This is a genomic window from bacterium, assembly GCA_035307765.1.
Classification (GTDB): Bacteria; Sysuimicrobiota; Sysuimicrobiia; order Sysuimicrobiales; family Segetimicrobiaceae; genus Segetimicrobium.
In genome coordinates this window covers 1-57,671 of sequence record DATGHU010000041.1, presented here as the reverse complement: position 1 = coordinate 57,671, position 57,671 = coordinate 1, and the positions used below count along the sequence as shown (strand labels likewise).

57 protein-coding genes and 1 pseudogene (1 of these 58 running past the window's edge) are annotated in these 57,671 nt (G+C 64.1%); 25 read left to right on the top strand and 33 right to left on the bottom strand.

Translation table 11 applies throughout. The annotated features are described in order from the left end of the window. From VKV57_14005 to VKV57_13980, 6 genes are all read left to right on the top strand, one after another. Nucleotides 1-645 carry the 3' portion of an amidohydrolase family protein gene (locus VKV57_14005; protein ID HLW61016.1) on the top strand. 375 nt of this gene lie to the left of the window's left edge, so the window shows 645 of its 1,020 coding nt (coding positions 376-1,020); the start codon falls outside the window, past its left edge; the stop codon is at nt 643-645. 93 nt (nt 646-738) lie between these two features. Next, the gene (locus VKV57_14000; protein ID HLW61015.1) at nt 739-1,755 is read left to right on the top strand and encodes an amidohydrolase family protein; all 1,017 of its coding nucleotides are present in this window, start codon (nt 739-741) and stop codon (nt 1,753-1,755) included. A gap of 180 nt (nt 1,756-1,935) precedes the next feature. Further along, on the top strand, nt 1,936-2,925 hold the full coding sequence (locus VKV57_13995) for a hypothetical protein (protein HLW61014.1): 990 nt from the start codon (nt 1,936-1,938) through the stop codon (nt 2,923-2,925). Nucleotides 2,926-3,000: 75 nt separating this feature from the next. Further along, the gene (locus VKV57_13990; protein ID HLW61013.1) at nt 3,001-4,530 is read left to right on the top strand and encodes a carboxypeptidase M32; all 1,530 of its coding nucleotides are present in this window, start codon (nt 3,001-3,003) and stop codon (nt 4,528-4,530) included. 104 nt (nt 4,531-4,634) lie between these two features. Further along, a complete protein-coding gene (locus tag VKV57_13985) occupies nt 4,635-4,805 on the top strand; it encodes a hypothetical protein (protein HLW61012.1) in 171 nt (56 codons plus the stop codon). Nucleotides 4,806-4,883: 78 nt separating this feature from the next. Further along, nucleotides 4,884-5,486: a hypothetical protein gene (locus VKV57_13980; GenBank protein ID HLW61011.1), complete on the top strand. Its 603-nt coding sequence runs from the start codon at nt 4,884-4,886 to the stop codon at nt 5,484-5,486. Here VKV57_13980 and VKV57_13975 read toward each other — a convergent pair. Further along, a complete protein-coding gene (locus tag VKV57_13975) occupies nt 5,473-6,990 on the bottom strand; it encodes a M81 family metallopeptidase (protein ID HLW61010.1) in 1,518 nt (505 codons plus the stop codon). The two genes, VKV57_13980 and VKV57_13975, sit on opposite strands and share 14 nt — an antisense overlap. Before the next feature lie 316 nt (nt 6,991-7,306). Here VKV57_13975 and VKV57_13970 point away from each other — a divergent pair, with 316 nt between their 5' ends. Continuing rightward, complete coding sequence (locus VKV57_13970) at nt 7,307-8,878, top strand: long-chain-fatty-acid--CoA ligase (protein HLW61009.1); 1,572 nt, start codon at nt 7,307-7,309, stop codon at nt 8,876-8,878. 63 nt (nt 8,879-8,941) lie between these two features. Here VKV57_13970 and VKV57_13965 read toward each other — a convergent pair whose 3' ends face one another. Continuing rightward, nucleotides 8,942-9,982, bottom strand: coding sequence for a prenyltransferase (locus VKV57_13965; GenBank protein ID HLW61008.1), 1,041 nt, complete (start codon nt 9,980-9,982; stop codon nt 8,942-8,944). A 274-nt stretch (nt 9,983-10,256) separates the two neighbouring features. On the opposite strand from VKV57_13965, the gene VKV57_13960 reads away from it, so the two are divergent. Continuing rightward, nucleotides 10,257-11,252, top strand: coding sequence for a galactose oxidase (locus tag VKV57_13960; protein ID HLW61007.1), 996 nt, complete (start codon nt 10,257-10,259; stop codon nt 11,250-11,252). Between the two features lie 94 nt (nt 11,253-11,346). Here the strand turns inward: VKV57_13960 and VKV57_13955 are convergent, their stop codons facing one another. Both VKV57_13955 and VKV57_13950 read right to left on the bottom strand, forming a co-directional pair. Then, a complete protein-coding gene (locus VKV57_13955; GenBank protein HLW61006.1) occupies nt 11,347-12,345 on the bottom strand; it encodes a sensor domain-containing diguanylate cyclase in 999 nt (332 codons plus the stop codon). 411 nt (nt 12,346-12,756) lie between these two features. Beyond that, complete coding sequence (locus VKV57_13950) at nt 12,757-13,263, bottom strand: nitroreductase family protein (GenBank protein ID HLW61005.1); 507 nt, start codon at nt 13,261-13,263, stop codon at nt 12,757-12,759. 280 nt (nt 13,264-13,543) lie between these two features. On the opposite strand from VKV57_13950, the gene VKV57_13945 reads away from it, so the two are divergent. The 3 genes from VKV57_13945 to VKV57_13935 all read left to right on the top strand — a co-directional run bounded on the left by VKV57_13945 (nt 13,544) and on the right by VKV57_13935 (nt 16,561). Next, complete coding sequence (locus VKV57_13945; GenBank protein ID HLW61004.1) at nt 13,544-14,482, top strand: dihydrodipicolinate synthase family protein; 939 nt, start codon at nt 13,544-13,546, stop codon at nt 14,480-14,482. A 165-nt stretch (nt 14,483-14,647) separates the two neighbouring features. Beyond that, nucleotides 14,648-15,484, top strand: a complete 837-nt coding sequence (locus VKV57_13940) for an SDR family oxidoreductase (GenBank protein HLW61003.1) — start codon at nt 14,648-14,650, stop codon at nt 15,482-15,484. 141 nt (nt 15,485-15,625) lie between these two features. Then, entirely contained in the window at nt 15,626-16,561 is a 936-nt protein-coding gene (locus VKV57_13935) for a M14 family metallopeptidase (GenBank protein HLW61002.1), read from the top strand. Between the two features lie 75 nt (nt 16,562-16,636). Here the strand turns inward: VKV57_13935 and VKV57_13930 are convergent, their stop codons facing one another. Further along, on the bottom strand, nt 16,637-17,893 hold the full coding sequence (locus tag VKV57_13930; GenBank protein ID HLW61001.1) for an MFS transporter: 1,257 nt from the start codon (nt 17,891-17,893) through the stop codon (nt 16,637-16,639). Between the two features lie 581 nt (nt 17,894-18,474). On the opposite strand from VKV57_13930, the gene VKV57_13925 reads away from it, so the two are divergent. Continuing rightward, complete coding sequence (locus tag VKV57_13925) at nt 18,475-18,855, top strand: hypothetical protein (GenBank protein HLW61000.1); 381 nt, start codon at nt 18,475-18,477, stop codon at nt 18,853-18,855. A 205-nt stretch (nt 18,856-19,060) separates the two neighbouring features. Here VKV57_13925 and VKV57_13920 read toward each other — a convergent pair whose 3' ends face one another. Genes VKV57_13920 through VKV57_13910 form a run of 3 tightly spaced genes read right to left on the bottom strand, consistent with a single transcriptional unit; the run spans nt 19,061 to nt 21,593 of the window. Then, complete coding sequence (locus VKV57_13920) at nt 19,061-19,918, bottom strand: metal ABC transporter permease (protein HLW60999.1); 858 nt, start codon at nt 19,916-19,918, stop codon at nt 19,061-19,063. Continuing rightward, nucleotides 19,918-20,727: an ATP-binding cassette domain-containing protein gene (locus VKV57_13915; GenBank protein HLW60998.1), complete on the bottom strand. Its 810-nt coding sequence runs from the start codon at nt 20,725-20,727 to the stop codon at nt 19,918-19,920. Before VKV57_13915 ends, VKV57_13920 begins: the two co-directional genes overlap by 1 nt. Then, on the bottom strand, nt 20,727-21,593 hold the full coding sequence (locus VKV57_13910; protein ID HLW60997.1) for a zinc ABC transporter substrate-binding protein: 867 nt from the start codon (nt 21,591-21,593) through the stop codon (nt 20,727-20,729). The genes VKV57_13915 and VKV57_13910 overlap by 1 nt, the downstream gene beginning before the upstream one ends. 1,005 nt (nt 21,594-22,598) lie before the next feature. On the opposite strand from VKV57_13910, the gene VKV57_13905 reads away from it, so the two are divergent. Next, nucleotides 22,599-23,441, top strand: coding sequence for an ABC transporter substrate-binding protein (locus VKV57_13905; protein HLW60996.1), 843 nt, complete (start codon nt 22,599-22,601; stop codon nt 23,439-23,441). Continuing rightward, entirely contained in the window at nt 23,438-24,139 is a 702-nt protein-coding gene (locus VKV57_13900; protein HLW60995.1) for an ABC transporter substrate-binding protein, read from the top strand. Before VKV57_13905 ends, VKV57_13900 begins: the two co-directional genes overlap by 4 nt. A gap of 326 nt (nt 24,140-24,465) precedes the next feature. Here the strand turns inward: VKV57_13900 and VKV57_13895 are convergent, their stop codons facing one another. Further along, nucleotides 24,466-24,876, bottom strand: a complete 411-nt coding sequence (locus tag VKV57_13895; protein ID HLW60994.1) for a cupin domain-containing protein — start codon at nt 24,874-24,876, stop codon at nt 24,466-24,468. On the opposite strand from VKV57_13895, the gene VKV57_13890 reads away from it, so the two are divergent. Continuing rightward, nucleotides 24,841-25,185, top strand: coding sequence for an amidohydrolase family protein (locus tag VKV57_13890; GenBank protein HLW60993.1), 345 nt, complete (start codon nt 24,841-24,843; stop codon nt 25,183-25,185). The genes VKV57_13895 and VKV57_13890 overlap by 36 nt on opposite strands. Before the next feature lie 18 nt (nt 25,186-25,203). On the opposite strand, the gene VKV57_13885 is transcribed toward VKV57_13890, so the two are convergent. The 15 genes from VKV57_13885 to VKV57_13815 form a co-directional block, all read right to left on the bottom strand. Continuing rightward, entirely contained in the window at nt 25,204-26,040 is an 837-nt protein-coding gene (locus VKV57_13885; protein ID HLW60992.1) for an ATP-binding cassette domain-containing protein, read from the bottom strand. Nucleotides 26,041-26,113: 73 nt separating this feature from the next. Next, complete coding sequence (locus VKV57_13880) at nt 26,114-27,082, bottom strand: sugar-binding protein (GenBank protein ID HLW60991.1); 969 nt, start codon at nt 27,080-27,082, stop codon at nt 26,114-26,116. Nucleotides 27,083-27,179: 97 nt separating this feature from the next. After that, nucleotides 27,180-28,199: an ABC transporter permease gene (locus tag VKV57_13875; protein ID HLW60990.1), complete on the bottom strand. Its 1,020-nt coding sequence runs from the start codon at nt 28,197-28,199 to the stop codon at nt 27,180-27,182. Between the two features lie 97 nt (nt 28,200-28,296). Continuing rightward, nucleotides 28,297-29,151, bottom strand: a complete 855-nt coding sequence (locus VKV57_13870) for an amidohydrolase family protein (GenBank protein HLW60989.1) — start codon at nt 29,149-29,151, stop codon at nt 28,297-28,299. Then, nucleotides 29,144-30,163: an aldo/keto reductase gene (locus VKV57_13865; protein ID HLW60988.1), complete on the bottom strand. Its 1,020-nt coding sequence runs from the start codon at nt 30,161-30,163 to the stop codon at nt 29,144-29,146. Before VKV57_13865 ends, VKV57_13870 begins: the two co-directional genes overlap by 8 nt. Nucleotides 30,164-31,475: 1,312 nt before the next feature. Continuing rightward, nucleotides 31,476-32,660, bottom strand: a complete 1,185-nt coding sequence (locus VKV57_13860; GenBank protein ID HLW60987.1) for an iron-containing alcohol dehydrogenase — start codon at nt 32,658-32,660, stop codon at nt 31,476-31,478. A gap of 360 nt (nt 32,661-33,020) precedes the next feature. Then, on the bottom strand, nt 33,021-34,181 hold the full coding sequence (locus tag VKV57_13855) for a M20 family metallopeptidase (protein HLW60986.1): 1,161 nt from the start codon (nt 34,179-34,181) through the stop codon (nt 33,021-33,023). Between the two features lie 28 nt (nt 34,182-34,209). Then, a complete protein-coding gene (locus VKV57_13850) occupies nt 34,210-35,418 on the bottom strand; it encodes an acyl-CoA dehydrogenase family protein (GenBank protein HLW60985.1) in 1,209 nt (402 codons plus the stop codon). Beyond that, nucleotides 35,403-36,518, bottom strand: a complete 1,116-nt coding sequence (locus tag VKV57_13845) for an amidohydrolase family protein (protein ID HLW60984.1) — start codon at nt 36,516-36,518, stop codon at nt 35,403-35,405. The genes VKV57_13850 and VKV57_13845 overlap by 16 nt, the downstream gene beginning before the upstream one ends. A gap of 83 nt (nt 36,519-36,601) precedes the next feature. Next, nucleotides 36,602-37,306 (bottom strand): GntR family transcriptional regulator, encoded by a 705-nt coding sequence (locus tag VKV57_13840; GenBank protein ID HLW60983.1) that lies wholly within the window; start codon nt 37,304-37,306, stop codon nt 36,602-36,604. A 582-nt stretch (nt 37,307-37,888) separates the two neighbouring features. Further along, entirely contained in the window at nt 37,889-38,338 is a 450-nt protein-coding gene (locus VKV57_13835; protein HLW60982.1) for a MarR family winged helix-turn-helix transcriptional regulator, read from the bottom strand. A 79-nt stretch (nt 38,339-38,417) separates the two neighbouring features. Next, a complete protein-coding gene (locus VKV57_13830) occupies nt 38,418-38,930 on the bottom strand; it encodes a cupin domain-containing protein (protein HLW60981.1) in 513 nt (170 codons plus the stop codon). 117 nt (nt 38,931-39,047) lie between these two features. After that, nucleotides 39,048-39,515, bottom strand: a complete 468-nt coding sequence (locus VKV57_13825; GenBank protein HLW60980.1) for a cupin domain-containing protein — start codon at nt 39,513-39,515, stop codon at nt 39,048-39,050. Nucleotides 39,516-39,607: 92 nt separating this feature from the next. Next, nucleotides 39,608-39,814, bottom strand: coding sequence for a transposase (locus VKV57_13820; GenBank protein ID HLW60979.1), 207 nt, complete (start codon nt 39,812-39,814; stop codon nt 39,608-39,610). 35 nt (nt 39,815-39,849) lie between these two features. Next, the gene (locus VKV57_13815) at nt 39,850-40,071 is read right to left on the bottom strand and encodes a hypothetical protein (GenBank protein ID HLW60978.1); all 222 of its coding nucleotides are present in this window, start codon (nt 40,069-40,071) and stop codon (nt 39,850-39,852) included. A 277-nt stretch (nt 40,072-40,348) separates the two neighbouring features. On the opposite strand from VKV57_13815, the gene VKV57_13810 reads away from it, so the two are divergent. Next, the gene (locus VKV57_13810) at nt 40,349-40,672 is read left to right on the top strand and encodes a hypothetical protein (GenBank protein ID HLW60977.1); all 324 of its coding nucleotides are present in this window, start codon (nt 40,349-40,351) and stop codon (nt 40,670-40,672) included. Nucleotides 40,673-41,587: 915 nt separating this feature from the next. After that, nucleotides 41,588-42,592, top strand: coding sequence for an ABC transporter substrate-binding protein (locus VKV57_13805; protein HLW60976.1), 1,005 nt, complete (start codon nt 41,588-41,590; stop codon nt 42,590-42,592). Nucleotides 42,593-42,725: 133 nt separating this feature from the next. Here VKV57_13805 and VKV57_13800 read toward each other — a convergent pair whose 3' ends face one another. From VKV57_13800 to VKV57_13790, 3 genes are all read right to left on the bottom strand, one after another. Further along, a complete protein-coding gene (locus VKV57_13800) occupies nt 42,726-42,995 on the bottom strand; it encodes a GlsB/YeaQ/YmgE family stress response membrane protein (GenBank protein ID HLW60975.1) in 270 nt (89 codons plus the stop codon). A 46-nt stretch (nt 42,996-43,041) separates the two neighbouring features. Then, nucleotides 43,042-43,335, bottom strand: a complete 294-nt coding sequence (locus VKV57_13795; protein ID HLW60974.1) for a hypothetical protein — start codon at nt 43,333-43,335, stop codon at nt 43,042-43,044. Nucleotides 43,336-43,773: 438 nt separating this feature from the next. Beyond that, nucleotides 43,774-44,640 carry an SPFH domain-containing protein gene (locus VKV57_13790; GenBank protein HLW60973.1) on the bottom strand — a complete coding sequence of 289 codons (867 nt, stop codon included), beginning with the start codon at nt 44,638-44,640 and terminating at the stop codon, nt 43,774-43,776. Nucleotides 44,641-45,394: 754 nt separating this feature from the next. Here VKV57_13790 and VKV57_13785 point away from each other — a divergent pair. After that, on the top strand, nt 45,395-45,844 hold the full coding sequence (locus VKV57_13785) for an Hsp20/alpha crystallin family protein (GenBank protein HLW60972.1): 450 nt from the start codon (nt 45,395-45,397) through the stop codon (nt 45,842-45,844). Between the two features lie 593 nt (nt 45,845-46,437). Here VKV57_13785 and VKV57_13780 read toward each other — a convergent pair. Genes VKV57_13780 through VKV57_13765 form a run of 4 tightly spaced genes read right to left on the bottom strand, consistent with a single transcriptional unit; the run spans nt 46,438 to nt 50,912 of the window. Further along, on the bottom strand, nt 46,438-47,436 hold the full coding sequence (locus VKV57_13780; protein HLW60971.1) for a hypothetical protein: 999 nt from the start codon (nt 47,434-47,436) through the stop codon (nt 46,438-46,440). Between the two features lie 7 nt (nt 47,437-47,443). Then, nucleotides 47,444-48,760, bottom strand: coding sequence for a M20/M25/M40 family metallo-hydrolase (locus VKV57_13775; GenBank protein HLW60970.1), 1,317 nt, complete (start codon nt 48,758-48,760; stop codon nt 47,444-47,446). Next, entirely contained in the window at nt 48,757-50,133 is a 1,377-nt protein-coding gene (locus tag VKV57_13770) for a dihydroorotase family protein (protein ID HLW60969.1), read from the bottom strand. The genes VKV57_13775 and VKV57_13770 overlap by 4 nt, the downstream gene beginning before the upstream one ends. 38 nt (nt 50,134-50,171) lie before the next feature. After that, a complete protein-coding gene (locus VKV57_13765; protein ID HLW60968.1) occupies nt 50,172-50,912 on the bottom strand; it encodes a hypothetical protein in 741 nt (246 codons plus the stop codon). Nucleotides 50,913-51,876: 964 nt separating this feature from the next. On the opposite strand from VKV57_13765, the gene VKV57_13760 reads away from it, so the two are divergent. Both VKV57_13760 and VKV57_13755 read left to right on the top strand, forming a co-directional pair. Continuing rightward, complete coding sequence (locus VKV57_13760; GenBank protein ID HLW60967.1) at nt 51,877-52,137, top strand: hypothetical protein; 261 nt, start codon at nt 51,877-51,879, stop codon at nt 52,135-52,137. Beyond that, entirely contained in the window at nt 52,134-52,901 is a 768-nt protein-coding gene (locus tag VKV57_13755; protein HLW60966.1) for a hypothetical protein, read from the top strand. Before VKV57_13760 ends, VKV57_13755 begins: the two co-directional genes overlap by 4 nt. 387 nt (nt 52,902-53,288) lie before the next feature. Here VKV57_13755 and VKV57_13750 read toward each other — a convergent pair whose 3' ends face one another. Next, entirely contained in the window at nt 53,289-54,146 is an 858-nt protein-coding gene (locus VKV57_13750; GenBank protein ID HLW60965.1) for an HXXEE domain-containing protein, read from the bottom strand. Between the two features lie 565 nt (nt 54,147-54,711). Between VKV57_13750 and VKV57_13745 the strand changes: the two genes are divergently transcribed. Continuing rightward, on the top strand, nt 54,712-55,164 hold the full coding sequence (locus VKV57_13745) for a hypothetical protein (GenBank protein ID HLW60964.1): 453 nt from the start codon (nt 54,712-54,714) through the stop codon (nt 55,162-55,164). A gap of 2 nt (nt 55,165-55,166) precedes the next feature. Beyond that, complete coding sequence (locus VKV57_13740; GenBank protein ID HLW60963.1) at nt 55,167-55,358, top strand: hypothetical protein; 192 nt, start codon at nt 55,167-55,169, stop codon at nt 55,356-55,358. A gap of 2 nt (nt 55,359-55,360) precedes the next feature. Here VKV57_13740 and VKV57_13735 read toward each other — a convergent pair whose 3' ends face one another. After that, nucleotides 55,361-55,552, bottom strand: a complete 192-nt coding sequence (locus tag VKV57_13735; protein HLW60962.1) for a hypothetical protein — start codon at nt 55,550-55,552, stop codon at nt 55,361-55,363. A 418-nt stretch (nt 55,553-55,970) separates the two neighbouring features. Here VKV57_13735 and VKV57_13730 point away from each other — a divergent pair, with 418 nt between their 5' ends. The 3 genes and pseudogenes from VKV57_13730 to VKV57_13720 all read left to right on the top strand — a co-directional run bounded on the left by VKV57_13730 (nt 55,971) and on the right by VKV57_13720 (nt 57,555). Continuing rightward, complete coding sequence (locus VKV57_13730) at nt 55,971-56,405, top strand: hypothetical protein (protein HLW60961.1); 435 nt, start codon at nt 55,971-55,973, stop codon at nt 56,403-56,405. Nucleotides 56,406-56,730: 325 nt separating this feature from the next. Continuing rightward, nucleotides 56,731-57,061: pseudogene (locus VKV57_13725) on the top strand (paraslipin). A 170-nt stretch (nt 57,062-57,231) separates the two neighbouring features. After that, nucleotides 57,232-57,555 (top strand): ferritin, encoded by a 324-nt coding sequence (locus tag VKV57_13720; GenBank protein HLW60960.1) that lies wholly within the window; start codon nt 57,232-57,234, stop codon nt 57,553-57,555. Nucleotides 57,556-57,671 lie beyond the last annotated feature (116 nt).

Sequence of the window (57,671 nt, the reverse complement as noted above, 5' to 3'; positions counted from 1 at the left end):
CAGATTTACTCCAACGCGGCCACCCGCCCGCTAGACGAACCCGGCACCCTCGCCGTCATCGAAGAAGCGCTGCGCAGGCGCCTCCCGATCTTTCTTCACCCGGCGCGCGCAGCGGACCATCCGGACTACGCAGAGGAGAAGACCTCCCGTTACGACGTCTGGCAGATCTTTGGGTGGCCGTACGAGACGACGGTTGCGATGACCCGCCTGATCTTCACGGGGCTGTTCGACCGCCATCCCGATGCCGTGATCATCACGCATCACATGGGGGCGATGGCGCCCTTTTGTTCGGGTCGGATCAGCGGCGGCTACGACCAGTTCGGCTCCCGGAGCCCGGAAGATCGTGTGGAACAGTTGCCGGTCAGGCTCGCGCATCCCCCGCAGTGGTACTTTCCACGGTTCTACGCGGACACGGCGCTGTTCGGTGCCCCGCACGGGGTCCGCTGCGGCCTGGACTATTTCCCACCCGACCGGGTCCTGTTCGGCACGGACACCCCGTTCGACGTTGAAGGGGGGAGCCGGTACATTCGGGAGACGATCGCCGCGCTTGACGCGTGCGCGATTCCCCCCGACCAGCGCCGGATGATCGACGAAGGAAACCTTCGCCGCGTCCTCGCCCGGCGCGCGGAGCCCAGTCCGGCGTGACCGTCCGCGCGCTTGCCGTTGGCACGCCCAGCGGCCCTGTCGGGGCGATCGACGAGCTGAAGTCGGTGGAAACCGCACCACCAGGGGGAACGGATGATCATCGACGTGCACACGCACTTTTTCCCGCCCGGGTATCTCGAGCGTCTCCAGCGGGGACCGGACCCGTACGCGATCGGACGCGACGCCGACGGGCGCACGATCCTCACGCTGCACGGTGCCCGCATCGTGACAATGACCCAGGAGATGACCAGTCCCGAAGACCGCCTTCGCGACATGGCGCGGCTCGGGATCGATTTCCAGATCATCTCGGTCACGATCCCGAACGTGTACTTCGGCCCTCCCGAGCACCGGCGGGACCTGGCACGCATGGCCAACGACGGGCTGACCGATCTCACCCGACGCTATCCTGCCAAGTTTGCCGCCCTGGCGAGCGTCCCGCTCTCGGATCCCGACGCAGCGGTTCAAGAACTTGACCGAGCGGTCCTCGAGTTGGGGATGGTCGGGGCGGTCGTCGGCAGTAACGTCGGGGGCCGCTACCTCGACGATCCGGCGTTCCTCCCATTCTTCGAGCGGGCGCAATCTCTCGAGGTTCCGATCCTCGTCCACCCCATGCCGCCGGCGGATGCGGATGCCACCTTCGGCCGCGGGCTCGTCCCGCTGCTGGGCTTCGTCTTCAACACCTCGGCCAGCGTCGCGCGAATGGCGCTGGCGGGGGTCTTCGAGCGACTGCCCAAGCTCACGATGATCCTCGGGCACCTCGGCGGGACCCTCCCGTACCTCATGCAGCGACTCGACAACGGCTACCGGGCCTACCCGGAGGCGCGCGAGGCGATTCCGCACCCGCCCAGCCATTATCTCACGCGCCTCTTCTACGACACTGTCTCCTTTTCCGTCCCCTCGCTGCAGTGCGCCCTGGGGGCGGTCGGGCCGGATCACGTCGTGATGGGGACGGACTATCCCCACGTGATCGGTGATATTGCCGCCGCCCTGCGCACCGTGCACGCCCTCGACCTTCCCGAGGCTGCGGTCGCCGGCATCCTCGGCCGAACGGCCGAACGACTGTTCCCGCGGCTCGCCCGTGCCCCAAATAAACCCATCGGCGGGTGCTAGGACTCTCGCCACGATCTCACGAATCAGTCCAACATCCAGCTCAAAAAAGTGGCCTCCACGGCAGACGGCGTATGGTGCTGCTGATTGCACGGCAATCAGCGGGTACCAAAGGCGGCCGCTGTGGACCATTTTCACACACGAGGGCTCGGTCGTCACAGATCGATCGGAGAGACAACGGGCGTGGGAACCGAGCGGACACCTGGGGAGGCCGAACTGCTCTTGGTCGAACGGCCGCCGACCGACCGTCATCCGGTGGAGGTCTACCTGACCGATCGGACACCGCGCGCACGCGCCGCGGCGCGCGACTCCTTCGACAAGATCGCCTCCTTCCTTACCCTGGGACAGGGCACCGCGGACACCCTGGCCTGGCACCTCCTCAGGGAGACCCACATCGCCCAGATTCGCGGCGCGTTGATGACGCGCTACAGCGCGGCGGAGGCAAACCGCATGCTCGGCGCATTACGCGGCGTGCTCCGGGAATGCTGGCGGCTCGGCCTCATCGCGGCCGAGGATTACCGGCGCCTCCGCGAGGCGACCGCCGTCCGTGTCGGCGCCGGACCCTCGGGTCGCGCGCTGTCGCGGGGCGAACTTCGTTCGGTCTTCGAGTCCGTCGAGGACGAACCGCCGGCGCCGGAGCGAGGCAGCGCCGTCCGGACCCTCCTCTACGGCAACGGTAAGGTCCTCCCCCCCCAACCGACCCCCGCGGCGGCCGTGAGGTGGAATGCAATGACGATGGGGCAGTGGGACCTCCGGAGAGTCACTGCGAGGGAGGCGATCGTACACGCGCTCTGGGAAGCCGATGCGTGCCTCCGGCAGTGGGCGTTCTGCGCGTGTCTGGCGATGCTGCGTCGGGCGCTCGATCTGTGGACCGTCGGCTACCGCGACAAGTACGGCCTCACCTTCGAGTGGAGCGGCGGCGAGCGGGACGATCTCGCCGGACGCCTGCAGAAGATCGCCGAGGAGAACAAGCTATATCGGGAGACGATTCAGACGATCATGGAGGGCCTCCGCCAGGAGGCCGACGACCCGCACGGGGCCGTGATCTGCCGAGGGGGGTACGGGGCCAGCCGCGACGGCCTGGCGGCGATGCGCACCAAAGAGGCGTACCGCCGCCTCCACGAGATGGTGGTCAGCCTCATCGCGACGACCACCCCGGACCTCGCCATCTAGGGCGCGTTCGAGCCCAGCAAGTGGTCCTTTCGACCGGCCCCGCCCCAGCAAACCCACCGGACGGAACCCCTTCGCATGGTTGATCCCGCCGCGGCGCAAGCCCTCGAGGCTCTGAAAGAGCACCTCGCGGTCATCGTCGACATCCGATCGTCGATGGCCCTCCTGAGCTGGGATCAGGAGACCCAGATGCCGCCGGGTGGAGGGCCGACCCGAGCCCGGCAGCTGTCCACGTTGTCACGCATCGCCCACGAGCGGTTCGTGGCGGCAAAGACCCAGGAGCTCCTGGACGCTGCCGAACCACTTCTCGAGACACTCGATCCAGGATCGGACGAAGCGACGCTGCTGAGGATAGCTCGCCGGGACCTCGACCGCGCCCGAAAGCTCCCCGCCGAGTTTGTCGCGGACCGAGCGCGCGCGGCATCGGAGAGCACCGAGATCTGGCGGAAGGCCAGACCCGCGAACGACTTCCGCCTGTTCCGCCCTCACCTGGAGCGCATGGTGGAGTTCGCCCGGCGCACGGCGGAGTACCTGGGCTACGCCGCGCACCCCTACGACGCCCTGCTGGACACGTATGAACCGGAGACTACTACGCGCGACGTCGCCACCCTCTTCAACCGCCTGCGGGAAGTCACGGTTCCGCTCGTCGAGGCGATCGCCGACCGGGGGGATACGGTCAACCCTGGCATCCTCGATCAGGAGTACCCGCAGGCAGAACAGCGGAAGTTCGCCCTCTCCATCATCACCGCCTTCGGCTACGACACCGATCGCGGACGACTGGACACCTCCCCCCACCCCTTCTCGACCGGGATCAGCCGAGACGACGTCCGCATCACCACCCGCTATCCGCCCCGCTTGCTGGGCGCGATCTTCGGCATCTTCCACGAGTCGGGGCACGCGATGTACTCTCAGGGGACCGCGCCGGCGCTCGACCGCACGCTCCTCGCCGACGGCGCGAGCAACGGCATCCACGAATCCCAATCGCGCCTCTGGGAAAATCTCATCGGTCGGAGCCGAACGTTCTGGGAATACGCGTTTCCCAAAATGCAGGAGCTGTTTTCGAACCAACTGGCCGGGGTGGATGCGAACACCTTTTATCGCGCCGTGAATCGGGTGCGGCGGAGCCTAATCCGGGTCGAGGCGGACGAGGTCACCTACAACCTGCACATCATGGTCCGATTTGAACTCGAGCAGGCGCTCGTAGCGGGCGAGCTCAACGTCCAGGATCTCCCCGACGCCTGGGAAGCCAAGATGCAGGCGTATCTCGGCATCACCCCTCCCACCGACGCGGACGGCGTCATGCAGGATATCCACTGGTCGGGCATGGGGTTTGGCTACTTCCCCTCGTATACGATCGGCAATGTCGTGTCCGTGCAGCTGTTCGACGCCGCCCTGAGGGTGCACCCGGACCTGCCGGACCAGATCCGACGGGGCGAGTTCCGCCCGCTCCTGGCCTGGCTTCGGGACCACGTGCACGCGCACGGCCGAAAGTTCTTCCCGAAAGACCTTCTCCGCCGAGCCACGGGCAGCACCATGACTCCTGAGCCGTACATCCGGTACCTGCAGGAGAAGTTCGGGGAGATCTACGGGCTCAAGCCGCGACCCTGACGCTCCCCGTCAGGCCTGCGGGGAGCGCGCGTGGCGCATTGACTGCGGGGTCCCTGGAAGGGTATGGTTAACGCGATCGACCGGCATCTGAGGGAGGGAAACCGATGAGCGAGAAGATGAAGTCCTGCTTCACGCCTCACGTGCAGATGCACAGCTTGTTCGGCTTGGGCCTGGGCACGTTGCTGGCAACCGTGATCCCCGGCCTCCGGCTCACCTGGTTGGGGATCGCGATCATGGCCGTGGCCGTCGTGCTCGACGCCACCCGCAAGGCCTAGCCGCGGATCGTTGATCTGGAGACGTTGTCGTAGACCGTCGCCGGGCGACGGCCTCCGGACGTTGCTTTCGGGGGTGTCATGAACAGCCTCGGGCAGGCCAGCGCGATCCTTCCCCCGCGCGCGGCCGATGAGCTTCCCCGCATCTCCCTGCGGGCCAACTGGTGGATCGTCATCCCCGTCGCCGCGCTGGTGGCGGCCATCCAGAGCCGCACCCTCTGGTTTCTCAACTACGTGCACGTCTTCGCCGCGATCCTCTGGACCGGGACGGACATCTTCATGGGGTTCATCCTCGGGCCGATTCTCAGACGCGTGGACTTCCCGACACGCCGGGCCATCATCACCCGCCTGATGCCCCGGATGCTCTTCTACATGCCCACGGTCTCTACCGTCACCACGACCGCCGGGTGGTACATGGCCTCGTGGCTGGGTCTCTTCCACCTCCCCTATCCGCAGATGATGTGGCTGTGGGTCGCGCTGGCCATCGTCGCCGTGATGACGGTCCAGGGGCTGGGGTTCCTCCTGCCCATCAACCTCCAGGTATACTTCGAAATGTGCAATGATCGGCCGGACGGTGAGCGGATCAAGCGCCTGATGGGGTGGTACATCAAGATCGTGGCAAGCCAGGCGGTCCTCCAGTTTGTGATCATCTTCATCATGGCGCGGTTCGCTACGGGGGGGTGACCGCTCCCCCCTCCCGCCGGCCCCGCGCGAAGACCTGCGGGCGGGGCGTGAAGGGCACGTCGGCGTCCAGAGGGAAGATCGGCCGCCGGCAGATCCGATGCCCCAGCGATTGCAGGTTGGCGCTGGTTGCACCGGGGGCATCGATGTTGAAATCCACCTCCGCCCACTGATCGTACATGTGGTATTCGCAGTGAGGTGATTTCACGACGATCAAGTCGTAGGCCTTGGGATCGCGGCCATGGGCCAGGAACATCGCGCGATCGAAGAGGCTGACGGACCGGGTCATCGCCACGATGGTGAAGTTGTCGCCCACGAGCACGGCGGTGGGGCCGGCCTCAAGCGCACTGCCGCTGGTTTCGAGCGTGGCGTGACCATCGGAGAGCATCTCCACGGTCACCGTAAGCTCGACGGGCGTGAAGCGCCTGTCCAAAGCGCCTCCGAGCGCGACGCGTAGGGTGGCCCCCACCCCGACCCGGAACGCGGCGGCGACCGCCGGGGGATCGACGATCGGCAAGAGCACCCGCCCCCCATACTTCGCCGCCAGCAACCCGGCAAGGATCGCGTTGCTGTCGCCGGTTGCCCCTGACGAGGTCGCGTCGGCGGCATCGGTGAAGATCACCGGCCCGCGGATGTGGCGGGCTTGGGCGATCGCCCGGTCGAGCGCGATGAGTTTCGCCTGCATCCGGAAGCGCTGCGCCCAGAACCCCTCGGCCAGTCGGGCCGCCTCGGCACTCGCCAGGTCGGCATGGCGTTCGACGACCACCACCGCTTGGCTGCAGAGCTCAGGCACGTCGGTGAAGGGATTGCCGATCATGACCCCCGCCGCGAGCGCCCGGCGCTCGCGCTCGAGACGCTGGGCCTCCCGGATGACCTCCCCATAGCATCCCGACTTGGTGATGAGCTCGTCGCCGCGCACCAGAGCGGGAATCACCACCCGCGTGATCAGGGGGGTGAGCCTTCGGTCGATGATCTCCATCAACAGGCGAGCCGCACGGGCGCCGGTATCGGCGAAATCGACATGTGGGTAGGTGTGGTAGACGGCCAGGCCGTCGATGTGACGGAGCATCCGCTCGGTGAGGATGCCGTGCAGGTCGAGTGAGATGACCACAGGGATCTTGTCCCCGACGAGGCGCCGCATCCCCGCCAGCAGGTAGCCCTCGGGATCGAGCTCCCCATCGGCACCCATGGCGCCGTGCATCGAAAAGTACACACCGTCGATCGCGGAGGCATGCTCGCCGATCGCGGTGAGGATCTCGTCCGACAGCCGCGCCCACCCCGTCCGCGAGAGGAGACCCGCGCTTCCGGCGCGCGCGCTGTAGGCCGGCACCACCTGCACGTCGGCGCGCTCGCCGAACTCACCGACCGCACCGCCCATCGCCGTGTTCCGCCCCCGCTGCGCGAGCAGGGCGCTGCCGCGGCGGACGGCAAAGTTTTCATATTCGCTGGGGACGGGGTTGAACGATGAGATTTCCTGCATGCATTCGACCAGGAGAATCCTCGGCACGGGCGCACCTCTTCTCGGTTCTCCTCATCCGTATTCTGGGCCAACCGGCGGAGGTCCGCTGCCGTCGGACCGCGCGAGATCCCGCGCGGGATCGGCTGCGGGCTGGGGAAGCCTGCGCCGACCGGGGCCGTGCGGTCATGGCCTTCCCTGCAGATACCCGTCATACGCCCGGCCCGTCGACCGACAGGGGCCTCCTGCCCTCCGCTGGGGGATCGGGTGCCGTGCACGGGACGCGGAGGGATCGAGGAATCGGGGGCGACACCACCGAACGTCGCCCTCAGCCTGAACGAACGCGAGGCAGGGGGAGGTACCGAGCATGGAGATACCTCTGACTCCGCTGGAGTTCGCGCGCCGCGCGCGCCGCCTGTACCCCCAGCGTGAGGCGGTGATCGACGGCGACGTGCGCCTCACCTACGAGCAGTTCTTTCGGCGCTGCGATTGCTGGTCGGCGGAGCTGCAACGGATGGGAGTGCGGCAGGGGGACCGGGTCGCGTACATCGCACCCAACACCCACGCGCAGCTGGAATCCTTCTACGCGGTGCCGCAGATCGGAGCGGTCCTCGTTCCGATCAACTACCGGCTGAGCACCGACGACTTCGCGTACATCCTCAACCACAGCGGCGCGCGGGTCGTCTGCGCCCACGTCGATCACCTGGACACGGTGGACCGCATCCGATCCTCACTCCCGACGGTCGACCATTTCGTGGCGTTGGAGGGCAGACGCGAGCACTGGCTGGACTACGAGGACCTCCTCCAGCAGTCCCGCGCAGATTTCGTCCGCCCGCCGATCGCGGAAACCGACCTGCTCACGATCAACTATACGAGCGGCACGACCGCACGCCCGAAAGGCGTGATGATCACCCACCGCAACGCCTACCTGAACGTCGTCGGCACCCTCGTGCACATTCACATGTCCCCGGCCGATCGCTATCTCTGGACGCTGCCGATGTTTCACGCCAATGGATGGACATTCGTCTGGATCGTCACGGCGGTTGGGGGCACCCATATCTGCCTCCGCCGGGTCGAGCCTGACCAAGTGTACCGGCGCTGTGCCGACGACGGGGTCACCATGCTGTGCGCGGCCCCAACGGTCCTGATCCGACTCGCGAATGCGCCGGAGGAGCTGCGGCGGACCGCCCCGTCCGGCGTCCGGGTGGTCACGGCCGGGGCACCGCCAGCCGCCGCCACGATCGCCCGCATCGAAGGCGAGCTGGGATGGAATATCACCCACGTCTACGGCTTGACGGAAACGTCCCCGTTCATCACCGTCTCTGAACCCAGGCCGGAGCACGCCCGGCTCTCCCCCGATGAGCGTGCGGCGATCAAGGCTCGGCAGGGGGTGGAGCTCGTCACCTCGGGGGAGCTGTGTGTCGTCGACAGCGAGGGCCAGGAAGTCGCGCCCGATGGGCAGACGATGGGGGAGATCCGGGTTCGGGGCAATGTGGTGATGCAGGGATACTTCAACGATCCCGCGGCCACGAGCGCCGTGATGCGAGATGGTTGGTTCCGCACCGGGGACGCCGCCGTGGTCCACCCGGACGGATACGTCGAGATCCGCGACCGCATCAAGGACGTCATCATCAGCGGTGGAGAGAACATCTCCTCGGTCGAGGTCGAGGGAACGCTGCTTCGACATCCGGCGGTGCAGGAAGTCGCGGTCGTCGGGCTTCCCGATGAGGAATGGGGAGAGGCGCCGCACGCCTTCGTGGTCCTCAGGGCGGGCGCAGAGTCCACGGAGGGGGAACTGCGGCAGTTTGCCCGCGACCGCTTGGCCCACTTCAAGGTTCCGAAGACGTTCCGGTTCGTCGACGACTTGCCCCGAACGGCCACCGGCAAGATCCAGAAGTACGTCCTGCGGGGCCAACGGGCGGCGATCGCCCGCCAGTAGGGTGCGGGCTGCGGGACCCTGCGGAAGCTGCGGGTGGCCGCCGCGACGTCCGCCGAGCGCTGCCTAGCCCGGGCGAAATCCGGTCGGGATTGCTCCGATCGCCAGCCCGGCGATGTACAGCCATCCAAACAGACGGTTGTGGACCAGCGCGACGCGGTGGTACCAAAGGGGCCAGCCGACGTACCCCGAAGGCGGCGTCAGGGGTTTGGGTCGTCCGATCACCGCAAGGGCGCGGCCGGCCCGGGGCAGCGCGAGGGCGACGAGCGCAACGAACGGCGTGAGGTGTTCCGCCGCGATGAGGGCGACCACGGCGACGTACATCGCCGCGATGACCGCCCGGGTGAGCGCGCGTGCCCGGCGCTCGCCGAGGATCACGGGTAGTGTGCGCTGCCCGTGGGTCCGGTCGAACTCCGCCTGGTCGATATGTTTGCCGATGAGAATGGACATCACCCCGAGCCCATACGGCACCGCGGCGAGGAACGCCGTCAGCGACGACCGCCCCGTGATCGCGTAGTATCCGCCTCCCACCATCAAGGGACCCCAGACCACGAACGCGGCCACCTCGCCCAGGCCGAGGCTCTTCAGCGGTCGCGGGGCGGCATCGTAGAGATAGAGTAAAGCCAACCCGGCCAGGGAGTACCCCACCGCCGGGAGGCCGCGCACGATCCAGAAGTATGCGGCGATCGCTGTCCCAATCGCGGCGAGGATCGCCAAACCCACCAGCAGGCTCTGTGCGTCGAGCACCCCGCTGGCGATGGGGTGGATCGTGTATCGGATCCTGGGCGAGTCGGGTGTGTCATGGCCCCGTCGGTGGCCGAAATAGTCATTGCTCAAATTGCTGATGGCGTGCGCGGTGACGAATCCAACGAGCACGAGGACAAAGGACACCGCGTTGAACCGACCATCGGCCGCAGCCAGCAGTCCGGCGATCACCGCAGCTTGGACGGAAATGACAAGAATAACGCTGCGGGCAGAGAACAAAAACTTTGAGACCGGGTCGAGTTGCGCAGCCGTGCGCTCCCGAGGCGGATAGAAACCCACGAATGCGCGCAGCCACACCCGCGGCCCGCGGAGCACCGCTCCCTCCGACGCCGGTCCCGTCATACCTCCGCCTCCCGTCACCCCAACTGGAGTTCTGCCCTCTGCTCCGCACCGCCCATTCCGCATTGACGTCCGGTCGCGTAAGGCCGGCAGCGCCAACGACCCCGGGCCGGCCGCGGACGAGGGATGGTGCACCGCCGGCGAACCCTCGAGGGAGCATTCGCTAGAATCATAAACCGGGCGATGCAAGAGACGCAAGCCGTGCACGTCGCCCCGAGGAGGCTCCATGGAAGTCCACCAGCGGGGTGGGAGTGAACCCAGGGGGGAGTGCCCATCGTTGCCGTCACTGCGGCTGACCCGGAGAAGCGCCCTCGCCGGGCTGGCCGTGGAGGGGATTGCGGCATCCGCACCGGTCAGCCTGTGGAACAAACGAACCGTGACACGGGTGGTGGCTCAGGCAGCCCGTGGCCGATGGGTCACCAAGGCCCCGCTCCCCGTCGCCCGGAGCGAGGTAGGAGTGGCCATATGCAATGGACGGATCTACGTGCTCGGCGGCTACGCCAACGGCCGCGTCGATCAACCATTTAACCGTGAGTACGACCCGCGTGTCGATACCTGGCGAGCGCGTTCTCCCATACCGCGGGGGCTCAACCACGTCGCTGCCGTCGGGGTCGGTGGGAAAGTGTACGCGTTTGGTGGGTTCACCGCCCAGAATCAGAACGCCGTCCCGGACGCCAACGTCTATGACCCGCTCACCGACCAATGGCGCGCCGTGGCGCCCCTTCGCGCCAAGCGGGGCGCCGCCGCGGCCGTCGAGCTGAATGGCAAGCTCCACCTCATCGGGGGACGGGATGAGGTGAGCGTGGCCGACCACGACGTGTATGATCCGACCGCGAATCGGTGGACCGCCCTGGCCCCGTTGCCCAAGGGGCGAGATCACTTGGGCGTCGCCGTTTTGGGAGGCAAGATCTTTGCGGTCGGCGGCCGCTTCAACACTTTTTCCTACAACACCAATCTCCGCGACGTTTACGACCCCGCCTCGGGCAGTTGGCGCCCTCGCGCGCCGTTGCCCGCTCCCCGCAGCGGCATGGCCGTCGGAGTGCTGGCTGGACGCATGTTCGTGTTTGGGGGAGAGCGGGCGGGTGGGGTTTTCGCCGAAAATGAGGCGCACGATCCGACGACCGACACGTGGACGACGATGGCCCCAATGCCCACACCCCGCCACGGCACCGGGGCGGGCGTGGTCGCCGAGGCGATTTACATCCCCGCCGGTGCACCGGTGAATGGCGGAAGTCAGCAGTCGGGGGTCAACGAAGCCTTCGTCCTATCGTAGGCGGAGCGGCCGACCTCGGTGGACGACGTGCTGCTCGCGGGGAGTGTGGATCCGCCTCCCACGGGAATGGGGGTCTCCCGAGGATCAGGAAAGGCTACGCGCCCACTTGTTTCATGGCAAACATCCGATCATCCGCCACCTTCAGCAACTCTTCCGGGTTGCCGCCATCTTGGGGAAACGAAGCGGTCCCCCAACTGAAGGTGATGTTGTGGCGGCGGCCGTCACCCAGCACCCCGATCGCGACCGGCTGGAGGCGGTCCAGGATCTCACGAGCGTCGACGTCGTTCGTTTCGGGGAGCATCAGCACGAATTCGTCCCCACCAAATCGAGCCAAGAGATCAGACGCCCGTATCTTCCTGGCCAATGTGCTCGCAACGTCGACGAGAACCGCATCACCGATCACGTGACCGTAGGCGTCGTTGACGACCTTGAAGTTATTGAGATCCAACAACACCAGAGTCATTGGGCGGTCCATGCGGCGGCTTCTGGCAATCTCCGCATCCAAGGTATCAAGGCAGTGCCGACGATTGGCCAATCCTGTCAGGGCATCGGTGGCCGCGAGCTCCTTGAGGCGCTCATGGAGAAGGGCCACGTCTACCGCGCCCGCCAGGTACCGCGCGACGACGGTGAGCAGATCAAGATCCGCCTGTAAGAACGCCCCGATTTTATCGCGATAGGCGCTCAATACCCCAATCACTCGACCGCCCGTGACCAAGGGAGCGTAGATGCCCGACCGGATATGCTCTTCCCGTACCGACAAGCGGCTCTCCCGGTGCATGTCGTTGACGAGCAACGGCGCCCCTGTCTTGACGATTTCCCAGAGCAGACCCTTGCCCCGAGGCAGAGTCACCCCGAGGAGCCCTGCCCTCAGTCCCGATGCCCCCCGGACACACAGCGCGTCGCTGGGAGATGATCCTTCGATTAGGGAGACGATGCACGAGTCGAATTCGACCTCTTCCTGGAGAATGCGCATCGTATTTTGTAGTAGATCGGAGAGGTTGAGTACCGTCGTAAACTCGGACGCCAGCCGAGCTAAGAACGCGAGGGATTTATCAGGACCCTGTACAATCCCGCCACCAGACCGCTTTCGCACCTTTGACGTTATTGTCGAACCTCCGACTGGGTAGGGTACGAACGCAAGAAATACGAAGCAAGGCAAAGAAACCCGCCCTCACCGAAGAGGTGCCCAGAACGGCCTGGCTTCAGACGTTAGGGCACAATCGGCGCGTCCGCGAGACCGCCAACGGGCGAGACCCGGGGCGGCTCGCAGCCGGACGACCGCAGTCGCACCGGGGCATGTTTCGGCGGCCAGCGCGCAGACCAGAGGCGTAGCGCACGATCCGGGCGGTCGGGCCGCGGCCTCCAATCGCCCGGGTGAGTTGGTCAAGGGAAGAACGATATGTACGGCCCCCGCCATCTTCACCGCAAGCGTCGGATAGATCTAGCAGTCCCGGGCTCGGCATAATGAGCGATGCCATCATAGGGCTTGCGCGGAACACCGGCGTCATGGCAAGGGCTGGCCGAATCGCTCGCGGTGGGCTACCGTAGAAAGCGACTTGCGCTGCTTCTTCCCCCCGCTGCGGGCCCGCGCCGGATAGCCAAACGGCAGAATAGCCAGTACGTCCAAGTCCTCCGGGATGCCCAGGAGTGCCTTCACCTCGCTCATCCCGAGGAAACCCACCCAGTTCGAGCCGACTCCGCTCGCCCACGCTGTCAAGATCATCGATTGGATCGCCCGGCTCGCATCGGATATGGCGAATCGCGTCTTCTCAATCGCCACAACAACTGCCAGGGGTGCTTGCGCCACGTACGATCCCGTTCGTGCCAGCGCACCCAGCTGCCGTAGCGTCTCGCGGTTCTCAACGACAATAAACTGCCAGGGCTGGCCGTTCATGCTGCTCCCCGTCAACCGGCCGGCCTCCACGATCCGCCGCGTAACGTCCCGCGGCACAGGTCCCTCTTGGTAACCGCGCACAGCCAGTACGGTCCGTACGGCCTCGAAGACCTCCATCGCCTGCCTCCTTTCCAACGAACGCTCGGTTCGAGGCGGGGCAGCCCATTGATCCTAACCGCCTCGAGCGCGGCGCCCGCCGTGAGCCGACCGTGACCGTTTCGACGGAGATTCACGACTTCTCTTCCATCAAAAGAAACCCGTGGCAGGCGGCCGGGGTGCCCCCACGAGTGGGGGCCGGACATCGAGGTGAAGGGGCCCCGAGCTCGAACCTTGAAGATGGTCGAATAATGGGTGGGAGGATCACCGAGACGGGTAGCGCACAAGGGGGAATCAATGGATGAAACGCCGGCTTGAGCCAATCTCTGGCGTGATCGCGCCGATCCTCACACCGTTTCACGATGATCTGACCATCGCGCAGAGCCTGTTCGCCGGTCATTCGCGGCACCTCCTCGAAACCGGCTGTGCGGGGCTCGCTCCTTTCGGCACAACGGGCGAGGCGCTATCGCTCGGGATTGAGGAACGGATGGCAGCGCTGGAGGGCTTGATCGAGTCCGGCATTGATCCCAAGAAACTGATTCCCGGTACAGGCCTGACGAACTTGCCCGATACGACCAAGCTGACTCGGCACGCCCTGGATCGCGGCTGCGCCGGCGTGATGGTGCTGCCGCCCTTCTACTTCAAGAATGTCCACGACGAAGGCCTGTTCGCGTATTTTAGCCGTCTCATCGAAAGCGTCGCTTCAAACGATCTCCGGATCTATCTGTATCATATTCCACCGGTTTCGCAGGTAGGCTTGTCCATCGAACTCATCCAGCGCCTCCGGTCGAGATTCCCGGCCCAGATCGTGGGGATCAAAGACAGTTCAGGTGACTGGGAGAATACGCGAAGACTGTTAACCGAGGTGCCGGGGCTGATCGTGTATCCGGGCTCGGAGCTGCCGCTGCTGGAGGCACTCGCGCTCGGTGCTCCAGGCTGCATCACCGCCACCGCCAATATCAATGCGGCGCAGATTGCCAAGATCGTCTCGTTGCACCAACGGGGCCAACAGGCCGAGGCGAAGCACCAGCACGAAGCCGTGAAGAAGGTCAGGCTAAAAATTCAAGAATACGGGCCGATCCCGGCCCAGAAATACCTCCTCTCCGCGTGGTCGGGAGACGGCAGATGGCGGAACGTGCGGCCGCCGTTCCTGCGCCTGGCGGACACCGTGGGTCGCGAGCTGCGCGACACACTTGAACGGGAATTCGGGTTCGCCCCCTCACCGCGCACCCTCGCTTGAAGTACCGGTCGGTCCCGCCCCATCGACGCCCCGCGTCGGTGGCGCGAGTCTGTCGCCTCCTGGGCAAGAAGTTGATGGCACCCGGAACAACAACCGGATGAAGGGCGCAGCATCGTCCACCCAATGGACGACGAGCGAAAACGCGAAACACGAAGGGATCGGACGATGACGCTTCTCAAGAACGGAGTCGCCCTCATCACCGGTGCGGCGCGCGGGTTGGGGTGGGGTATCGCCCGAGCGTTCGGCATTGCGGGCGCGAGGGTCGGGGTGACAGACATCAGTGACGATGACCTGGCGCGCTGCGCCCAAACCCTTGCCGCCGACGGCACGGACTTTCAAACTTTCCGCTCCGACGTTGCCGACCTCGCCGAGTGCCAAAGCGTCGTGAAAAAGATCCTCGACCACTGGGGGCGCCTCGATGTGGTGGTGCATAACGCGATTTACATGCCGCTGATCACCTTTGACGCGACCACGCCGGGAGAATGGACGCGCCAGATCAATGTCGGCATGGGCGGACTATTCAATTGTACGTACGCGGTTTGGAATCAGATGAAAGCGCAAGGCGGAGGTCACATCATGGGCATCGCCAGCGGCTCCAGCATACGCGGCTACGAAGAGGAGATCGCCTACTGCACGATCAAACACGGCGCCGAAGGATTCGTCAAGGCACTCTCGCTCGAAGCTCGATCCCACAACATCGCACTCAATACGATCGGCCCGGGCGCCCGCATCAAACCGACCCGCATGACCTGGGCAGAGTACGATCAAACCCCGGCGGAACTCAGAGCGAAATGGGCGGATCCGGTCGAACTCGGCAAGGCATGGGTGTGGCTCGCCGCGCAGCCGCCCAGCCGGTTCAGCGGCTACCGCTTCGACGCCGCGAAGCTCGTCCAGACCATCGCCCGAGAAGGTGACGAGTTTGAGTTCGCGGTCGAAAAGGTCACACTCTATCCGGACGATTTTCGCGCACGCCAAGAATGGTACAGGAATCGTGTGGAATAGCACAGCCCGACGTTCCGGCGCCCAGGCTTCTCGCGCATGTCAATCCGCCTTGCCGAGCGGCAACTCACCTGACGGGCTTGCACGCCGTGTGCGCTTCCATCAAGACGAACATAGTTCACTCACCTTCGGGGGGGTTCTCACTTGAGGACGATTTATGAATCTTTGGAATGGCACGAAGTTCGAATCACTGCCCACGCCGCCGCTCAGTACATCCCGCTGAAATATGGCGAAACCGGGACAACGGGCACTCGCGTGACCCTCATCGCTGGGACGCATGGCGACGAAGGACCCTGGTCTGCCCTGGCAATCAAAATGTTCTGCCTGCGCTCCATAGCGACCCTCACCGGTCGCCTGCGTGTGATTTTCACGGCCAATGCGCTCGCGGCCGAGGTCGAGCGTCGCAACTCCTGGATCGACTCCCCCAATCCTATCGACCTGGACAGCGTGTTCCCGGGCAACGCGGGCGGCTCACACACTGACCGCCTTGCGGCGTCCATTGCCCCGTTGATCGCTGACAGCGATGTGGTCATCGACCTTCATGGCGGCGGTACCTGGTGCGTCAACGCTTTCGTCAAACGCTTCGAAGGATCCGAGCAGTTGGCGACTGATCTAGGAGCGCCTTTCATCAGCAATGCCCCCAACAAGCGCGGCGGCCTCACCACCTACGCCCGCTCGCTGGGCATGAAAGTCGCGAATGTTGAAGTGGGCGGGCGTTCGAGCAGGGAAATGTATTGGGCCGAACGCAATGCCAAAGGCCTCGAGCGTGCCCTCTTTAATCTCGGCGTCATCACCCTTGGCGCTCCCCCCGCGCCGGCCGATAAAGCCATCGATGTGAGCGCAACGGAAGCCATGCGCGCCAAAGTGGGCGGGATTTTCGTGCCCACGCTCAGGGAAGGTGCTGTGGGCACTATCATCCCAGCGGGAACTGAGCTGGGCAAGATCCTCGACCTGCACACCCTGGCCGAATTACAGGTCTTCACCGCTCCCCATGAACAAACCGCGATGATGCTCATGCGTCCCCAAATCTGCACCATAGAGGGCTCAGCCCTTGTGTATATCGTGGCCAAACCCGCCTAAGCTTCAACCTCACCCCCAGAGGCTGAGGGTCTGCAGGGCGGCACGCGCCCCCGATCGCTCATCCGTGTGTTGCAATCAGGGCGAGCGCGGTGCGCGGCGGAGATGCCGGGTGATGCTTGACATAATAGGCACAGCGCCCAGAAGCGTGGCACCGCCGAGGAAGAACGCCGACTCGACCCCCGAGGCCGCGGTCACCAGCCCGAAGACGATCGGGCTCATGATCGCCCCGATGCGCTGCACCCCCTGACGCATCCCAAAGGCCACCCCCCAGGACTCCGCGCCGACCGATTCTACCATCAAGCTCATGGTGAGTGGCTGGGTGAAGCCGAGACTCGCTCCCATCAGCCCCGACACCAAGATCAGCGGCCAGAATTGTCGCACCAGTGGTGTGATGCCCAGCGTGACGGCCAACAGCGCAGTCGCGCCAAGGAGCAGCCATGCGTAGCCAAACCACTCCACGCCCCGCGTCAGGGACGAGCGAACAACCATCGAGCCCAGGCTGATCGCGGCGATGATGACCCCGATCAGGGTTGGGGATAGACCCGCCTTGTGCAGGTAGAGTGGATAGAACGACTGCTGCAGCGTCTGCCCGCACACCACCATGAACGAGATGAAGAGAACGGCGCGCACTTCCCGTTCGCGGAGGATCGGGCCGGCAAGCGTGTGGGCCGTCGCGAACGAGACAGGGCGCCGAAGGGGAGCCGGCACACCCCGGAGCGTCCCGGCGATCGCAAATGAGGGGATCATCAGGAGCCACACCGTCGCGAACGCCGTCTGGTACCCGAACTGCCCCGTGACGAAACCCCCGATGACCGGGCCGACGACCGCTCCGGCCGAGTTCCAAAGGGAATAGTACCCATAGTTCCGGACTCGCGTGGCCGGGGTGCTCGCCGCGGCAACCACGGCTTGCGAGGCCACCGCAAACCCGATGTTAGCGATCCCCATGAGCGCGTATGCGACGGCCACCGGCCAGACAGCATGCAGGGCGGTCAGGGTCACCCCGGCAACCGCGTACAGAAGCACCGCGCCTTTGGTGACCAGGGCGGGACCGCGTTCATCCACCAACGCGCCGGCGTGGAGGGAAATCAGCAGCGGCACGACACCGGAAAGCCCGATGATCCCTCCGATGACCCCGACCGATGTCCCCTGGGAGGCAAGGTAGAGGGGGATGAACGGCGCGGCAACATACCACGCCGCGGTCGAGACAACCTGCAGCACGTTGTTCAGCCAGAGGCGTGATTCCAGGTCCGTCCCGCCGGGCGCGGCCCCGCCCGGGACGAGGGGGTCGAGAGTGCCGGACGTGCGCTCGTTACGGGACTCCGAATTAACCATCAATCACCCAACGGCAACAGTTCTCCCACGCTTCGCGGTTCTGCGGGATCGTGGGGGGCACCTTCGCCGGGTATAATGCTTCCGCAGCCCTCCGCTCGATATCATCGATGAGTCCGCGCGCGTCACTTCGCGGTTCATCGACCAACGCCCCCCCGTTCGGTGCGGCACACAATACGCGGCAAGCCTGAATCTCGAAGACATCTTCATCTTTCCACCGCACGTGAATGGACGAATAGCCGAGGATCGCTCCGCAAACGAAAGCCTAGGGCCCGAGCGGACGTAGGAACCGAGGTCGCCGGAGCGCATGTAGCTACTGGCCTCTGGAAATGGGCATCCAGGAAGGGGGGCGGCCTCGACTGGAAGGTGGTCGGAGACCGGAAACGGAACCCCAGGTGGATTCTCCGAATACTCGTAGGCAACCGGGGATGGCGTCTTCGGCGGCACATAATGCGTCCCCTCGCGAGTGCCCAAAGGGGGACAACCCATTCGTGGACATCGCGGCCTCCGTTCGGCAAGGAGATCCTATCTGTTTCGGCTCCGCGTGACCGGTGCACTGTGACCTTGAGTGGGAGGTGAGAACGATGCGACGTGTAGTGATGCTTATCGGCATGATTGTCCTCGGAGCAAGCGCGGCGGCGTCCGCCCAGGTAGTTACCAGGGACCAGTTGCGACAGTACTTCCTCGGCGGGAACGCCTACAATCAAGGCTTTCAAGCTGGCTACGCCGCCGGGGTTGCGGACGCCGCTAGGGCAGCATATGGAAACCCGAGCATGATCACCCAAGGGGTCACGCTGTGCACCCAGAACCAGACGTTCCCGACACTCGTGCAAATGGCGAGTGCGGCCGTCCAGCAGTGGCTGGCGAGAGGCAACCCCAACGTGATCGCCGCGGCACAAATCCTTGGCGCGTACAACACCTGCTCGACCGGACAGGTGCGGGATCAGGGCGATAAAGGGAAATAATCTGGGGGCTGTGTTTTGTGATTCAGCCAGTGGGACTTTGCCGTTCGAACCGCGCCTGCGCCGCGAGAACCCATCACCCTCGGAGGAATGCCGACAATTGGCCCCCCCTGCCCTCGAACCTGTCTCCTCTCCCTGCGTGGCCCGACTCTGGAGATCCATGAAATTCAAGGCGATGCGCAATGCACGCGAATCGCCCACCCACGACTTACTTGCCAGGTATCGGCGCGACCGGATGCTCGGCGTGCGCCGCCGTCCTTGTGCCGCCCATCAGGCGCGGACCGATCACGCGCGCGAGCAGGTATGCGGCGAAGCTAAAAGCTGAGACAAAAAAACCAACCGGCAGTGATGTGTAGATCGCTCCGGCGAGGCCGCCGACCGTGGAAACGAGCGCGACACCCACGCTGTAGACGACCACCAAACGGGGTTGAGGGGTTAGCCGCTGCGCAGCCGCAGAGGGGACGACCAGCAGGGTGAGGATCAGGAGGACCCCGACCACCTGGACAGCCTCAGAGACCGCCAGCGCCAAAAGCAGCAAGAATACCGAGGAAAGCAGGCGGACGGGAACGCCGCGAGCCTCTGCCACCTCTGGATCGACGCTGGCGAACCGCAGGGGCCGGTAGATCACCGCCAAAGCGGCCAACGCGATCGTTCCAACGAAAGCAACCCGCAACAAATCTTCTTGACTGACGGCCAGGATCGATCCAAAGAGGATACTGAATGCTTCTGCTGCGTAGCGCTTGGTGAGACTCAAGAACAGGACGCCCAGACCGATGCCGAAGGCCAGGACGCTCCCGATGGCGACATCGCGTTCGCGCAGGCGCACTCCCAGGATGCCGATGGCTGCCGCGGCAGCAAAGGTGGCCGTCAGCACGCCGATCATGGGCGATGCTCCAAGCATCACGGCTCCCGCCGCCCCAGTAAAGCCCACTTCGGCTAAGCCGTGCACGGCAAATGCCATGTTGCGGATCGTGACGATTGGCCCCACACATCCCGCGAGGATGGCGGCCATCACCCCAGCGGCAAGCGCGTGCTGCACAAACGCGTAATGCCAAAGCGAGGTCATCAAACGGTTCCCCCGTGCATGTGCAGCGGCTCGTGCCCGCCAAGTTCAGCACCGAGCACCACGACCCGCCCTTTGATACGCTCGACCTCCACCGGCCGCCGGTAGAGGTGGGTGAGTGTCTCGGACGTCAACACATCGTCGACACCACCGACCGCCCAGGGGCCGCCGGCGAGTAACAACACCCGATCGATCGCGGTTAACAGGGGGTTGACATCGTGTGTGACAAAAATGACGGTAACGCCCCTCCGGCGATTCCACTCAGAAAATAATTGCACGATGGTTTGTTGATAATTCAGATCCAGGCTGAGGAGTGGCTCGTCGCAGAGCAGGAGCTGCGGTCTACCGATCAGGGCCTGGGCAACTCGAAGGCGCTGCTGCTCGCCACCGGACAGGCGTCCAACCGGAGAGTCGGCGAACGCCCGCGCGTCGAGGAGTGCCAGCATCTCCTCGACGTCGCGCTCCGCCCCTCGTGCGTTTCGCATGAACCCCCACCGGTTCCCGTCTAGGCCAAACCGCACCAGATCGCGACCACGAAGCGGGAGGTCGGGATCGAAGGCCCGCTGCTGCGGCACGTACCCGATCGCTTGATTCCCCCGGTGGGGAAGATGTCCAAGGACCCGCGCCCGGCCGGCGTTGAGCCTCTGCAGTCCCAGCAGCACGCGGAGGAGCGAAGTCTTCCCCGAGCCATTCGGCCCCAGCACCGCGAGAAACTCGCCCTGCGGCACAGCCAGCGACAATCCGTCCCACAACGGTCCATGGTCGAACCGCAGGGATGCCTGATCAAGCGTGATCGCCGGAGTGTCGGACACTACTTGCCCCGGCCGAGTGCCGCTCGCACCGCGCCCAACTGCGAGAGCATCCACTGCTGGTATGACTCCCTCGGCGGCTCGGTCTCTGAGATGCCCACGATTGGGACACCGACGCGTCTCGCCAGCTCTTGCACCCTGTTGGTGATGGGGGAGACCGTTTGAGTGTTGTACAGGAGGACTTTGACCTGGTGTTTCTTCAGCTGATCCTCCATCTGCGCCATCGCTGCGGCGGGGGGGTCTTCCCCTTCCTCCACCGCCTTCTGAAACACGAGCGGGGTGACCACACGCAGGCCGAGGGCAGCTGCCATGTAACCGAAGACAGGCTCGGTGGACGCGACCAAGGTGCCGTTGTACGCTATCTTGATGCTCGCGATGGCCTGGTTCAACGGCCGCAAGGATGCCCGGAAGGTTCGATACCGGTTGCGATAAGACGCCGCCGAGCCTGGGTCGAGCTGCACAAATGTATCGAGAATGGCTTGAGCGACCTTGGGGATCGTCGGGGGGTCGTACCACAGGTGCGGGTTCTCGCCCGTCTTGCGCCCAGCCAGATTCGCAACGACAATCACCTTACGCCGCAGATCCGGCGACGCAGCCTCCAGGCGATTCATGAATTCGTCATAGCCCATCCCATTTTGGATGATCACGCGCGCGTTGGCAACGGCGACGCCGGTCCGAGCGTTGGCCGCATATTCATGCGGGTCCACGTTCGGATCACTGATGATATTGGTCACAGACACGCGATCCCCGCCAAGCTGACCGGCAATATCCCCATAGAAGTTCTCCGCCGCAACGATGATGATCCGTGCAGCCGCAGGCGCCGCCGGAGCCGGACGCGTCACTCCCAGGGCCCCCAATCCGATCATCATCCCGCTCACGGCGGCCGCCCGCGCCGACCTTGACAGCTTCATCGCGTCCCTTCATAATTTTATTGTTGAGACTTGGTATCGATACTGAATCTCTTAAACTATAGAGCGAGATGGAAACCGGTGTCAAGAGCCGACAACAAGGATAGATCGTCTCATCGGTCGAACCCCGTGGGCAATTTCGTGGTCACATCCTCGATGCTCCCGGACTCGGTTTGGACCCGGCTCCGCCAAGTGGGACTCCGCGTAACCCCACTCCGGCGTCGACTCGTCAGAATCTTCGCCTCTTCGCGACGCTGGTACACGCCTCAGGAGCTACGTATCGCGGCCGAACAATCGGGGCTGCATCCAGGCCGAGCCACGGTCTACCGCCTCATCGCGGCTCTGGCCGAAGCGGGACTCTGTCGGTCTTTCCCGCAGGCGAATCGAACGATACGATATGTCTTCTGCGCTCCCGGGCATCATCATCACATGATCTGCCTCGACTGCGGCACGGTGATTAGTCTGACTGATTGCCGCGTTAGGGTCCCGGACAAGAAATTCGCCGTGCTTGACCATGTCGTGGACTTTTTTGGCCGATGTGCCAGGTGCCAAAAGAAGGTCTCCACATGATCCGACCTCCATCGTTCGGCGGGCTGAGTGCGTGAAACGGGCGCGCCATCGAGGAAGTTGACCCCGCACGCCGCCCGCCAGACCTCCGCGCGGCCAGCTCCTTTCCACCAGTCTGCCCCACCGATCCCCTCCCATCCGCAATATCAAACCATAACTAAGGGATGAATCACGCATCGAGGAACTAAGATATGTCCGGTGCTGGTGATCGACGCTTCCCAAGGGGGTAGCCTGTGAACCGCTGCGCCGTCGCAAGGGTGGCGGAACGGTCCGAGGGCTCAGTACATATTTGGGAGCCTCAGCTGACAGTGGCCTAAGGCTCATCATCTCTACGCAGCGACATCGGCAAGGGAAGCGACAGCCGGGCTCGAGTCGGGGGACAAAAGAGGAGGTCGGGTGGTGCAAAAACCAATCATGCTGGGGTTTGCCGCCATCGCGGTAGCGGGACTCATGGCGACGGCATCCGCGCAAGGTCAGAAGGCCGGTGGGCTGTTAAAGGCAGCGCTCGACCTTGATCCTCCCACTATGGACCCGCACCTCTCGGGCTCGGCGGTGGACCGTCAGGTGTTTCAGAACCTCTACGACAAGTTGGTGGATATCGACGAGAATTTGGCCATCGTGCCGATGCTGGCGGCGTCATGGACGATTAGCCCAGATGGGAAAACCGTGACGTTCAAACTCCGTCAGGGGGTAAAGTTCCATGACGGGATTCCATTCAACGCGGAGGCGGTGAAGGCCAACTTCGATAGAATGCGGGATCCAAAGTTCCCCTCCGCACGACGGAGTGAGATCGCACCGGTGGCAAATGTCGTCCCGGTCGACGCCGCGACCGTCCAGATCACACTGGAGCGGCCCTACAGCCCGCTGCTCTATGTCCTCACGGATCGGGCCGGGATGATGCTCTCTCCGACCGCCACGCAAAAGGACGGCCTGAACTTTACGCTGCACCCGGTAGGGACCGGCCCTTTCGTGTTCGCGGAGAAGATCCCCCAGGATCACATCACGCTTCGCCGCAACCCAGACTACTGGGAGAAAGGGCTCCCGCAGCTCGACGGGATCGTCTACCGGATGATCACCGACGACAACGCCCGCATCGCGAATCTTAAATCTGGGGACGTGGACATCGTCGGCACCGTTTCCCCCTCCCTCAGGTCAAGGAACTGGCCGCAGACGCCGCTCGGCCCGGGGCTGGTTTCCGCCTGCTGCAGCACGGTGCCATCGCCTGGACCGCCATCGCGTTGAACGTCACCAAACCGCCCTTTGACAACAAGCTGCTCCGTCAGGCTTTCGCCGCCACGGTGGATCGTGATGCGATCGCCAATGTCGTGCTTCAGGGCGCCGCGTACCCGGCGTATTTCTTCTTCCCGAACGGGACGCCGGCGTACGATGCGGCCTGGAAGCTGCCCCCACGGACCGTCGCGCTGGCTAAAGAGAAACTTCAGGCCGGGGGACATCCCGAGGGATTCACCTTCACGTTCCTTACCCAGCCGGGACAACAACGCCTAGCGGTCGCACAAGCGATCCAAGCAATGGCCGCGGACGCGGGGATCCAGATGAAGATCCAGATCGTTGATCAGGGCACGATTATCGATGCGATCAGCCACTTGAAGGAGGAAGCGGCGCTCATCGAGTGGAGCGGCCGTCCCGATCCCGACTTCGATATCTACCCGTTTACAACCCAGTCTGGCATCGGGTCCTTCAACTACACGGGGTACAACAACCAACGCGTCCAAACACTCCTCGACGCCGCACGGTACCTAGGGGCCATGAGTCAGCGGCGCCGGGCGTACGGTGAGGTGACAAAGCTGCTCGTCGATGACGTGCCCTACGTGTGGCTGTACTTCCCTAAAGAATACAAGCTCATTTCCACCCGCGTGCACGGGTTTGTGCAGGTTCCCGACGGCATGATGCGCTTCCGAGGGGTCACCCTCTCACCGTGACAGAGTGGGCCGGAGGAGGCAAAGACGGTATCGGGGCTGGGAAGCGGTGCCGATGTTCCTTTGGCGACCAGCAAGACAAAGCAGATGGGATACTCGGAGAGCCGAACATCTAACTGAGAATCTCCCCGAAATGGCCGCGGGATCCAAAAAGGCGCTCTAGGACTCATCCCAGCCGGCCCGTTGGGGAAAAGCGGACGCAATGCGTGGAGTCTAAGCTCTACACACTCCCCTCTCTCTGGCGCCGCGTCGTTCTATACCCAGTCGGGTCAGGGGCCGAGTGGCACCCGTAAAGCCTCACCTCACGTCGCACCCTCCAGGGAGTCTCCCTATGCACCTGAGCCGCGGGCTCCCTCCGCGTATGTATCCCAGTCTCGCAACGGAACCGACCAGTCCGTCGGGCCCACGGGCCGTGTGGAAATGTGGCACATCGCGGAGGTCGGCGTCGCCCCGTGCCAGTGCCACTGGCCCGCAGGGATGACCACGATGTCCCCCGGCCTGATGAGCCGCCGCTCCTGTTCCGTCGCAACGATCCCTTCGCCCTCCACGATATGGAGGGCCTGGTAGGTTTTGTGAACATGCGGCCGGGTCCGCGCCCCCGGCGCGAAGAATACCGCGACCATATCGATGCCCCTAGCGTCCTTCGTTGCGTGCAGATCTTGGAAGCGTGCGGTACCGCTGAAGTTCTCGGGGCTCCCCGGCGGATGCGCCCGCGCCGCTTGCACTCTGACGATGTGCATTTCGACCTCCCGCACTCTGCCATCTACTGCATCTGGCGCGTTTGCGCACTCAAGAGTTCCCTACGTCGGCTCCACCATCGTCGCGGCGAAGCGCGCGTCGAACCTCTATCTGATGGCGACCGCGGTCATGGAGCCGTTTACATTCGGGACACCGTGCGTGAGATCGGAGCCCATCAAATTCTATTCGAATCGAACGGACCCGCCGTGCTCCCGTCCACGCAGATTCTGGCGATCAAGCAGGCGGAGCTGCGGCCTGCGGAGGAACGCCAGGTGCTGGGGGAGAACGCCGCGCGATTGCTGCGCCTGTAACGTGCTCGAGGCGGGGCGTCAAAGTTGCGATTCACCGCTGCGGCCTGACCCGGTCGCTCCTCCCGGAAGGGCCGGGTCGGGGGGGAGCCCTGACCCCACGGCCATAGGGCCGGCTCCGCTCGTCCGCCCTCCGGTCACGATAAGCTCCAGGATCTCGTCCTCGGTGACCTCCCCAACAAGGCGGGTCGCGACGTGCCGTCCTTGCTTCAGCACGGTGACGCGGTCTCCAATCGCGAACACTTCCTGAAGCCTGTGGCTGATGAGAATCACGCCGACCCCGTGGTGCTTCAGGTCCGCGACGAGACGGAGCACCTCCTGCGTCGCACCAGGCGACAAGTTTGCGGTGGGCTCGTCGAGGATAAGCACCGCTGGGTCGACCGATAGCGCCCGCGCGATCGCGACGCTCTGCCGGCGCCCGCCTGAGAGGTGCCGGACCTGGACCGCCACGGACGGCGCATCGATGCGGAGACGCCGCAGCATCGCCTCCGCCGCCCGCTGCATGGCCCGGCGGTCCACAAACACGTGCGCTCGCTTCGGCCAGCGACCAAGGAAGATGTTCTGCGCGATATCGAGGTTGTTGCAGAGGGCGAAGTCCTGGTACACCATCTCGATGCCGCGCCGGCGCGCGTCGGCGGGAGTGGTGAACCGAACCGCGGCCCCGCGGAATACAATTCGTCCGGCCTCGGGTTGCACCGCGCCGGATAGAATCTTCATGAGGGTGGATTTTCCGGCGGAGTTGTCGCCGACGAGGCCGTGAACTTCCCCGGGCGCCAATGTGAAATCCACTCCCCGGAGCGCGTGAACCGCGCCGAAGTGCTTCTCGATACCCTGCATCTCGACGAGGGGCGGACTCATCCTGTGGCGTCCTCCCGTGGGCCGGGGGCGGCGCACCCCGCCACCCCAGCCCTGCGTTCCGACCGACCGAAGGTTACTTCAAGAAGCTGTCGACGTTTGCTTTCGTCACGACATCGAGGCCCGTGTGGGACGGGTCCGCGGGTTTGGTCTTTTTGGTCACGTACGCGTAGAGCGCATCGATGCTGTCAACGCCCATCTGATACGGCCGCTGGCCGACTAAGGCGCTCACGTACCCAGCCTTGAGGATCTCGAGTTCGGCCCGGAGGGTATCAAACGACACCACCGCAAACTTGCCGGCTTTCATTGCGGCGGCCTTGGGCTTCAGCGCCTGCTTGTACGCCTCCGGCGCGAACAGCGGCCACCCGCCCACGGCGACAACCCCGCTGAGATCGGGATGCGCGGCGAGGGCCTGTTCGATGAGCTGGACGGCCCGGTTGACATCGTCGTTGCACGGGAACGGCGAGCCGGATACCTCGGTGAACTTGTCCGCCACCCCCGCTTGTTTCAGGCCGTCATGGACCCCTTTGATCCGCTCGTTGAGGTTTTCGGCCCCCAGCCCGCCCGTGATGATCGCGTACTTGCCGCCGCTTGGCAACGCCATGGCAAACTGCTTGCCGAGGGCGACGCCGCCGGCGTAGTTGTCGGTCCCGATGAACGCGAGCCGGCCCGAGCCCGACGCCGCATCGGAATCGAACGTGACGACCGCGATACCCGCGGCGATTGCCTGCTTGATCACCGGCACGGCGGCCTTGCCGTCGACAGGCGCAACCGCCATCCCATCAACGTGACGCTGGATCAACCCTTCCAGCACTTGGATCTGCGGCTGGATCTCCGTCACGGTCGGCCCCGTAAAATCACACGTTACCCCCAGCTTCTTCGCTTCGGCCTCACACCCGCGCCGCACGTCGTTGTAGAACGGGTTGTTGATCGCCTTGGGCACGATCGCGAAGATCAGCGCTTTAGCCCCGTGCGCGGACGGAGCTCCCGGTGGGATGACCACGAGCCCCGCCGCTAGGACCAATACCGAAATGGTACGCCACACGCGCATCACCATACCTCACCCCCTTTGTCGGTTCCTTCCGGGCTGCGCCCGCGATTCGCACCGCGGCGCCGGCGCCCCCGGCCGAAGGGCCGCCTGGTCAGTCGCGGGCGAAGCGCAGCCGCACGCGGTCCAGCAACACCGCCACGATGATCGTGCTGCCGATCACCACCTCCTGCCAAAAGGCGGGGACGCCCATCAGAACCATCGCGTTTAGGAGCACGCCGATGAGGGCGGCGCCCGCGAACAGGCCGAGGACGGAGCCCTGGCCGCCCAGCAGACTAATGCCGCCGATCACCGCCGCCGCGATGACGTTGAGTTCCTCGCCCTGCCCGGTGGTCGCGTCGCCGACGGAGAGCCGCGCCGCGAGCAGGATACCGGTCAGAGCGGCCAGCGAGCCACTGGTCATGTAGGCGACGAGGCGGACGCGCTCCACGTTGATTCCGCTCAAACGGCTGGCCTCGTCGTTGCCGCCGGCCGCATATACATTGTAACCAAACGGGGTGTGGGTCAGAACGATCCACCCGACGAACACCACCAGAATCATGAAGACGACCGGGTAGGGCACCGGGCCGAGATACCCGGCGCCCAGGCCGACAAACGTCGCGCCGTCTCGACCGAGCGCCGAAAGGGGATATCCCTGGGTGATGACGAGCGAGAGGCCGTGGGCAATCGACAGCATGCCGAGCGTGGGAATGAGCGGGGTCATTCGCGCCCTCGTCACCAGCAGGCCGTTCGCGGTACCGCAGGCCCACCCGGCACCGACCCCGATGGCGACCGCGGGGAGGAGCCCTGCGCCGAGGCCGAGGAGTTTGGTGGCGACCACGCCGCCGAGGCCCATCAGAGATCCCACGGAAAGGTCGATGCCGCCACCGCCCGCCAGAATGACGATCGCTTCGCCCACGCCGACCGCGGCGATGAACGAGAAGTTGCGCGCCACCTCAAACAGGTTATCGGACGAGAGGAACCGGGGCGCGATAAGGGAAACGGCGACGATCACGAGCGCCAAGGCGGCGTAGATCGCGACCTCGTAGGATCCCAGCATCCGGGCACCCCACCCACGCCCGGACGGAGCGAGGATCGGGCCCACGGCCGCGGGATGCGTGTCACCGACCGTCATGCCCGGATCCGCCATTTTGGAATCAGCCGTATCACCGCCGCCCTCGGTTTCCCTTCCCCGTGCTTTCGGTAGCACGGCGCCGGAGTCCTCGAACCACTCAACAACGCAGCCGGTAGAACTCCATCGCGTTCCGGCCGAAGATCTTACTACGCGCCTTCGCAGAGAGATCCGCTAGCGTTGCGGCAGCGGTATCGAGCACCTGGCCATACGACCCGGCCACCAGACAGACCGGCCAGTCGGAGCCGAACATCAACCGGTCTTCTCCGAACCAGCCCACCACCCGGCGCACGTAGGGTATCAAATCGTCCGGTCGCCACGCGTGCCAGTCGGCCTCGGTGATCATCCCGGAGAGCTTGCAGGAGACGTTCCGCAGATCGCTGAACGGCGCCATCGCCTCCGCCCAGGAGTGGTGGTCCCCGGTGCGGATCGGGGGCTTGGCGATGTGGTCAATGACGAACCGCATCTCGGGAAGTTCGTGCGCCACACGCCACGCCGCCGGAAGCTCACGGGTGCGGACGAGGAAGTCAAACGCCAGTCCCGCATCCCCGAGCGCTCGGAGTCCTCGCCGTACGTCCTCGCGCACGAGCCACCCCGGATCCGGCTCGTCGTGGGCCTGATGCCTGATCCCCACAAGCCACCGGCCTTCGGGCGCCGCCCGCACCTCGCGGAGAACGCTCTCCACGCCGGGGTCGGCGAGGTCAACCCACCCGACCACACCGGCGACGAACCCGGCCCGAGCCGCCACGCGCAGGAGCTCGCGTGTTTCCGCTAGGCTCGACAACGTTTGAACCAGCACGGTGCGATCGACGCCGTGCTGTGCCAACTGCGGGGCCAGGTCCTCGGGCCCAAACCGGCGCCGAACGGCCGCGTATTCGGCGGTCAGCCACGGGTAGGTTACGACCGCCGGATCCCAGAAGTGCTGGTGCGCATCAACCACCGGTTCCCTACGCACCGTCTCCCCCCTCTCCCGGTAGGGGAGCATCCGCGGGAAGAAGCCGCTCCCGCCGAAGGTTCTCCCAGAGCGCCGCGGGGATCGGGTACCGCAAGCACTGGATGTTCTCGTCCACCTCCGCGGACGAGCGGCACCCGATCAGGACGGCAGAAACCGCCGGGTGCCCAAAGGGAAACTGGAGGGCCGCGGCCTTCAACGGAACGCCATGCCGCTGGCAGATCGCGTGGATGTGCTGCGCCTTTGCCACCAACCCGGGCGGCGCCGGCACGTAGTCAAATGTGGCGCCCATCCGCGGGTCCGCCAGGATCCCGCTATTGTACACACCTCCGACGATCACAGCGACCTGCCGGGCTCTACACGCGGGCAGCAACCCCCCCAGCGCGGCCTGATCGAGCAGCGTGTAGCGCCCGGCCACCAGGACGCAGTCCAGATCGACCTCTCGCACAAACCGCTCCAGCAGCTCCGCCTGGTTCATGCCCGCGCCAACGGCGGCGATCGTCCCCTCCCGGCGGAGGTGGTCCAGCGCACGGTACGCACCCCCGCACGCCTCGGGGTAGTGGGCGTCAGGATCGTGGATGTGGAGGATATCCACCCGGTCAAGCTCCAGTCGCGTCAGGCTCTCCTCGATTGATCGCATGACGCCGTCGTAACTGAAGTCAAATATCGGGCTCACGTCGGGCGTACCTTGGTAGAACGGCTTGCCGCGATCGAACTGGGTGAGATCGGGCGGCGCGCCGGCGCGCAGCAGACGCCCGACCTTCGTCGAGAGCACGTACTCACCGCGGGGCTTGCCGCGGAGGACGTGTCCGATCCGTTGCTCGGCGAGGCCGTATCCGTAGAGCGGCGCTGTATCGAAGAACCGCAGTCCCGTCTCATAGGCGCGCTCGACGGTGGCGTGGGCCCGACGGTCCGCCACCGCCTCGAACAAGCCGCCGAGTGGCGCGGTGCCAAGGCCCAGCCGCGTCACCGTCAGCCGTGTCCTACCCAAGAGCACCCGTTCGCTGGGGTCCATCGCTGCCGGAAGAGTTCATCGTCAGGGCACCATCTTCCCCACCCCTGCCGGTCCTCTGCATCCGGATCTGGGGTCCCCTTCTTCTCGGCCCCCCGTCTCGCAACAAGCAGCCACCAGTCAACATAGCGGTCAGGTATGCGGTCTCAGGTTCCGGGTCAGATCCAAGAGGCGGGGCTCATGGCGAATTCGGCAATCGGCGGGGAGGGTTCGAATTCATCGCACAGCGTTGGAGCGGATACTGGAGCGGCCCACTGTCTCCCCTCGTCGCCCCTGGCGGGATGGCGGGGATATCGAGTCAACGACGCGGAGAAGTCGTGTACGTAAACTGGCTTGGGGGCATGAGTCCCCCCCCAGGCTCTTGGGACCTAACTCAGGAGCCTAAGGTCCCGGACCGTGGTGACCGTAACTCGGTCTTCTCCTTCCGTAGTAGGCCTATGTGGTCGGCTTCAGATCGGGGGTCGCGACATGCCACACGCCGTTCTGTGGTCCATGCCGGCCCTCCCCTTGAACTTCGCCGGGCTTTGAATCAACCCCAAACCTATAGAGGAAGTGCCCATTGTAACTTACCTGGGACCCGTTGGCGGTCTTGGCGATGGCAATCTTCCCCGTCGCCGAGGCTGGGGCTTTTGGAGCCACGACGGCCAACAATGGCGGCCACGCGCCGGCACAGCCTCCCGTACATGCACTCGATGTCGCGGTATCTGAGCTCAGGTAGTAGAGGCTCATGCCTTTTGTGTCCACAAGAATCGGCTGCGACTTCCCCTCAATCATGACGGTGGCTACGTTGAGGGTGGAGGATTGGCTGGGTGGCTGCGTCGGCTGCGGACTCGGTGTATAATTGTATTGAGCAGACGCCACCCCGACAGATATCATCAACGCAAACAGCACAGCGCCCACGATCCTACCCCTCATCATCCGCATAGGAATACCTCCTTTGGATCATACTGCGCTAAACAGTTGCAGAGGATAACGCAAAACCCGCGGTGGTTCGCTTCGTCTTCGACGCCCCAGGCGACATCGGGAAAGAATGGATTGCTGATATCCGACACGAACAGGCCGACGGTCTGGGTACGACAAGTTCTCGGAGTGCGGGCGAGCCCGTTCCGCCGGCACCCAAGATTCTGGATAACCCCGGCACCAGCCCGGCGCAACTCCCCGGAGATTCCAGGGTGGTTGCTGACGACGGCAGAAACTGTCGACACGGAAACATGTGCCCGCCGCGCAACATCCTGCATGGTGGCCATCGCCGAGGGCCCCCGAGCGGAACGTTTCACCGAAACGTTTCGATGGACGTCCCGGCAATCCTTCAGGATCAGGACTGCCAGAGGTGAGCCGGGCGCCCTTCCCACATCGCGGTATACAGCGACACAAGGCTTTCCGGGTCAAGTGGACGCGGGTTGTTGGGCCGCGGGTACTGCTTGAGGCATTCCTCAACGAGTTCCGGCAGGCGCTCACGCTCCAGCCCAAGCGCGCGAAGCGATTCCGGAATGCCGACGTCCTGGCAGAGCCCCCCCACCGAGGCAACCACGTGCTTCTCTCCCACGCCAGCGGCCGTTGCGACCAGCCGTAGACGCTCGCCTGCGGCCTGACGGTTATATGCCATGGTGTACGGAAGCGCCAGCGCGCAAGAGAACCCATGTGGGGTGTGAAGCCGGTTCGCTATCGTATAGGCGATCGAGTGGCCAACGACCATGCCGGCGTTGAGCGTCAGGCCCCCCATGTACGCGGCAAGCAACATATCGGCGCGGGCCGCTGCGTCGTTTCCGTCGGCATAGGCGCGGGGCAGCGCACGGAAGATCAGCTCAATGCCTTGCGTTGCCATAAGATCCGTCAACCCTGTCGCGTTCGTGGACAGCATGCCTTCGATGCAATGGCTCAGCGCGTCTAGGCCGGTGTCGGCGGTGACCTTGGGGGGTAGCGAGTGGGTGAGCGTGGGGTCCAAGATCACCCCTGCCGCGAGGAGCTGCGGGTGATTGTTGGCAAATGCTTTGAGGGGCCCTTTCGTGACCACCGCGTTCTGGCTGGCCTCTGCTCCGGTCCCCGCGGTGGTGGGCACGAGGATTGTCGGAACGCCGGGGTTCGCAAACCGCTGCCCGACGAAATGCGTATAGTCGAACACGCTTCCGGCGTTGCGGACAAGCGCAGCACTGAGCTTTGCGACGTCCATCACGCTGCCGCCGCCGACGCCAACCACCAGGACCGGGGATAAGTGCCGGGCCACCGCGACGGCGCTGTCGGCGGTCTCTGCACTCGGCTCGCCGGGGATATTCGAGTAGCGCTCGATCCGGAACCCTGCCTTCTCGAGCCCCGAGACGATCTCCCGCGCCAACCCGAGGCGATCTCCAACAGGGTCCGTCATCAGCAAGACGGGACCCACCGCGATCGCGAGCTCCCTGACACAGTCCCCGATCTGGGTCGCGGCGCCGGTCCCGAACCAAATACGACTCGGTGTGCGGAACGGACGGGGTTGATCAAAAAGCTCATAGCGGGAACCCATCGCGGGCCCTCCTAATCCTGGAGTGACCGCACAGGCAATGCCATCTGGCGCCTCAAGTACCGACGAAACTCGGTGCGGTGTGCGGGACTCTTCGCGAGGACCACTGCCATCCCCTACGATCCCCTGTTTGTTGGGATGTCAAAGATTTTTTCTTTTGACGCCAGGATGCACGATTGGGAGGCCGCGGTCGATGCGCGCAACGCCGATTCGACACGGGCGCGAGCGCCGCATCCCTGAGGGCTGTTCGTCTATGGTCGAACTAAAGCTTCTGATCCAGCGGTGGGCTCGCGCGGGTTCTCGACGCCGCGAAAGCGCTGGTCCGGCGTGCGGTCCGCCTTAGCGAGCCCGGGCCATCCTCCATTACCCCCTCGCGGTATCCGAGGGGGGAAGCTTCGCGATCAACCCCGCGAGCAGCGCCGCCCGCCGTGGTAACGACTCGACGAGTACGAACTCATTCCGGCTGCAAGCGTGCCCGCCTTCTGCGCCGAGACCGTCAAGCGTCGGGATCCCCAGCGCGCCGGTAAAATTGCCGTCGGACCCCGCCTGGGTAGCCGCTCCGTCCAGGGCGAGACCGATCTCCCGGCCGCAGGCCTGCGCCAGTTGGAGCAGCCGTTCTCCCCCCGGGGTGCGTTCAAACGCAGGCCGCGTAATCCCCCCTGCGAGTTGTGCGGACGTCCCCGAGACGTGGGGGGCGCCGGCGATGATCTGGATGCGTCGCAGAAGTTCCTCGGCGTCACCCGCGGTGCGGGCGCGCACATCGACGCTGGCGGTCGCCCGGTCCGGGATCACCTGTCGGGCGCTGCCCCCAGCGGCGACGCCGACGGTGACCAGCGTTCCGCGCACGGGGTCGGTCAGGTCCTCCAGTTCCAGGATCTTGTGGGCGAGCGCGTGGACGGCGCTCGCCCCGCGCTCCGGCGCGGTGGTGTGCGCGGTGATACCGCTCACCTCCAGCGACAGGGCCCCGACCATGCCGCGTTGCACGACCAGGGCGCCATTCTCCCGGGCAGGCTCCATGACCAAGGTCCAGTCGGCACGCCGCGCCTCGCGCTCGATCCACGCCCGGCCTGTCGGGCTCCCCAGTTCCTCGTCGCCACAGAGGAACACCGTGGTCGCCGCGAGCCCGTCCCACTCCATCTCCCCCAGAGCGCGCAGCGCCGAGAAGAGCACCACCCACCCGCCCTTCATGTCCAAGACCCCGGGGCCGTACGCCCGTCCGCCCTCGACCCGAAACGGGTTGTTCGCCAGCGTCCCCCGCGGCCAGACCGTGTCCAGGTGGAGCAGGGCGAGCAGGCGGCCGCGCCCGCCGCCCGCCCTGCGCGCAACCAGGTGGTCGCCGCACGACGGCTGAGGCACGGTTTCGACGGCGAATCCGGTCGCGGCCAGAGCGTCTGCGGCAAGTCGCCCCGCGCGATCGACCCCCGGCTTGTCCCGCGAGCCGCTCTCGGCGGACACGTACGCTCCGAGTTCCTCAACCATGGACCGCTGGCGCGTGGCGAGAACTCGGTAAATCCGCTCCGTCATCCCCACGGCTGTCCCTGCCCGGCCTGCGCTACGTCGATACGCGAAGAGATTTCAGAGCCTCGGGCGGAAGCTTCGGGCCGTACTTCTGCTTCGAGTGAAACGCGCCGCCGAGATCGGCGTCGGCCAGCATGCGCAAGACCTGGGATTCGCGGAAGTGGAGGGTGAACGTGCGCACGTCCCGGAGCGCGCGTTCGAGCGGGAGCGTCTTGAAAGCGCTGCGCGCGCCGCAGACGTCGAACGCCTTGGTCGTGATCATGATCGCCGCCTGCTTTGAGGTGTGCAGGGCGCGCATCGAGGCCAGTTCGGCGTCGTCGTACCGGCCCTGCTCCCACAGCCAGGCGGCGTACCACATCGACGTGCGGGTGGCCTGGAGCGCGGCGTCCATTTCGCCAAGGGTGCAGGCCGTCACATCGTCTTTCGCCAGGAAGGGGCGCTCCTGGACATACCGCCGGACGAAGTCGAACACCCCCTGCGCCGTGCCGAGGTGGTTGGCTACGTATCCGAGGGTGAACGTGCGCGGGTCCCGCTGCACCCAGTCGCCCGGCTCGCCGATCACGTTCTCGACAGGGACGAAGACGTCGTTGAGGCGTAGGCTCCAGCTGATCGTCGCCCGCATGCCCATGGTGTCCCACGTATCTTCCAGAGACACGCCGGGTGTCCCCTTGGGCACGATCACGGTCGTATACCCCTCGGCCACGGTGCGGGTGCCCGGCGCCAGCACATAGATCAGATAGTAGTCCGCGGCGGGGGCCAGTGAGCCAAAATGCTTCACCCCGGAAAGACGGAAGCCGCCGTCCGCGGGACGCAGGACCGATTCGACCGTGCTCGAGCTGATCCGGGCGGGATCGGTCTCGCTCCCGCAGGAGGCGATGAGGGCACCTCGCGCGGCGACGTCGCCCAGGATCCGGCGGCGCTGCTTCTCATTCCCCAGGTAGGCGACGATCCCGCTGGCATGGGAGTGAACCTGGAGCAATTGGGCGGTCGATGCCGCCCCGGAGGCGATGGCCTCGAGCACCAAGTAAAACGGCAGAAACCGCGTGCCCTGCCAGAACCCGTGGCCGCCCAGCGCGGTCGGCACCGTCAGCGCGAGCAGGCCCCCTGCGCGCAGTTGATCGAAGTCCTTCTCCGGGAACGCCGCGGCTTCATCGTATTCGCGCGCCCGTGTGGCAAACTCGCCCCCGAGCCCGCGGGCACGTTCGACAAGTGCGCGGTCCTCTTCGGTCAGACGGAAGTCCATGGCCCGCCCTCTCCTTCCGACGCATCATGCCGATGCACCGTCCCCTGCTTCATGACGAACCGGACGCGCTGTACGGCGCGGATGTCCGAGAGGGGGTCGCCCTCAACGGCGATCACGTCCGCGCGTTTGCCGACCTCGATCGATCCAGCGCTCTCCGCGAGGCGGCAGATCGCCGCGTTCCAGCTCGTCGCCGCCTGGATGGCTTCCATCGGTGTGTACCCACCCTCGACGAGGTTCTGCATTTCGATCGCCAGGTCGCCGTGGTTCTCATCCGTGCCGATGCCGATTCGCACACCGCGCTCGCGAGCCTGCGCCGTGGTCCGGCGGTACGCCTCGATCATCGCCAGGCATCGATCGCGCTGCGTTGCCGTCGCGCCGGCGTGCCGGGCCACGACGTGCGCGTACCCCGACGTGAGCACGAGGAACGTCCCCCGGCGGGCCATCTCCGCGAGCACATCGTCGTCGAGCCAGGCGCCGTGCTCGATGGAGAACGCGCCCGCGTCGACCAGGTCGCGCGCGGCGGTCCCGCCGTGGCAGTGAGCCGCCAGCGGCAGGTTCACCCGACGCGCCTCCTCCACCGCGGTCACGATCTCATCGCGCGAGAAGCAGGGGGTGAGCGGGTTCACCGCACGGGTCGCAGCGCTCCCCGTCGCAAACATCTTGATCAGATCGACGCCCGCCTTTGCCTGCCGGCGGATGTGCGTGCGAATTTCTGGGGCACTGTCTACGCCGTTGCCCGGGAACCAGCTCTGCACCCCTCCGGTGATTGTGATGGCTTGCCCGCTAACCAGGAGGTGCGGGCCCTCGATCATTCCGTCCCGGATCGCCCGGCGGAGGAGCAGATCGATATGATTTTTCTCGCCCATCACGCGGAGGGTCGTAATCCCCGCCCGCAATATCTTCCGGCAGTTCGCGGCGCCGCGCAGACCCGACCAGGTGTCGGGCTCTCGCTCCAGGAGCTCCTTCGGATCCGTCCAGTCGAAGCAGAGGTGATCGTGCGCGTCGATCAGTCCCGGCAGCACGGTGGATGCTCGCAGGTCGATTGTGCGGGTATCCGCTGGACCGTCGACGGACCCCGCCGGGCAGATGGCCGCGATCACGCCGTCCTCGACCAGAATGAGGGCCCCGTCGAGCGGCGGCTGGCCGGTCCCGTCGATGACGCGGCCGCAGCGCAGGACGGTTTTCAGAGGTTCCCCTCGGGGGCGGGAGAACCCGCTCCTCCGGATCCGAGGGCGGCGCGGATGATCACGAGCGCGCTCTGGAAGTGCGCCGCGAGCAAGCGCTCCGCTCGGTCGCCGTCACGCCGGCGGAGGGCCTCGACGATCTGCCGGTGCTGCGTGTGGTGGCGCACGGCCGTCTCTCGGTCGTAGAACTGCAGCGTGCGGTGGCTGAGAAAATACTCCCGGTAACTGTTGGCCAAACGGATCAGCCGCCGGCTGTGAGACGATTCCGTCAGCAGCTGGTGGAATGCGTTGTTGAGCGCGGCGCGCTCCTCCAAGGAGGTGCTGTCCAACGCGGCCAGCGCCCGATCGCATGCCTTCTCGATTGCGGTGAGTTCCTCGGGCCGGATTCTGCGGGCGGCCACGTTGGCGGCATAGCCTTCCACGCGCTGGCGCAGCCCGTAGATTTCCTCAAACTCTTCTTCGCTATTCCTTACGATGACCCCGCCCGTGGGGACGAGGTCGACAAGACCCTCGAACTCCAGCTTGGAGAGGGCTTCCCGGACCGGGGTCCGACTCACGCCGAGCATCTCTGCCAGCTCCGTTTCGATGAGGCGCTGCCCCGGCTTGAAGCGCTGTTGCAAAATCGCCTGGCGAAGGGTGCGGTGCGCTTGGACCGTGACTGGCTCAGACCGCTGTATCTTCAGGGTGCCGGTGAGTCGGGCCATAAATGTGTATACTGCATGCAGTAGGCAAAACCTTCCTCGCGAGCAGGCCAATGCCCGCAGGCTCTAGGTCTCTGCCCATGGGGACATCAGGGTCCTGCCCCCGACACCTCAGGCGAACCGCTCACACGGCGCCCAACTTGTCCGGGTTGCCGATGGCCCAGACATTGCGGATCCGCGCCCGATCAACGTCGATGCTGACGACGACAGCTGGCGTGCCATCACTGCGGGAACCAACAGCGTGGGCTTGCCGTTGTCATCCGCAACCGCGTACCGCGCGCCGGCCGGTGCGAAACGCGCCGTGACACCGATAAGGAATCGGGCGACGTTTGTGCGACCCCGGATCGGCCGGAGGACGGCGCCCCGGACCTTGCCCCCGAGGAGCCAGGCGGTATGTGACACCGGTTTCGCCCAGCGTGCACTCCTGATTCATGTGGAGGTCTGCTGTCAGCCGCCCCGCTACACGAGCGGGGCTTGTGACCGTGCGGGAACGGTGAGAAACGAGTAGGAAAGAGGGTGGAGTGCGTGCTACAGGTCGTAGGAATCTCTTGTCGATGTTAGAATCTACCCCAAAAACCTTAGTGCTTATTCAGTCCCTTGTGCCGTTCCCGCCTGCGAGCGGGTCAACGGGCTCTCCCAGACGCGGAATAGCACCTCTTTGAGCTGGGCGAAACGGTCTGGTCCAAGCTCAACGCTCCATTCGCGCTCGATATCGCGGAGTATGCCGGAGATTCTTGAGTACGCAGCGCGACCGCGTTTGGTCAAGCGGATAATTCGCGCGCGGCCCTCGTCGGGTGCGTCGGACCGGACGATATAGCCCAGGCCTTCAAGGCTCCGGAGTAGCTGGTTCATGGCCTGCTTGCTCATGCCCGCGCGCTCGGCGAGAACGCCTGGGCGAACCCCATCCGGGCTCGGATATTGCAGCACCGCCATATGCGGCACGCGTAGCTCCTCAAAACCCGCTGCATTCAACTCCTTGATGAGACGGCGCTGGATCGCCTGCGCCGGTACGCGCAACAATGCGCCGATGCGCATATCTCTCGTTTCGACCGGTGAACTTGTTAGGCTCGACGTGCGGTCACGGATCGTTTTACGCCCCATGTTCGTCCCTGCCCTAGCGGCGGGTGGCACTCTTACGTTCGTGAACTGTGTGTGCTCCGTCAACTCGCCCCGTAGACGCCGGCACCGGGATCATGTCGAAGCGAGCAGCAAGTGCGGCCTGTTCCTCTTCGCCTCCGTGCCGAGCAGCCAGTTGCTGCATTTCCTCGAGATAGCGCTCGAAGCCGGCGGGATGATGCATAACCAGGAGGATCGCGCTGTCACTGCTCGCATTGTGAAAGCCGTGGATCGTTGCACGCGGGACAAAGGCGAATGTGCCTGCTCCAGCCGTGTGTCTCTCGTCGCCGATGCGCAGCACCACCTCACCTTTGAGGACGTAGAAGAACTCGTCGCGCCCGCGATGATAATGCGGCCCGGCGCCGACCGTCCCCGGCTCGACTCGTCCTTCCCAGACGGTGCACAGGCCGCCGGTCTCTGCTTCCGACGCCTTGACCGTCACGCCCGCGCCAGTGCACCCGACCGCAATAAACCGTCCCTCGCCGGGAGCCACCACAACAGCCTTCATCATGTTCCTCCTCATCCCCTACATGCCGATGACAGCCTCACGGGATCGGCCATTCCCGGTCTACGAGGCTCAGTCGTGAATAGTCCAAGTCAATGAGCTACTCCGGCTCGCAGTGCGCTGTTACGGTGCCGGGGTGAGGCCATGGCGGCGCATGATTTCCGCCATCTTCGCTCGGTCCGGCGGCCCGCCGGCCGCCAGGTTGATCACCTCGGCAGACTCGCGGAAATACTGCGGACCTAGTACGGCTGGCGTGATCACGCAGAGCGCCCTCACGTTCTGGCTTCCGGTGTTGTCGAACCGGTGAATGGCGCCGCGCGGAATGCAGAGTGCCTGCCCCGGCCCGACGTCGAAAGGTCTCCCGTCAACGGTCCAGGTCAACACTCCGTCGATGCCGTAGATCGTCTCTTCGTAATGGTCGTGGCTATGCGCCGGAGCCGCCAGGCGCTGCGCGGCCGGGACAAGGAGCTCAAACACTGCGACACTTCCACTCGAGTTCTCTCCGGTGATCAAGAAGCGCACCGCGAGCGGCCCGATACGGATGGTTTCGTCGGCAGGATTGACGTGCAGGTCGATCTTCTGCTGTGCCATGGCTGTCTCCCTATAGTAAATGGCGTTTACCACAAGCTGTATAATAAACGCCATTTACTAAAATGTCAATACCCTATTCCTTTGGAACCCCGTCACAGGACCGCCAGTCGATAGATAATGAGGGCATATGCCAAATGCAGCAACCCGCGATAATTCTCCATCCGCTTCTCAAAGTGGATAAGGAGTTTCCGGACTCGATTGTGCCAAGCCCCTGTGCGTTCGACCACCCAGCGACGCGCTGGATGCCGCCGACGTCGCGGGGCGCGGTTCTTAGAGGGAAACCGTTCGTTTCCGGCGATTCCCGATTAGTGTCCGGACCCTGAGCAACTCCGAGCTATGGGACTAGTTCGATCTTGACCGGCACGCCCGCCTGAGCGGACTCAATAATGGCAAGGCTCTGGCCGACAGCCGTCTGCGGCGAAGGATTCAACGTTACCGTGTAGTGGGCCCCGCTGGTCGCGCTGACTTTGGCTGCGAAACCCGCTTTGGTCAAGCGCTTCGCAATTTCTTCGGCGCGGCGCTTATCGGAGATCGGACCCACCTTGACCTGATACAATTGCGCACTGCCTCGAAGAACCTGCGCTGGCGCCGAAACAACCGCCGCTAGGGCCGGGGTGGGTATTTTGGCTGATGCCGCAACCGGCTGCTGCGCGCTCGCACCGCTCACCAGTCGAGGCGGTGAGACTGCCGAAGGGGTGGACGTCTGCCGCGCACCGCCCGCGACACCTCCGGTTGCCGCCGCAGCTGCCGCGATCGCCCCCGCTTGGCCTGAGGTCGGCCGGGGCAACACCTGCGCGACGAATTGCGCTTGGTTAGAAGCGACCGGGAGGGCCGTGACTCCGCGGAGCGAGATCGCGCTCTGCGCGGTGATCGGCGCGTTCGTGGATCCGTACGCGGAGGTGCCCGCAGGCGTGTACAAAGTCGCGCCCAGGGGGGGCACCGGTGCGGCCGATTGTACTTGGCTAGCGGCGACAGGGAGCCCTGTGACTCCACCCAGAGCGATCGCGCTCTCCGTGGTGATCGGTGCGTTCGTGGACCCGTACGCGGAGGTGCCTGCAGGCGTGTACAAAGTCGCGCCAGGGGACATGACCGGTGGGCTCGGAGGAGCCGGCGTGAGTGGAACCCCCCACACCGGGACCGTGGTTTGTGCCGGGTAACCTGTCGGTCCCAAGCGCACAGCGGTGACGGTCGTGGTTGGAGGTAGCGCGGAGGGGGAGACTCCTGTGGGCTGCTGCGCCGCCGGCGGGGAAGCGATGTTCGATGCTGCGATCGGCGCAGCTTGAGTGGCCACTGTCGGAATTGCGACGGCGCGCGCGACTCTCTCCGCGCGGACCGGAGCAGTCTCAGCCCGGGCCAGTTGTAGCCTGAAGGTCCGATCGTGCCGCCGAAGGACGACCTCGTTCCCTGAGATGGCGGTCACGGTGAAGTCCCGGATGCGATCGCCCACGCCGACAACGTACGACAGTCCGTCCATTTCAACAATCGCGAGATATGTACTCCCGGCGGCGATGCCTATCACCGTGATGCCAGCCGTCGGAGAAGATGCCTCCGACACTTGCACGTACACGGAACCGATGAGCACAGTGATCAAGATCCCCGCCAACCAGAGGAGCGGCCGCGATGGGCATCCTCCGTTCGAACCTTGAGGAGCCATAGGCCCTACCACCTCACACGCGAAGTCGATCGCCTGGATAGTATCGAAGCCGACTTCCGATGATGCCTTCTCCCAGCCCCTCACACCCCCCTGCCTGGGGGCGTTGACGTCTGTGCGCCGTTTCGCGCAGGCCGATTGGTGCCGCATCTGCTCTGAGCACAAATCGCTCAGAGGGCGGTTTTCCTAAGACCCCCTCTTCTCGGGGTACGCTGATTTAGGATCCCGGCAGCCCGGGCTTCATCCCCACACTACCGGCTACGACAAGACGGTACGGTTGGACAGGGAAAGGATTATGGCAAGGCTTTGGGGGAAGGTCAGAATTTGCACGTGTTTCGCGCCCGGTTCCGTTCGATCACCCTCAACTACAAGCTTTGGAAGGAATGGGGAAGCGGAAACGGAATACGCGAAGCGGATAACTATGATGACACGGCGCCAGTTTTTGGCGACCACGGCCTTGACGATCCTCGACGCTTCAATCCCGGGGAGGGTGGTCGCTGCCCCCCAGGTACAGCCTTTAAGGGTCATCGTGTTCCCCGGCGGGTTCAACCTGCCGCTGTGGGTTGCCCAGGAGAAGGGATACCTCGCCCAACGCGGGCTTGCGGTGCAATTGACGCCGACCCCAAGCTCGGTTTTCCAACTCACGCACCTGATCGATGGAGAGTTTGACATCGCGATGACCGCGATAGACAACGTAATTGCCTACGACGAAGGCCAGGGCGAGGTCCTGGCCCCGGGGCGCCCGGACTTGCTTGCGTTCATGGGAGGAGACAGCGGGTTCCTACGTCTGATCGTCAAACCCGAGATACAAACGTACGCAGATCTGCGTGGGAAGACCCTCTCGGTGGACGCCCCTTCCACGGGATACGCGTTTGTCCTCCGCAAGATGCTGGAGGCCAACGGATTAGGGCCCAAAGATTACTCGCTCGTTCCCGCCGGCGGCGTGCTTGAACGGTGGCAAGCTCTGCTGCGGGGCGAGCACGCCGGCACGCTGCTCGTGACACCATTCGAGGTCCTCGCGCAACAACGGGGGTTCCGGCTCTTGGGGAATGCGCTCGATGTCCTGCGCCGGTACCAGGGGGTCGTCGGCGCCGCGCGCCGGTCCTGGGCGGCGACCCACCGGGAGCTGCTCGTGGGATTCATCCGAGCGTACCGCGACGCCCTAACGTGGCTCTACTCGCCCGGGAATCGCGAAGAGGGGATCCAAATCCTCGGACGCAACGCCAAATTTCCCTCCGACCTCGCGCGGAAGGCTTTCGAGATTCTGGTCGACCCCTTCACAGGATTTGCCCCGGCGGCGGCGCCGGACTTCGAAGGGATTCGGACGGTCCTAGAGCTCCGGAACCAGTACACGTCGCCCCATAAGGGTCTGGGCGGCCCCCTCACGTACGTCGATCTCCGCTATTATTTGGCAGGGGAGCCTTAACCACATCTGTGCGCGGGCATGCGCGGCTCGTGTTCCGATTCCCGCCAGCGCATTCCACACCCCAGGACGTATTTCGTCCCGCCCCGCCGTCCGGCTCGTCTCCCTGGGGTCTACCCGCATGAGGCGGCCTGATCTAGGCCAGTCCGGCATTCCCCGTTCTGGTGAGCAGCCGCATTAGCCATAGCACGGCCACGGCTCCCACAAAGGCGACGACGATGGACCCGATGTTCAGCCCCGTGGGGCCGGGGTGCCCAAAGTAGGCGAAGATCCATCCCCCCGCGATGGCGCCGACGATGCCGACGACCAGGTCTCCAAGGACGCCCTTGGGCCCTTCACCAGGAATCACCCTTTTCGCCATCCAGCCTGCGATAATCCCAACGATAATCCATGCCATGATACTCATCGTACGATCCCCTTTCTCCTACTTGATGGATGATTGCGACGTACCGCTACTGGCGTACAATGCGTGTCGCTTCCGGATACGCAAGCCACTGGCTCGTTCGTTGGTGCGTTAAATACCGGAGATAGCCGGGCAGAGACATGTACTCCGTCTCAGCGCTGAAGGCATTCAAATTCGTCACGTTCGCATAAGTATCCATCGTCTCAGGGGGTGTTGGAACAACTCGCTGCCGAAAATTGAACTGCTGCTGCGGAGCCAACCGATACATCTGAGCAGAAGCTGACCCCACGGACAGCATCGAGAATATGCTCAGGGTCACAATGGCGATGATGACATTTTTCATATTCGTTCCTCCTTTTGAACTAAATCTTGGCGTGCTCTATGCACGGCCACGGACAGATCAGTGGCGATGCTCCGAGACCCCCTAGCCATACCGACGTGGCCGGGCCCTACGAGCGGAATCTATAGATGTTATCGTGTGGGGTATTCATGATGGCCGCCCACCGAGGGCTTTCAGGTTTCAGCGTGCGGCAGGCAGGATGGAAAAATTGATGCTCCCATTCGACCTACAAACAGTGTACCAAACGAGAGGGATCGGCACATAAGGAAGTTTCCCTCCGCTGGGCCCAATCCTTCCGATTCGATCCCCCTGATGCCCCCTGGCGAGCTTCTTCCGCTCGAGGCTGACTCTAGCGTCTCGGCGTGGGTCGAACCGGTTCTCCGCTGCCAAGGATCGGCCCCACGCCCGACCTTCATCGTGAGCTTATCGTTGTCGGTACGGCTACGGCGCCCTCGACGGAGTCCCCCGCGCCCCATCCACAAACGGCTGGAGCAGTTTGGTGAACTCCATCGGGAACACGAACTTCGTGGCCGGGCCCGCGCCGAGGGCTTTCAGGGCCTCCAGGTACTGGAGGCTCATCGTATTCGTGTCCACGGTCTTGGCGATCTCGAAGATCGTACCCAAGGCCAGCGAAAACCCCTCCGCACGGAGGATCGCGGCCTGGCGGTCCCCCTCTGCCTTCAGGATCGCCGACTGCTTTTCTCCTTCCGCGATGGTGATGGCGGCCTGTTTCTTTCCGTCCGCCTCCGTGACGAGAGCGCGCCGGCTCCGTTCGGCGGACATCTGCCGAGTCATCGCGTCCTGGACGTCCTTCGGCGGGGTGATCTCACGGATCTCGACGGTGGTCACCTTGACCCCCCACCGCTCCGTGACCTCGTCGAGCTTGGCGCGCATGACATGGTTGATCTGCTCCCGCTTCGTCAGGGCCTCGTCGAGGCTGAGGTCGCCGATCACCGCGCGCAGCCCGGTCGTGGCGATCCCCTGCGCGGCGCCGGCGAAGTTGCCCACCTTGATCACACTGAGCTGGGGGTCGAACACCTTCCAGTAGATCAGGAAATCGATGGAAATCGGCGCGTTATCCTTGGTGATGCACGTCTGCGCGGGGATCTCGAGGAACGCTTCCCGGAGGTCCACCCAAACCGCCTTGTCGATGATCGGAATCAGGTAGACGATCCCCGGACCCCTCGGGCCGAAGCTGCGGCCCAGGCGGAACACTACCAGGCGCTGGTACTCGCGGACGATCTTGACCCCGTTCCACGCCAGGAGCAAGCCGACGACGGCCACTGCGATCCCGAATCCATATCCCATGGTGATCCCCCTCGGTCACGTTTCCCTTCGCTTCCACGCGACCGGCGCCCTGCTCCCTGAGGGTCCTACGCTTTCTACCGGCAATGCCAACGTCTCGCCTTTGAGACCGGACATATCTCGCGCAGGTCGTGCATGCTGGGTACCGACGGTGGTTTCTATATGCTTCCCTCAGAATCGCCCGCCACCTTCGTGCGGGCTCGCGCGGCTTCGAGGCGTGCCTCTAGCGTAGGTCGGAAGGCTGGAAGCGTGCGCCAGAGGAGGTAAGGTTCAAGGCTTGCGCGGATGAGACCCCATACTGGCTTCGCTAATCCTTTTGAACAAGCGTACACTGGAACTGCTTCCCCTTCGTTATTCCCACAGCTAATGTTCCCAGCACTGGGTCGGCTCCTCGGAGGAGCAGGTACCGGATCAGGTACGCTGCGAGATCAGAGCGTTTCCGAGGAGGACGCCTATGGCGATCGATAACGAACGGACCCGCGCATGAGCCTCGTTGCGGGACCGGTGAGAAAGCACGAACGGCCCCGCGTTGGGCGAGCGTCGGTCGTAACGAGAGGTCGTGGAACGCCATCTTCTCCACTGTACCAACGACGGGTTGACGACGTGGAGACGGGTTCGGAACGGTTTGGGGCAAGCGGTGATCACGGATCGCGGTTGCGAATACTTGATGCGGCAGGTTTTGTAGACGTCCTCGCGCGATGTACTCGGCACCAACAAGACAGACTCCCCATGGGGAGATGTACGTGGAGGTGACAGCATGATTCTCGTGAGAAGGCCGCTCTTTGATGACGAACTGCAGGAAATGCGTCGCCAATACGGTGGATTCCTTGGCGCTGTGCCAGGGCCTTGGACACATGAGATCGTCGGGCCCGAAACGGAGTGGGAACCGCCGGTTGAGGCATTTGAAAGTGAGCATGAAGTGGTGATAATGGCGGCTCTACCCAACATCGATCCGAAACAGGTAGACATTACCATATCCAACGACGCCGTCACGCTCAAGGGGTCGACGAAGCAGGCAGAAGACAAGAAGGAGCGCAACTATTATCGGCGAGAGTTGCGATATGGAGCATTTCTACGTACCGTGCCACTTCCTACAGAGGTGAAGGGCGCTGAGGCGACAGCATCCTACAACGATGGAATGCTCGAAGTAAGACTACCAAAGTCGGATCGGGCCAAGAATACTACTGTCAAGGTCGCAGTGAAGTAGAACGGACCCAACCCGTCGGGGGGGGGCAGCGTAAGTGCCTCTCCTCCCCCGCACGAGCGGTAGATTTGTGGGGAAGATCCGATTCCCTGGCCCCCGTTGGGGTGCATATCCTCCCCCGAGGAGCCAGAGGGAGCTTTGCCGAACGCGGCCTCGTTTCGGGCTAAATGTGACACTCGCGGCGATGTCAGCGGTTTGCACAAGACCATCGGGTCTCGTCATGATCCGGTCCACTTTCAAACAAACAAGACCACCTTCGTCGCCACTAGCGAGGGGGGTGCACTACCTTCCTTCGCTCACGTACCGTAGTCTGGGTCCCTGTCTTCATCAACCTCATCGGTGCGGGCCCGCCTGTTGCAACAGCGATCATGACATTGCTGAGGAATTCCAAAGCCTGGAGTAGCTCCTTGTCCGTGATGTTCATGCTCTACAATTGATTTTTTGTAATAGAGATATTGGTGCAGTTAAACCGCTCATATACCCACGCGGTTGCGTCGAGAGCAAGCTCGGGCGGTTTGGGGGTGATCACCCTCAGACCGGTTCAGTGCAAAAACGCAAACCCCGTTCTTTCCCCTCTTGTTCGTCCCGCGCGGGCCTCACAGGAGCGGAATCAGTGCCCCCACGCCGCGCTCCTCCGCTTTGCGGAGGATGTATTGCGCAGTCACCAGATCCTGCGCCGGGACGCCTTGGGTCTTGCAGAAGGTTATTTCCTCTGCCGTTTCACGGCCCGGCCTCGTGCCCAAAACCAGCTCGCCCAGCTCGGCGACGTCGTCTTCTCTTATGATTCCTTCACCAATGGGGACCGTGAAGACCGGCGTGTGCGCCACGGTCTCCTTCATATCCGCAACAAGCTTTCCCGCGCGGTGAAGGGTCTCGCTGTCGATCTCACGAGATGCGCCACCCGCCACGACGCATGTCCCGGGCCGTAGGTCCCGGCCGTCAAACAACGGTCTCTCCGCGGTCGTTGCCGTTACGATTATGTCTGATGCCTCGAGGCCCTGTTTCGCCGACGCCGCGAGACGAATGTCGCGTGGGATGCGGCCGCCTTTGACCTGCAAATCCGTGATGTAGGCCCTGGCCCGCGCCTCCGTCCGGCTGCACACCCAGATCGTCTCGAGGTCCCTCACCTCGCAGATCGCCTCCATCTGATTCCGCGCCATCCGCCCCGCTCCGAAAATCGTGGCAACGCGGGCGTCCCGGCGGGCAAGCAGGTCAACAGCCACTCCCGTCGTGGCGCCGGTCCGGAGGTCGGTGAGGTGGCCACCTTCGATGACGGCCCGGGGGGCCCCGGTGTTCCCGTCGCAGACGACGACGATGGCCATCATGTGCGGCGTCTCTGATCCCCGTAGCCTATAGAAATCCGAGACGATCTTGACTCCGTATCCCCGCCCATCGGTCAGAAACGCGGGGAGGAACCCCACGAGGCAGGGGGGATCGTCATCCTTCCTGTCGAGCCAGTGCCTGAGCCCGGACACGCTTGCTCCACCGGCCTGTAGGGCAAACGCTTCTTTCTGAATCTCGATCGCCTCGCGCATCGACGCGAGGCTCTTGACCTGTGACGCGCTCAGGACACGGAGGTTCAGAATCCCGCTCATCGACTCCTCACGCTTTTGCCACGCCGCACAGCTGGAGGGACGTCAGAGCGTAGACCCGGGCCGCTCGCATCAGATCGGCAATCGCCAGCCGCTCCGGGAGAAAATCGCCACCGGCCCATGCGGGGCCGTACTTCACCACCGGGATTCCCAGTTCCGCGTAGACGTTGGAATCATTCCACATGCTGAGCTCGATCCATGTCGGAGGGCTGGGAGGCTGGCTAAAGACATGCGTGTGCGCGGCGGTGACGGCCGCCGCCACCGGACCGGCATTTTGCGCGACGTAGCCCATGCGCCCGAGGTACATGAAGACCTCGCTGCTGAGACCTGTGGCCGCGACCACCTGCTCGACCTCTCTTTTTACATGGAGGGGCGTCCGGTTCGGGGGGATGCGAACATCGACGTAGACGTTGGCAATGCCCGGACGCCAGTTGGGTTTGTACGGGAGTCCGCCGTCGATCGCGCCAAGGGTGACCCGAGGTTCGATCTGCCCGCAGGGGGTGTCAAAGCGATTCTCCGCCTCGTAGCGATCCGCCCAGGCCTCGAGCGCGATTAAGAGATGGGCCAACTTGACGATAGCGTTCTTATTTTCTTGCACCGAGGGGGCGGATCGGTCGTTCATCGGTGCATACTGCGGGATCCCGTGCGTGCTAATTCGGAAGTAGGCGGCTCCGGGTAGTGCCCAGGAAACCGCCCAAACAGAACCGCCCTCGCAGACCACCGCGTAATCAGTCCAGACGCCGGCATGCAGCAGGAACCGTGTGCCCTCACCCTTACCGCGCGTCCCTGGTCCCTTGTACGGACCGACTTGACCGCGACCAATCTCCCCCGCCACGCCGGCCAGCACGACGTCGCCGTGTAGCTTGACCCCGCTGAGCTGGATCGCCCGGGCGGCAATACAGGCGCTAACAAAGGGACCTTTATCGTTGAAGATGCCGAGCCCGTAGATCACGGCGTCTCTGACCTCCGCGGCCGGTCCGGCGATCGCCTCGGGACGGCCGAGGATGGGCAAGTCCTCCGCCACGGTGCCAACGAACGTGGTGTCCATGTGGCTGTTGAACGTGACGCTCTTTCCTCCGCCGGTGCCCGCCAGAGTCCCGACCACATTGCCGCGTGTCGGCTCCACCTCCTGGACGTAAGCGGCAATGCCGCGTTCGTTCAGCCACCCGGCGATGAACTCGCACACGTCCTTTTCGTACCCGGGGGGGCTCGGGACATTGACGACCCCACAGGCCAGTTCGACTAACTCCTGTTCAAGAGTATCCAGCCGGGCGAGTACCTCACGAGCAGCGGCCTGCCAGTCCATGCTGATCCTCCCATCTGTCACGCGGTGTGCTCCGGATGTTCGGGCCTGAGTTCTCGCGTTGGTGATTCCGGCACAACAAACCGGCCCCAGGGAGACCGGTCGACCGCTCCATCTATCATCACCGGCCGGCCCCGGACCATCGTGAGGTACGGACGCCCGGTGACGACCCAACCGTCGAAGGGCCCACGATCACCGCGGGAGTAGAAGCGGCTCCCGTCGATGCGCCAGCGCTCATCAAGGTTTACCAAGATCAGGTCGGCATCTGCGCCGATCGTGATGGCGCCCTTCCGGGGGAAAATGCCGTACGTCCGGGCAGGTTGCTCACAGCACAGCCTCACAACGTCCGGGAGTGTCAGTCGGCGGCCGGCGCAGGCGTTGAGCAGCAGGGGAAGCCAGGTTTCGAGTCCGATAATGCCGGGCGGCGCGAGAAACGGCGGATGCTCGGTCTTTTCCTCGGGTGCGTGAGGCGCATGATCCGTACAAAGATAATCCACGGTACCGCCCCTCACCGCCCGCCACAATGCGTCCAGCTCCGCCCGGGGGCGCAACGGGGGGAGCATCAACGCGCGGTTGCCCATCTCCGCAAGCTCATCGGTCGTCAGAAACAGATGGTGGACGCACATTTCAACAGCGACGCGCGCCCCGGGATAGGCGAGGCGCACCTCCCGGACGAACGCCAGTCCCTCGGGCGTTGTTACCGCCCGAAGTACCACTGGAACATCGAAATGGGCCGCCAATGGGATGATGCGTGCCATGGCGGCCACTTCAGTCGCGGCGGTGGTCGTCCGGGCGAAGCGGCCCGCTGCCGGAACGCCCTGGTCCTCCAATTCGCCTCGGATCCGGTCTTGCAGATGCTTATCGCTCAGGTAGAAGGCGAGCGGGAGACCCGTGCGTCGCACTCGGCAGAACAGGTCAACCCATGAGGCTGAGCCGAACGCGTAGGGGTCGTCGTAGAGATCGAACCCGATGGGTCCCTTATCGGAAAACGCGGTAACACCTTCCGGGTCGGCCATGCAGGCTCCGGCAAAGACCGCGAAGTCGACCACGGCTTTTCGGGACGCGAGCTCGGCGGCGGCGTGAAGCGCATCCGGCGTGGTGAGTGGCGGGTTGGTGTTCGGGATGGCCATGACCGTCGTCACCCCGCCCGCGGCCGCCGCTTGAGTCCCCGAGCCAACATCCTCTTTGTATGTAAAGCCCGGTTCCCGCAGGTGCGCGTGAGCATCAACCAGTCCGGGGAGAACGTGTTTGCCACGGGCATCGACGATGTGGTCGGACGCCCCCAGAGTCTCAGGCACAGCAACAGCAGCGATGCGCCCATCGCGCACGCCAAGGTCGGCCCGAATGAACCCGGCGGTCGTCACGATCGTGCCGCTTCTAATGATGAGATCGTACAAGCGATAGCCTCCCCGAAAGGTCGGATGGTGGTGATCGGCTATCGCGAAGCGTGGGTTGGGCGACCGTTGGCCACGACCGCGGCGCTACGAAAGAGTCTGCCGGGGCACGTCGTCGCCCCGGCCCCTATTGTTCCGAGCATGCTCCACAGCAGTGCCAGATTACTGGAGACGACGGGGATCCCGAGGTCGGCCTCCAGGGGGTCAATGACCGTAAATGTGGCGAGGTCTGTGGCCAGGATGACCAGCGCAGCCAGATCTTTTCCTTTGAACTCCCGACGGATGGTGGGGTAGAAGTTTTCGCATCCTGGAGAACCCTGTTCAAAGCTGAGCGGGACGCTGGCGTTGTGTGCGACCTCGATCTCGTGTCGTTTGAACCAGCCAGGGATCAGGGCGGCGATCTCATCCGAGTACGGGGAGAAGACACCGATGCGGCACGCCCCCAAGCGTCTGAGGGCGACAACCATGGTTTCACCCGCCAGTAGGAACGGCGCGCCGCCGGTCGCCTCGGCGAACGTCTCGTGCCAGCCGGGAGGTTTCAGGAGGCTTGTTGCCATGCACGCGTAGCAAAACACGTCGACTTTCCCTCGCAACCCTTCGATGGCCTGCGGGAGCGTATCGGCCATAGAGAAAATCTGTTCCCGAAAACCTGCGGCGTTGCGGGGGACCACGCGGGCTCCGTGAAGCGATAGGCCGGTCGGCAGCACACTGTACATTTCCGGCTCCACGATCGTGTTATTGCTGGGCATGATGACTCCCAGTCGCCCCCTCCACCCGTACATCCGGCATCCTCCTCGCTGCTTGGTTTGGACTCCCCGATGGACCGAGTCACCGGCAAATTGCCGCCCGTACCGGCGCGATCCGGAAGTTGTTGACTGGTGCATCTCGCGCGGGCAGCAGAACACGCAGACAAGGCAGCCCATCTCGACCGGAAACTCGATGGAGTCATCTCTCTTGACCTTGGAGCCTTGACCACAAAGAACCTGTTGCGGTCGGTGTCGGCGTTCGTCCAGATATAAAAGAATCCGGAACGTCGTCGGGAGTCAGCCGATCGGGGGCGCAGTGTGCACCGGCATGCCTGGTATTGGAGGATTCCACCCCAGTATCCTTCAGCGGACCCGAGAAGAGCCCGCTCTCCCCGTCCTGAAAACACTAACCCGGAATCCGCACCGCGGGGCGATTTCTTGGGCACTTCTCCACCCTCGGCTGCTGTGCCGCCCGACCTGTCTGCAAGGGCTGTGTTCTGGTGCCCCTGTGAGCCCAGACAAGCGACAACCATTTTGGGGAGTCGCGAACCGACCTGCCGCCGCATTGGGTCAAACCGATGCTCGTGGTCGACGTGGACCATCGGGAGCGGCTGGCAGACGACCTACGTCACCCGTCGCTGAAAGCGTTGCGAGCCGACCAAGACCTTCGGGAGGTCAGGCTTCCTGGAAAATCCTGAGACGGGCTTAGTCGATTCGCGTTGAATCTGGGACCGTTGTTGATGCACGGTTATGTCCGCGATCAGGAGTGAGTGTTCAGCAGGGCGGATAGATGCCGCCAGCGAAGCGCACCCCGTCCACGCAACACGGGGCTGGCGCTTTGCGAACAGGCCCGGCCCCGGGACCGCGAGAGGAGGACCTCTTATGGCCGAGCAGGACCCCTACTTCGGCGCGGTGCCGCGCTCTATCTCCCGACGAGATCGCCAGCCTGGCCGGCCGCGAAGACGTGGGGCTGTGGGCACGGGCGAAAGGGCGGGTCAGTGTGTCGAACGTGCGTGGCGCGGCGCACTGCTTTCCGCCCGAGGGAGCGCTGATCTCGCGGCGCCGGGCCATTGGGCTGATCGGCAGTCTCGCCGCGGTAGCCACAGTCAACAGCGTCGTCCGGCCCGCCTGGGCCGTGAGTGGTGTGGGCTGGAGCCAGTGGGCTCAGGTCCCCAACATTCCCCGGCTGACGTTCTCCCCCGCGGCGGCCGCCTACCGGGGAGGCACCGCCGGGGGGTCCTATGTGTGGTCTATGGAGTGAGGGCCGATGACTTCTCCCTCGGCTACGCCGAATGGAACGGAAGACAGTGGGGCTCCTGGCAAAGCCTCGGGGGCAAGTGGACCTCCAGCCCGGGCGCCTGTGCCACCGACGTCGGCGGCCACCTGGTGTACTGCCGGGGCGTGGACAACGCGACCTATCAGAACAATGGGCACATCACGCATTGGGACAGTCTCGGGGGAGCATTCACGTCGGCGCCGACGGCCGTCTACCGGACGAAGATCTTCGGACAGATCGGTATCGACGTGTTCGTACGGGGCGGCAATTACGGACTCTGGCAGAAGGCCTACCAAGGTGGCGGCGGAGGCTCTTGGAGCGACTGGCTGAGCGTCGGCGGCAGCTTAGCCTCCGCTCCGGCGGTCGCGTCGGGCGGCCCGGCGCTACTCGACGTCTTTGCCCGGGGCAACGACAACGCGCTTTGGCACCTCAACTTCGACGAGAACCGGCGATCCTGGACCAACTGGGAATCCCTCGGCGGGGTCATCAGTTCCGGCCCGGCGGCGGTCGCCTGGGGCGGCAACGCCGGGCTTCAGAGCTTCGTCCAGCAGCACCTAGATGTCTTCGTCCAAGGCAGCGACCACGCTTTGTGGCGCAAGAGCCTCGACCACGGCCGGTGGAGCTCATGGGAGTCGCTCGGCGGCCGGTTCGCCAGCGATCCCGCGGTGGCCTCGTGGGGCGAGGGGCGGCTCGACGTCTACGTCGTCACGTCTAACGGGCAACTGTGGACCAAATCGTACCAGGCGTGATTCCAAGCGTGTCGGTCTTGGACGGCTCCTCAGGGTTCGAGCAGGTCGTCGGCTTCGCCTGAGCGCGCATTCTGCCCGTAAGCAGTCGGTCCGGCAGGTTGAGGGCCGCATGTGCTTCACGGAGGGCCGCACGCGCTTCCGGCAGTGGGATGCGACGGTGGCCCTTATGCTGTATCGAATATGGTCTGGGAAGGTGGCCATCCGGCTCATAACCGGCTGGTCCGGGTTTGAGGCTCGGGGCAAGGCAGATGGTTGGTTTGCCTTCCGCGGCGTGACGCCTAAGCCGCCATCAAACCCAAACCCCAAGGCCTGCTATACATTTCGCCAGTGGGGAACTCTCTTGCCGTTATCTCCATTAGGTGCCGGCGAGCCTAGGCTAAAGCTGGGCTAAGCTGGCTCGGCGCTTCCCCGAGCCAGCATTGCGACGCGTCGTTTGCCGTAAACGATGATCGCCGCGTGAATGAAGATCGCGACGGCCAGTCCGATGACATGATCGGCTGCGCTGACCCCGGGCTGGGCCGAGACGGCAACCAATCCCCAGACTCCGCATGGCACGAAGAGCAGGATCGCGGTGGCTAGGCCGGGGTTGTAGCGTCGCTGGCCGGCGCCGGCTGCAAGATGGAAAACGGCGTTGACCAGCGTGAGGTAGACGGCGATGAGACCCAGCCCAACGTCGACGAAGCGGGCAAGATAGAAGGCGGCAAGGTCGACGACCCAGACACCGACGACATTGATGACGACCACAGCGGGCGTCGACAGCATCTCTCGGCCACCGCCGATCGTCTCGTTAATCCAGCGGCGAAAACGATCATCGTAATGCTCTTCGAGTTGGTGAATCATGTAGATCGGCAGTTGCAGGTACACCAGGACGAGCGGCCGCCCGGCCGACACGAGCGCGGCCGGCGCTACCGCGAGCAGAAACAGACCCGCGAGGAAGCCACCGTACATCCAGTTGCGTCCGACCCAGTGTTTCGTTGACCTTACCTCCGCGACTGCACCACTTCGAACGATACCGGAACGCGACAGCCGCGGTTCTTCGGCATCTCGTCCGGAGGGCTCGGTGCGTGGCAACTCGGCTCCCGCAACCCCACCGTTTTCGGCGCGATGCTTCTGCTCTCCGCCGATTCGTACTTTGACTTCACGCACCGAGAACCATTCGAGGGACAACTGGCTACGATCGAACAGGCGGCTTCCATGTGTCCCGTCTCGCTCGGCCATCTCATGTATGACCTCCACCGCGGTCATCGCATCCTGAGCGCGGCGATGGCCGCGGCCGGCAGGCTTGAGGGCAAGGTGGACGATCTCACGTCGAGCCTAGCACCGTTGCGGAGCCACGCCGCCCCTTGGAACAGGGCTGAATGGTATCCGCAGGCTCGAAAACGCCATCCACATACTTCTCCTGGGAGGCGGAAAAGTACTGCCGACCACATGCGCCTCTTGCCGTTGGCGCACAGAGACGGGTGGCGGCGAGCCCCCACTACGTGTGTTGCGCGGTTGCCATACTAGGAGGTTTTCCCTGGCGTCCGGTGTCGTGCCCCTGCCAAAAAGGGACGCGTCTCGTGGCAATCGAACCTCTAGCCCTGTTTACGTCCATGCCGGAATGGCAGACGCCTCGACCCCGGCTTAGGGAGGCTTCAGTGCCGTTCGACAGGATCTATTTCGACGCAAATGCCTTACAGAGCGGAGGCTGGCCGCGCCCTACCGCATTACTCAAATAGAACCTCGACAACGCAACAATGAGGACGTTCCCCAAGGACCTCTAAGTATCCCTCAGGGATAAGACGACAAGGTGTGTCGGAGGTGGATGGACGTGAGCACACCGGAGGAGAGACTGAGAAAGAGGGCCGCAGAACTCGAGCAGATGCATAAGCAGAAAATGGAGTCATCCGCTCAGGCGGCAAAACGTGACCAAGACACGTTGAGACAAAGCGAGCAACGCGTGCGCAATGTCGCCCAGGAGTATTTGAAGAGAGCCGAGACCCTCATCACCGCGACGCGGATGCGCGTCCATCACTACCTGCGCTACTCGTCGACCGGACTGCAGTTCACCCTGGAAATAGGACACTACCCGATGGTGCAGGCGACTTTGGGGTCAGATGGATGGGACGTAATCGTCCGAAACCAAGGTAAGGACCTATCCCACCATACTTACAGGTCAGACCAAGATTTCCTAGAAGCGAAGGACGGACTATTGGAGCCTCTCGTTGACAGCGCCTTAGAGGCCCTCGTGAGCGGAAAAGAGCCACCCGCCGAAGACCCTTAACGATGGTAACGAAGGGGCAGGGCGACATGTATCCGCCACACGCTGGTATGGTTGAAGAAGCAGATCCTGAGCCGCGAACCAAAGAGCGCACGCTCAAGGCGGATATCACTTTGGCCCCGGCGGTGCTCGACGGGCTCCGCCGGCTCAAAACCGAGCAGGAGGAGGCAAGGCGAGGGCTGGGTTCGACCTATTGAGATCAGGAGTGATCTTCTGTCAGCGCGACGGCAAACCGATCCACGCCCACAACCTCACCCAACGCGATTTCCGCAAGGTCGCCCGGGCGGTGAAGCTCACCCGTATCCGCTTCAACGACTTGCGGCACAGTCACGCAGCCTGGCTGTTCCGCAAAGGCGTCCACCCCAAGCTCGTGCAGGAACGGCTGGGACACTCTCAGATATCCACGCCTCGACACCTATGCGCGTGTAGTGCCAGGAATGCAAAATGGTGTGGGTCGCGATCTCGCCAGCTCGGGTTAGCAATGGTGAGCAAACTGGGAGAGAACGTGAATCCGCACCGCGCGCAAACCCTTGAAAACATTGGTGGAGACGGCGGGATTCGAACCCGCGACCCCCTGGTTGCAAAGCAGTGTACATCCATCAATCTACAAAGCTTGTTAGGCGTCCTTGATCCGTGTCAGCCACACCTCCGGTTTCCCATCCCCCCACACCTGCTCCGACGCTCCTTTGGAACCTGCATGCTGGACAGCCGGCGGCGTACGCATGCCTCCCGAGCGTGATTCGGAGAGGGGTTCAGCAGACCCGCGCGAATGCGATGCACTGGATACAGTAGCGCTGGAGGGGATGCCCGTGAGCACGCCAGAGGAGCGAATTCGGAAGAAGGGCGAAGAATTGGACCAACGGGAGAAGAATCGGCAGGTTCAGGGAGGTATATCAATGAAACCAGAAGCTGGAGGGAAGGTCAAATTTGGAATTTGGGGCCTTATTTTGGGGGCAGTCATCGCGATGATCATCGGCTTTGCGTGGGGCGGTTGGACAACCGGCGGCACCGGCCGACAGAGGACCGACGCGGCGGTCTTGGCGACTCGGGCCGCGATCTGCGTTGCCCAATTTATAAAGGACCCGAACTATAAAGAGAAGCTCAAAGAATTAAAGGCGTCAGATTCCTATGAGAGAAGTACGTTCATTGAAAAAGGGGGCTGGGACAAAATGCCCGGAGAACAACAGGCTAGCTTTGATGTAAGCCGGGCATGCGCCGACGGGCTTGAATATCTTACGAAATAAGCTAGCTCGTCAAGATGTATTCGTGTTCGAGGCGTAGTGACAAAGTCGAAAGAAGGAACGGGTTGGTAATCGTAAGGGCCTATCCGTTCGGCACCAACCCCTTGCCTAAGCCCGACCTCGAGGGTGTCTTGTACCTCGTCCTGTCATCGCGCTGCCTCCAGGGGACGTTCACCCGCCCCCACCCACACCAAGAGCCCAAAGGTTGTGTATAGTCCCCATAGTATATATATTTATCTATATCTTAACATCAACGGTAATTCCAATCAAGGGAGTGAGTTTGGGGAGAAGGCACTTGCTTACGCGAGGGTAAGCACGACTGAGCGGAGAGATCCCCGCGCAGACGTGCATCACCAAGGACAACGCGCCGATCTCCATCGATTTCCTGATCTACTGGAAGGTGTTCGACCCCCAGCTCAGCGTGATCAAGGTGGGCAACTTCGCCGGCGCCGCGCAGGGGATCGCCACGACCGGGCTCCGCGCGGTGATCGGCGACCTCAGCCTCGACGAGGCCCTGACGAAGCGGGAACAGATCAACCAGATCATGCGGGCCTAGCTCGACGAGGTCACGGAGGGGTGGGGGTCAAGGTGACCACCGTGGAGATCCGTGAGATCACCCCACCGAAGGATGTTCAGGAGCGATGACACGGCAAATGTCCGTAAGCCGCCCCGGCGGCGGCCGCAGAGACACCACGAGGGCCGTAACTGTGGAGCAACGGCGGCGCGGACCGCGCCACTTGCCGATCGCTGGTTGAGACCTACAGGGACATCCATCAGGTTGGCTGCTGATGACACTCCAAGGAGGTTTCTATGCTGTTCAGTGCAAAGAATGAACGCGGCGATAAACGGACAGATCGGTCGCGAGTTCGCGGCGTCGCTCGAGTACGTCTCCATCGCGTCTGGCTTTGCCTCCGCGGGTCTGACTGAACTAGCCAAACACTTCTACCGCCAGGCTGAAGAGGAGCGCGATCACGCGATGCGCTTCGTGAAGTACGTGGTGGACGCGGGGGGCAAAGTGGCCATCCCGGCCATTCCCGCCCCCAAGAGCGCGTTTGCGGGCGCCGAGGAAGCCGTAAGAAACTCGCTCGAGTGGGAAGTGACCGTCACCAAACAAATCAACGCTCTAGTGTGTCCAGTATGGACGAGGTGTTGACACGTTTGTCCTCCAACCGTCGTCCGCATTCGTGCTCAATTGGCCGTCTTGGCGAGAAAGACTGTCGCCGGCGTCCGGCCCTGGAGCCGATAGCCTTGGTGCGAGCGGTCCTGGTT

Coding starts and splice junctions, on each gene's coding strand:
- VKV57_13940 (HLW61003.1), top strand. CDS start 14,648: ATGACGCTTCTCAAGAACGGAGTCGCCCTCATCACCGGTGCGGCGCGC.
- VKV57_13925 (HLW61000.1), top strand. CDS start 18,475: ATGCGACGTGTAGTGATGCTTATCGGCATGATTGTCCTCGGAGCAAGC.
- VKV57_13805 (HLW60976.1), top strand. CDS start 41,588: ATGATGACACGGCGCCAGTTTTTGGCGACCACGGCCTTGACGATCCTC.
- VKV57_13800 (HLW60975.1), bottom strand. CDS start 42,995: ATGAGTATCATGGCATGGATTATCGTTGGGATTATCGCAGGCTGGATG.
- VKV57_13855 (HLW60986.1), bottom strand. CDS start 34,181: ATGACGGAGCGGATTTACCGAGTTCTCGCCACGCGCCAGCGGTCCATG.
- VKV57_13990 (HLW61013.1), top strand. CDS start 3,001: ATGGTTGATCCCGCCGCGGCGCAAGCCCTCGAGGCTCTGAAAGAGCAC.
- VKV57_13750 (HLW60965.1), bottom strand. CDS start 54,146: ATGACCGCGGTGGAGGTCATACATGAGATGGCCGAGCGAGACGGGACA.
- VKV57_13875 (HLW60990.1), bottom strand. CDS start 28,199: ATGACGGTCGGTGACACGCATCCCGCGGCCGTGGGCCCGATCCTCGCT.
- VKV57_13890 (HLW60993.1), top strand. CDS start 24,841: ATGCGCCCGCGCCGCTTGCACTCTGACGATGTGCATTTCGACCTCCCG.
- VKV57_13835 (HLW60982.1), bottom strand. CDS start 38,338: ATGCGCATCGGCGCATTGTTGCGCGTACCGGCGCAGGCGATCCAGCGC.
- VKV57_13840 (HLW60983.1), bottom strand. CDS start 37,306: ATGGCCCGACTCACCGGCACCCTGAAGATACAGCGGTCTGAGCCAGTC.
- VKV57_13780 (HLW60971.1), bottom strand. CDS start 47,436: ATGAGCGGGATTCTGAACCTCCGTGTCCTGAGCGCGTCACAGGTCAAG.
- VKV57_13720 (HLW60960.1), top strand. CDS start 57,232: ATGAACGCGGCGATAAACGGACAGATCGGTCGCGAGTTCGCGGCGTCG.
- VKV57_13945 (HLW61004.1), top strand. CDS start 13,544: ATGAAACGCCGGCTTGAGCCAATCTCTGGCGTGATCGCGCCGATCCTC.
- VKV57_13965 (HLW61008.1), bottom strand. CDS start 9,982: ATGACGGGACCGGCGTCGGAGGGAGCGGTGCTCCGCGGGCCGCGGGTG.
- VKV57_13795 (HLW60974.1), bottom strand. CDS start 43,335: ATGAAAAATGTCATCATCGCCATTGTGACCCTGAGCATATTCTCGATG.
- VKV57_13830 (HLW60981.1), bottom strand. CDS start 38,930: ATGATGAAGGCTGTTGTGGTGGCTCCCGGCGAGGGACGGTTTATTGCG.
- VKV57_14000 (HLW61015.1), top strand. CDS start 739: ATGATCATCGACGTGCACACGCACTTTTTCCCGCCCGGGTATCTCGAG.
- VKV57_13910 (HLW60997.1), bottom strand. CDS start 21,593: ATGATGATCGGATTGGGGGCCCTGGGAGTGACGCGTCCGGCTCCGGCG.
- VKV57_13850 (HLW60985.1), bottom strand. CDS start 35,418: ATGGACTTCCGTCTGACCGAAGAGGACCGCGCACTTGTCGAACGTGCC.
- VKV57_13825 (HLW60980.1), bottom strand. CDS start 39,515: ATGGCACAGCAGAAGATCGACCTGCACGTCAATCCTGCCGACGAAACC.
- VKV57_13860 (HLW60987.1), bottom strand. CDS start 32,660: ATGGGTTCCCGCTATGAGCTTTTTGATCAACCCCGTCCGTTCCGCACA.
- VKV57_13885 (HLW60992.1), bottom strand. CDS start 26,040: ATGAGTCCGCCCCTCGTCGAGATGCAGGGTATCGAGAAGCACTTCGGC.
- VKV57_13980 (HLW61011.1), top strand. CDS start 4,884: ATGAACAGCCTCGGGCAGGCCAGCGCGATCCTTCCCCCGCGCGCGGCC.
- VKV57_13790 (HLW60973.1), bottom strand. CDS start 44,640: ATGGGATATGGATTCGGGATCGCAGTGGCCGTCGTCGGCTTGCTCCTG.
- VKV57_13950 (HLW61005.1), bottom strand. CDS start 13,263: ATGGAGGTCTTCGAGGCCGTACGGACCGTACTGGCTGTGCGCGGTTAC.
- VKV57_13895 (HLW60994.1), bottom strand. CDS start 24,876: ATGCACATCGTCAGAGTGCAAGCGGCGCGGGCGCATCCGCCGGGGAGC.
- VKV57_13930 (HLW61001.1), bottom strand. CDS start 17,893: ATGGTTAATTCGGAGTCCCGTAACGAGCGCACGTCCGGCACTCTCGAC.
- VKV57_13740 (HLW60963.1), top strand. CDS start 55,167: ATGGTAACGAAGGGGCAGGGCGACATGTATCCGCCACACGCTGGTATG.
- VKV57_13970 (HLW61009.1), top strand. CDS start 7,307: ATGGAGATACCTCTGACTCCGCTGGAGTTCGCGCGCCGCGCGCGCCGC.
- VKV57_13785 (HLW60972.1), top strand. CDS start 45,395: ATGATTCTCGTGAGAAGGCCGCTCTTTGATGACGAACTGCAGGAAATG.
- VKV57_13985 (HLW61012.1), top strand. CDS start 4,635: ATGAGCGAGAAGATGAAGTCCTGCTTCACGCCTCACGTGCAGATGCAC.
- VKV57_13865 (HLW60988.1), bottom strand. CDS start 30,163: ATGGACCCCAGCGAACGGGTGCTCTTGGGTAGGACACGGCTGACGGTG.
- VKV57_13765 (HLW60968.1), bottom strand. CDS start 50,912: ATGTACGGGTGGAGGGGGCGACTGGGAGTCATCATGCCCAGCAATAAC.
- VKV57_13920 (HLW60999.1), bottom strand. CDS start 19,918: ATGACCTCGCTTTGGCATTACGCGTTTGTGCAGCACGCGCTTGCCGCT.